This window comes from Pantoea sp. SS70 (assembly GCF_029866845.1).
GTDB lineage: Bacteria > Pseudomonadota > Gammaproteobacteria > Enterobacterales > Enterobacteriaceae > Pantoea > Pantoea leporis.
Window position 1 is genome coordinate 115,343 of the sequence record NZ_CP117199.1, and the last position, 57,671, is coordinate 173,013.

The 57,671-nt window shown below is 57.0% G+C and carries 43 protein-coding genes (2 of these 43 running past the window's edge); 33 read left to right on the forward strand and 10 right to left on the reverse strand.

What is annotated here, in order from left to right; all coding sequences use genetic code 11:
• The 14 genes from dppA to PO881_RS00605 all read left to right on the forward strand — a co-directional run.
• Nucleotides 1–871, forward strand: the 3' portion of a protein-coding gene (gene dppA, locus PO881_RS00540; protein WP_137384883.1) for a dipeptide ABC transporter periplasmic-binding protein DppA. 740 nt of this gene lie to the left of the window's left edge; only the last 871 of its 1,611 coding nucleotides appear in the window; its start codon lies beyond the left edge, outside the window; it ends in the stop codon at nt 869–871.
• A gap of 198 nt (nt 872–1,069) precedes the next feature.
• Nucleotides 1,070–2,089 (forward strand): dipeptide ABC transporter permease DppB, encoded by a 1,020-nt coding sequence (dppB, locus tag PO881_RS00545; protein ID WP_101763803.1) that lies wholly within the window; start codon nt 1,070–1,072, stop codon nt 2,087–2,089.
• Between the two features lie 9 nt (nt 2,090–2,098).
• Entirely contained in the window at nt 2,099–3,001 is a 903-nt protein-coding gene (gene dppC, locus PO881_RS00550) for a dipeptide ABC transporter permease DppC (RefSeq protein ID WP_101763802.1), read from the forward strand.
• A 12-nt stretch (nt 3,002–3,013) separates the two neighbouring features.
• Complete coding sequence (dppD, locus tag PO881_RS00555; protein WP_008104610.1) at nt 3,014–4,000, forward strand: dipeptide ABC transporter ATP-binding protein; 987 nt, start codon at nt 3,014–3,016, stop codon at nt 3,998–4,000.
• Nucleotides 3,990–5,000, forward strand: coding sequence for a dipeptide ABC transporter ATP-binding subunit DppF (gene dppF, locus PO881_RS00560; RefSeq protein ID WP_137384884.1), 1,011 nt, complete (start codon nt 3,990–3,992; stop codon nt 4,998–5,000). The genes dppD and dppF overlap by 11 nt, the downstream gene beginning before the upstream one ends.
• A 473-nt stretch (nt 5,001–5,473) precedes the next feature.
• Nucleotides 5,474–6,133: a cellulose biosynthesis protein BcsO gene (gene bcsO / locus PO881_RS00565; protein WP_280172290.1), complete on the forward strand. Its 660-nt coding sequence runs from the start codon at nt 5,474–5,476 to the stop codon at nt 6,131–6,133.
• Complete coding sequence (gene bcsQ, locus PO881_RS00570; protein WP_101763799.1) at nt 6,124–6,924, forward strand: cellulose biosynthesis protein BcsQ; 801 nt, start codon at nt 6,124–6,126, stop codon at nt 6,922–6,924. Before bcsO ends, bcsQ (PO881_RS00570) begins: the two co-directional genes overlap by 10 nt.
• 54 nt (nt 6,925–6,978) lie before the next feature.
• Nucleotides 6,979–9,084, forward strand: coding sequence for a UDP-forming cellulose synthase catalytic subunit (bcsA, locus tag PO881_RS00575; RefSeq protein ID WP_101763798.1), 2,106 nt, complete (start codon nt 6,979–6,981; stop codon nt 9,082–9,084).
• A complete protein-coding gene (gene bcsB / locus PO881_RS00580) occupies nt 9,081–11,612 on the forward strand; it encodes a cellulose biosynthesis cyclic di-GMP-binding regulatory protein BcsB (protein WP_280172291.1) in 2,532 nt (843 codons plus the stop codon). Before bcsA (PO881_RS00575) ends, bcsB (PO881_RS00580) begins: the two co-directional genes overlap by 4 nt.
• Before the next feature lie 11 nt (nt 11,613–11,623).
• Nucleotides 11,624–15,427, forward strand: coding sequence for a cellulose biosynthesis protein BcsC (locus PO881_RS00585; RefSeq protein ID WP_280172292.1), 3,804 nt, complete (start codon nt 11,624–11,626; stop codon nt 15,425–15,427).
• The gene (bcsD, locus tag PO881_RS00590; protein ID WP_110867897.1) at nt 15,427–15,873 is read left to right on the forward strand and encodes a cellulose biosynthesis protein BcsD; all 447 of its coding nucleotides are present in this window, start codon (nt 15,427–15,429) and stop codon (nt 15,871–15,873) included. Before PO881_RS00585 ends, bcsD begins: the two co-directional genes overlap by 1 nt.
• Nucleotides 15,874–15,882: 9 nt before the next feature.
• Entirely contained in the window at nt 15,883–16,887 is a 1,005-nt protein-coding gene (locus PO881_RS00595; RefSeq protein WP_280172293.1) for a glycosyl hydrolase family 8, read from the forward strand.
• Nucleotides 16,888–17,063: 176 nt separating this feature from the next.
• A complete protein-coding gene (locus PO881_RS00600) occupies nt 17,064–17,357 on the forward strand; it encodes a BrnT family toxin (RefSeq protein WP_280172294.1) in 294 nt (97 codons plus the stop codon).
• Nucleotides 17,344–17,646, forward strand: coding sequence for a BrnA antitoxin family protein (locus tag PO881_RS00605; RefSeq protein ID WP_110867899.1), 303 nt, complete (start codon nt 17,344–17,346; stop codon nt 17,644–17,646). The genes PO881_RS00600 and PO881_RS00605 overlap by 14 nt, the downstream gene beginning before the upstream one ends.
• Before the next feature lie 27 nt (nt 17,647–17,673).
• Here PO881_RS00605 and bcsC read toward each other — a convergent pair whose 3' ends face one another.
• Genes bcsC through bcsR form a run of 5 tightly spaced genes read right to left on the reverse strand, consistent with a single transcriptional unit; the run spans nt 17,674 to nt 26,882 of the window.
• The gene (bcsC, locus tag PO881_RS00610) at nt 17,674–21,063 is read right to left on the reverse strand and encodes a cellulose synthase complex outer membrane protein BcsC (RefSeq protein ID WP_280172295.1); all 3,390 of its coding nucleotides are present in this window, start codon (nt 21,061–21,063) and stop codon (nt 17,674–17,676) included.
• Nucleotides 21,056–23,341 (reverse strand): cellulose biosynthesis cyclic di-GMP-binding regulatory protein BcsB, encoded by a 2,286-nt coding sequence (gene bcsB, locus PO881_RS00615; protein ID WP_280172296.1) that lies wholly within the window; start codon nt 23,339–23,341, stop codon nt 21,056–21,058. The genes bcsC and bcsB (PO881_RS00615) overlap by 8 nt, the downstream gene beginning before the upstream one ends.
• A 15-nt stretch (nt 23,342–23,356) precedes the next feature.
• Nucleotides 23,357–25,960 carry a UDP-forming cellulose synthase catalytic subunit gene (gene bcsA, locus PO881_RS00620; protein ID WP_280172297.1) on the reverse strand — a complete coding sequence of 868 codons (2,604 nt, stop codon included), beginning with the start codon at nt 25,958–25,960 and terminating at the stop codon, nt 23,357–23,359.
• On the reverse strand, nt 25,957–26,688 hold the full coding sequence (bcsQ, locus tag PO881_RS00625; protein WP_280172298.1) for a cellulose biosynthesis protein BcsQ: 732 nt from the start codon (nt 26,686–26,688) through the stop codon (nt 25,957–25,959). Before bcsQ (PO881_RS00625) ends, bcsA (PO881_RS00620) begins: the two co-directional genes overlap by 4 nt.
• Nucleotides 26,688–26,882: a cellulose biosynthesis protein BcsR gene (gene bcsR, locus PO881_RS00630; RefSeq protein WP_101763788.1), complete on the reverse strand. Its 195-nt coding sequence runs from the start codon at nt 26,880–26,882 to the stop codon at nt 26,688–26,690. The genes bcsQ (PO881_RS00625) and bcsR overlap by 1 nt, the downstream gene beginning before the upstream one ends.
• A 195-nt stretch (nt 26,883–27,077) precedes the next feature.
• Between bcsR and bcsE the strand changes: the two genes are divergently transcribed.
• From bcsE to PO881_RS00660, 6 genes are all read left to right on the forward strand, one after another.
• The gene (gene bcsE, locus PO881_RS00635) at nt 27,078–28,628 is read left to right on the forward strand and encodes a cellulose biosynthesis protein BcsE (RefSeq protein WP_280172299.1); all 1,551 of its coding nucleotides are present in this window, start codon (nt 27,078–27,080) and stop codon (nt 28,626–28,628) included.
• Nucleotides 28,625–28,813 carry a cellulose biosynthesis protein BcsF gene (locus tag PO881_RS00640; RefSeq protein ID WP_192414390.1) on the forward strand — a complete coding sequence of 63 codons (189 nt, stop codon included), beginning with the start codon at nt 28,625–28,627 and terminating at the stop codon, nt 28,811–28,813. Before bcsE ends, PO881_RS00640 begins: the two co-directional genes overlap by 4 nt.
• On the forward strand, nt 28,806–30,437 hold the full coding sequence (bcsG, locus tag PO881_RS00645; protein WP_137384895.1) for a cellulose biosynthesis protein BcsG: 1,632 nt from the start codon (nt 28,806–28,808) through the stop codon (nt 30,435–30,437). Before PO881_RS00640 ends, bcsG begins: the two co-directional genes overlap by 8 nt.
• A 728-nt stretch (nt 30,438–31,165) precedes the next feature.
• Entirely contained in the window at nt 31,166–33,178 is a 2,013-nt protein-coding gene (hmsP, locus tag PO881_RS00650; protein ID WP_280172861.1) for a biofilm formation regulator HmsP, read from the forward strand.
• A 228-nt stretch (nt 33,179–33,406) separates the two neighbouring features.
• Nucleotides 33,407–34,687: a dicarboxylate/amino acid:cation symporter gene (locus tag PO881_RS00655; RefSeq protein ID WP_101763784.1), complete on the forward strand. Its 1,281-nt coding sequence runs from the start codon at nt 33,407–33,409 to the stop codon at nt 34,685–34,687.
• A 245-nt stretch (nt 34,688–34,932) separates the two neighbouring features.
• Nucleotides 34,933–36,441, forward strand: a complete 1,509-nt coding sequence (locus tag PO881_RS00660; protein WP_280172300.1) for a pitrilysin family protein — start codon at nt 34,933–34,935, stop codon at nt 36,439–36,441.
• Nucleotides 36,442–36,444: 3 nt separating this feature from the next.
• On the opposite strand, the gene PO881_RS00665 is transcribed toward PO881_RS00660, so the two are convergent.
• Both PO881_RS00665 and PO881_RS00670 read right to left on the reverse strand, forming a co-directional pair.
• Nucleotides 36,445–37,317 (reverse strand): alpha/beta hydrolase, encoded by an 873-nt coding sequence (locus PO881_RS00665; RefSeq protein ID WP_101763782.1) that lies wholly within the window; start codon nt 37,315–37,317, stop codon nt 36,445–36,447.
• A gap of 398 nt (nt 37,318–37,715) precedes the next feature.
• Nucleotides 37,716–38,645, reverse strand: a complete 930-nt coding sequence (locus tag PO881_RS00670) for a sugar kinase (RefSeq protein WP_280172301.1) — start codon at nt 38,643–38,645, stop codon at nt 37,716–37,718.
• Nucleotides 38,646–38,927: 282 nt separating this feature from the next.
• Between PO881_RS00670 and pdeH the strand changes: the two genes are divergently transcribed.
• Both pdeH and PO881_RS00680 read left to right on the forward strand, forming a co-directional pair.
• On the forward strand, nt 38,928–39,701 hold the full coding sequence (gene pdeH, locus PO881_RS00675; protein ID WP_101763780.1) for a cyclic-guanylate-specific phosphodiesterase: 774 nt from the start codon (nt 38,928–38,930) through the stop codon (nt 39,699–39,701).
• A gap of 61 nt (nt 39,702–39,762) precedes the next feature.
• Nucleotides 39,763–41,823, forward strand: a complete 2,061-nt coding sequence (locus PO881_RS00680) for an AsmA family protein (RefSeq protein ID WP_222185703.1) — start codon at nt 39,763–39,765, stop codon at nt 41,821–41,823.
• On the opposite strand, the gene ppiC is transcribed toward PO881_RS00680, so the two are convergent.
• Nucleotides 41,824–42,105, reverse strand: coding sequence for a peptidylprolyl isomerase PpiC (gene ppiC, locus PO881_RS00685; protein ID WP_008105734.1), 282 nt, complete (start codon nt 42,103–42,105; stop codon nt 41,824–41,826).
• Between the two features lie 72 nt (nt 42,106–42,177).
• On the opposite strand from ppiC, the gene rep reads away from it, so the two are divergent.
• On the forward strand, nt 42,178–44,199 hold the full coding sequence (gene rep, locus PO881_RS00690; RefSeq protein WP_280172302.1) for a DNA helicase Rep: 2,022 nt from the start codon (nt 42,178–42,180) through the stop codon (nt 44,197–44,199).
• Between the two features lie 183 nt (nt 44,200–44,382).
• Here the strand turns inward: rep and gppA are convergent, their stop codons facing one another.
• Together gppA and rhlB are read right to left on the reverse strand one after the other, a co-directional pair.
• A complete protein-coding gene (gppA, locus tag PO881_RS00695) occupies nt 44,383–45,867 on the reverse strand; it encodes a guanosine-5'-triphosphate,3'-diphosphate diphosphatase (protein ID WP_280172303.1) in 1,485 nt (494 codons plus the stop codon).
• A gap of 7 nt (nt 45,868–45,874) precedes the next feature.
• Nucleotides 45,875–47,170 (reverse strand): ATP-dependent RNA helicase RhlB, encoded by a 1,296-nt coding sequence (rhlB, locus tag PO881_RS00700; RefSeq protein ID WP_280172304.1) that lies wholly within the window; start codon nt 47,168–47,170, stop codon nt 45,875–45,877.
• A gap of 117 nt (nt 47,171–47,287) precedes the next feature.
• Between rhlB and trxA the strand changes: the two genes are divergently transcribed.
• The 10 genes from trxA to rffA form a co-directional block, all read left to right on the forward strand.
• Entirely contained in the window at nt 47,288–47,620 is a 333-nt protein-coding gene (gene trxA / locus PO881_RS00705; protein WP_008105741.1) for a thioredoxin TrxA, read from the forward strand.
• Between the two features lie 345 nt (nt 47,621–47,965).
• Nucleotides 47,966–49,225: a transcription termination factor Rho gene (gene rho / locus PO881_RS00710; protein ID WP_008105744.1), complete on the forward strand. Its 1,260-nt coding sequence runs from the start codon at nt 47,966–47,968 to the stop codon at nt 49,223–49,225.
• Between the two features lie 278 nt (nt 49,226–49,503).
• Complete coding sequence (wecA, locus tag PO881_RS00715) at nt 49,504–50,577, forward strand: UDP-N-acetylglucosamine--undecaprenyl-phosphate N-acetylglucosaminephosphotransferase (protein WP_101763775.1); 1,074 nt, start codon at nt 49,504–49,506, stop codon at nt 50,575–50,577.
• Between the two features lie 34 nt (nt 50,578–50,611).
• On the forward strand, nt 50,612–51,661 hold the full coding sequence (gene wzzE, locus PO881_RS00720; protein ID WP_217549625.1) for an ECA polysaccharide chain length modulation protein: 1,050 nt from the start codon (nt 50,612–50,614) through the stop codon (nt 51,659–51,661).
• A gap of 10 nt (nt 51,662–51,671) precedes the next feature.
• Complete coding sequence (wecB, locus tag PO881_RS00725) at nt 51,672–52,796, forward strand: UDP-N-acetylglucosamine 2-epimerase (non-hydrolyzing) (protein ID WP_101763773.1); 1,125 nt, start codon at nt 51,672–51,674, stop codon at nt 52,794–52,796.
• A 2-nt stretch (nt 52,797–52,798) separates the two neighbouring features.
• Nucleotides 52,799–54,058: a UDP-N-acetyl-D-mannosamine dehydrogenase gene (wecC, locus tag PO881_RS00730; RefSeq protein WP_280172305.1), complete on the forward strand. Its 1,260-nt coding sequence runs from the start codon at nt 52,799–52,801 to the stop codon at nt 54,056–54,058.
• Nucleotides 54,055–55,131: a dTDP-glucose 4,6-dehydratase gene (gene rfbB / locus PO881_RS00735; protein ID WP_137384904.1), complete on the forward strand. Its 1,077-nt coding sequence runs from the start codon at nt 54,055–54,057 to the stop codon at nt 55,129–55,131. Before wecC ends, rfbB begins: the two co-directional genes overlap by 4 nt.
• Before the next feature lie 22 nt (nt 55,132–55,153).
• A complete protein-coding gene (gene rfbA, locus PO881_RS00740) occupies nt 55,154–56,035 on the forward strand; it encodes a glucose-1-phosphate thymidylyltransferase RfbA (RefSeq protein WP_101763770.1) in 882 nt (293 codons plus the stop codon).
• Nucleotides 56,013–56,711 (forward strand): dTDP-4-amino-4,6-dideoxy-D-galactose acyltransferase, encoded by a 699-nt coding sequence (gene rffC / locus PO881_RS00745; RefSeq protein WP_101763769.1) that lies wholly within the window; start codon nt 56,013–56,015, stop codon nt 56,709–56,711. The genes rfbA and rffC overlap by 23 nt, the downstream gene beginning before the upstream one ends.
• On the forward strand, nt 56,708–57,671 hold the 5' portion of the coding sequence (gene rffA / locus PO881_RS00750) for a dTDP-4-amino-4,6-dideoxygalactose transaminase (RefSeq protein ID WP_280172306.1). Its footprint extends 167 nt past the window's final position; 964 of the gene's 1,131 nt are visible here — the first part of the coding sequence; the start codon lies at nt 56,708–56,710; the stop codon falls past the right edge of the window. Before rffC ends, rffA begins: the two co-directional genes overlap by 4 nt.

A 57,671-nucleotide genomic window follows, 5' to 3' on the forward strand; every position in this document is an offset into this window, starting at 1 on the left:
GCCAGACGCCTCTGTGCGTTATGCGAAACTGCAGAAAGGCGAGTGCCAGGTCATGCCGTACCCGAACCCGGCCGACATCGCCAGCATGAAGAAAGACGACAAAATTAACCTGATGGAACAGCCTGGTTTGAACGTCGGTTACCTGTCGTTCAACACCGAGAAAAAGCCGCTGGATAACGTGAAGGTGCGTCAGGCACTGACCATGGCGGTGAACAAACAAGCCATCATTGATGCCGTTTATCAGGGCGCTGGCCAGGCCGCGAAAAACCTGATCCCACCCACCATGTGGGGCTACAACGACGACATCAAAGATTACGCTTACGATCCTGAGAAAGCCAAAGCGCTGCTGAAAGAAGCAGGCATGGCTGATGGTTTCTCCATCGACCTGTGGGCAATGCCGGTTCAGCGTCCATACAACCCGAACGCACGTCGCATGGCGGAAATGGTTCAGGCTGACTGGGCGAAAATTGGCGTGAAAGCCAAAATCGTCACCTTCGAATGGGGCGAGTACCTGAAGCGCGCGAAAGCCGGTGAACACCAGACCGTGATGATGGGCTGGACCGGTGATAATGGGGATCCGGATAACTTCTTCGCCACGCTGTTCAGCTGTGCAGCGGCGAAAGACGGTTCTAACTACTCACGTTGGTGCTACAAGCCGTTTGAAGATTTGATTCAGCCAGCCCGTGCTGAAGCCGATCACAACAAACGTATTGAACTGTACAAACAGGCTCAGGTAGTGATGCATGACCAGGCTCCAGCGCTGATCATCGCTCACTCAACCGTCTACGAGCCAGTGAGTAAGAAAGTCTCTGGTTATGTGGTTGATCCATTAGGTAAACATCACTTCGAAAACGTCGATATCCAGGAATAACCTTTCGGATTATCGCGGTCAGGGCCAGCATTGCTGGCCCTCGGGCGGCACCTTCGCCGCCCGTATTCCGCTCTTTTTTTCCGGCAAATTCTACTAATGAAGCGCTTCTTGCGTCGCGTCCGCCTTCGGCTGGCTGCGAGTGTTGAGCAATGTTGTCCCCGGCGGTAACGCTGTGGGAAATGTCAGAGAACCAGGCTTATGCTGCAATTCATACTCCGACGTTTGGGCCTTGTCATCCCAACGTTCATCGGTATCACGTTATTGACCTTCGCGTTTGTCCACTTGATCCCCGGCGATCCGGTACTGATCATGGCCGGCGAACGCGGTATCTCTCCTGAACGTCACGCGCAATTGATGGCGCAGTTTGGCCTCGATCAGCCGATGTGGAAGCAATACATCACCTACATCAACGGCGTCTTACACGGTGACCTCGGCATCTCGCTGAAAAGCCGTATCCCGGTTTGGGACGAATTCGTACCACGCTTCAAAGCTACGCTGGAACTGGGCATCTGCGCCATGTTGTTCGCGGTCGCTGTCGGCATTCCTGTTGGTGTGCTGGCCGCGGTAAAACGCGGCTCGATCTTCGATCACACTGCCGTGGGCATCTCGCTCACCGGTTACTCGATGCCGATTTTCTGGTGGGGCATCATGCTGATCATGCTGGTCTCGGTGCAATGGAACCTCACGCCGGTCTCCGGGCGCGTCAGCGACATCATCTTCCTTGACGACAGTCATCCGCTCACCGGATTTATGCTGATTGATACGCTGCTGTGGGGCGAAGAGGGCGATTTTAAAGATGCGGTGATGCACATGATTCTGCCGGCCATCGTGCTCGGCACCATTCCGCTGGCGGTGATCGTGCGTATGACGCGCTCCTCGATGCTGGAAGTGCTGGGTGAAGATTACATCCGCACCGCGCGCGCCAAAGGGCTGACGCGTATGCGTGTGATTGTGGTGCATGCGCTGCGTAACGCCATGCTGCCGGTCGTCACCGTGATTGGTTTGCAGGTTGGTACGCTGCTGGCCGGTGCGATTCTGACCGAAACCATCTTCTCGTGGCCGGGACTCGGTCGCTGGCTGATCGAAGCGCTGCAACGCCGTGATTATCCGGTGGTGCAGGGCGGCGTGCTGCTGGTGGCGATTCTGATCATCGTGGTCAACCTGCTGGTTGATCTGTTGTACGGCGTGGTCAATCCACGTATCCGTCATAAGAAATAAGGGGGAATCATGTCTGCTGTTGATCCCGCAAGCGTAACTGCTGCACCCAAGCCGATGACCCCGTTGCAGGAATTCTGGCACTACTTCAGGCGTAACAAAGGCGCGGTTATCGGCCTGATTTACATCGTTCTGATGCTGTTAATCGCTATCTTTGCTGATGTGCTGGCACCGCACGCACCGGCTGAGCAATTCCGTGATGCCTTGCTGCATCCGCCAGTTTGGCAGGAAGGTGGCAGCTGGAGCTACATCCTCGGTACCGATGACGTGGGCCGCGATGTGCTGTCGCGCCTGATGTACGGCGCGCGCCTGTCGCTGCTGGTTGGCTGCATGGTGGTGGTGCTGTCGCTGATTCTCGGCGTGATATTTGGCCTGATGGCCGGCTACCTTGGCGGCGTGGTTGACGCCATCATTATGCGTGTGGTCGATATCATGCTGGCGCTGCCAAGCCTGCTGCTGGCATTGGTGCTGGTGGCAATCTTCGGTCCGTCGATCGTTAATGCCTCGCTGGCGATTACCTTCGTCGCCTTGCCGCACTATATCCGTCTGACGCGTGCTGCGGTGCTGGTTGAAGTTAACCGCGACTACGTTACCGCCTCAAGCGTGGCGGGTGCCGGTACGCTGCGCCAGATGTTCATCAATATTCTGCCTAACTGCCTGGCACCGCTGATCGTGCAGGCATCATTAGGTTTCTCCAACGCCATCCTCGATATGGCGGCGTTGGGCTTTCTCGGTATGGGGGCGCAGCCGCCAACGCCGGAGTGGGGCACCATGCTCTCCGACGTGTTGCAGTATGCGCAAAGTGCCTGGTGGGTGGTGACATTCCCTGGAGTGACCATTCTGCTAACGGTTCTGGCATTCAACCTCATGGGCGATGGTTTGCGTGATGCACTCGACCCGAAACTCAAGCAGTAAAGAGGCACCGAGATGGCGTTATTAAATGTAGACAAATTATCGGTGCATTTCGGCGACGAAAAAACACCGTTCCGTGCGGTTGACCGCATCAGCTATCAGGTCGAGCAAGGCCAGGTAGTCGGCATCGTCGGGGAATCCGGTTCCGGTAAATCGGTCAGTTCGCTGGCGATTATGGGCCTGATCGATTATCCCGGCCGCGTGATGGCCGAGAAACTGGAATTCAATCAGCGCGACCTGCAGAAAATCTCCGAAAAAGAGCGCCGCCAGTTGGTGGGCGCCGAAGTAGCGATGATCTTCCAGGACCCGATGACCAGCCTCAACCCTTGCTACACCGTGGGTTTCCAGATCATGGAAGCGCTGAAGGTGCATCAGGGCGGCAGCAAACGTACCCGTCGTCAGCGCGCGATTGATCTGCTCGATCAGGTGGGCATTCCCGACCCGGCTTCTCGCCTGGATGTGTATCCGCATCAGCTGTCGGGCGGGATGAGCCAGCGCGTGATGATCGCGATGGCGATTGCCTGCAAACCGAAGCTGCTGATCGCCGATGAGCCGACCACCGCGCTCGACGTGACCATTCAGGCGCAAATCATCGAACTGCTGCTGGAGTTGCAGAAGCAGGAGAACATGGCGCTGATCCTGATTACCCACGATCTGGCGCTGGTGGCCGAAGCGGCTCAGCACATTATCGTGATGTATGCCGGACAAGTGGTGGAGAGCGGTAAAGCGGTGGATATCTTCAAAGCGCCGCGTCATCCCTACACGCAAGCCTTACTGCGCGCGCTGCCGGAGTTTGCTGCGGACAAAGCGCGTCTGGCCTCGCTGCCTGGCGTAGTGCCGGGTAAATACGATCGCCCAACCGGCTGCCTGTTAAATCCGCGCTGCCCGTATGTGACCGATCGCTGCCGCCGCGAAGAGCCGGAGCTGCGCGACATTCCTGGCCGCCAGGCCAAATGTCACTTCCCACTGGATGATGCCGGGAGACCGACTTATGAGTCTTGATAACGATAAGCAGGATTACCTGCTGCAGGCGATTGACCTGAAAAAACACTACCCGGTGAAGAAAGGTCTGTTTGGCCAGGAACGTCTGGTCAAAGCGCTGGATGGCGTCTCGTTCAACCTCGAACGCGGCAAAACGCTGGCGGTGGTCGGTGAATCCGGCTGTGGTAAATCCACGCTGGGCCGCTTGCTGACCATGATTGAAACCCCGACCGAAGGCCAGCTGTTCTGGCACGGTCAGGATCTGTTGAAACACGATCCGCAGGCGCAGAAACTGCGTCGCCAGAAAATCCAGATCGTGTTCCAGAACCCGTATGGCTCGCTCAATCCGCGTAAGAAAATCAGCCAGATTCTGGAAGAGCCGCTGGTGATCAACACCTCGCTGACCAAAGCGGAGCGCAAGGAAAAAACGCTGGAGATGATGGCGAAGGTTGGCCTGAAAACCGAGCATTACGATCGCTATCCGCACATGTTCTCGGGCGGCCAGCGTCAGCGTATCGCTATTGCGCGTGGTTTGATGCTCGATCCTGATGTGCTGATCGCCGATGAGCCGGTCTCCGCGCTCGACGTGTCGGTGCGAGCGCAGGTGCTGAATCTGATGATGGATTTGCAGCAGGATTTAGGCTTGTCCTACGTCTTCATCTCGCACGATCTCTCCGTGGTGGAACACATCGCCGATGAGGTGATGGTGATGTATCTCGGCCGCTGCGTTGAGAAGGGCAGCAAAGAGGCGATCTTCAGCAATCCGCGTCATCCTTACACGCAAGCACTGCTGTCGGCGACACCACGCCTCAACCCGGACGATCGCCGCGAGCGCATCAAACTGACGGGCGAGTTGCCAAGCCCGCTCAATCCGCCGCCGGGCTGTGCGTTTAACGCGCGCTGCCGTCGTCGTTTTGGCACCTGCGTTCAGCTGCAGCCAAAACTGAAGCAATATGGCGATCAGCAAATCGCCTGCTTCGCGGTGGATCAGGATGAAAATCAGCCGGTAGGCGTGTCATAAATTACTGCCATAAATGAATCAAGGCTCCTGCGGGAGCCTTTCTTTTTGCTGATTAATACATGAGATAAATTAACGACAAAAAGGGTTACCGCGAAAGCCCTGACAAAAGCATTACGCCACTGCATCTGTGAACAATTGGTCCTGATTAAGATATATAGCGTAAAGGCAAATTCCTATTTTCATCATCATTGTGTGAGCAATGTCACTGTGGAATAAAACCCATAACTTGCAGCGCAGTAGAGGTTTTTCAGTAGCTTAGGTTAAAATCCCCTGCGTGATTATTTCTGTTAATTGATATTAATTAATCTCCGTCCATAAATAACTGCATGCTTTTTGCATTCCCGCTTTTTCAATCTTAAAGATAGAATTCTTTTATTGAATGCGCTGTTTTAGTAATCAGATTTGTCTCACCGTCTTTTAATGTGTGTGATATATTCGCGGAAAATTCCCTCCCGCTTTTACAGGCTCTGATCATGAAGAATTACGACGATCTGCAGCGTTTTAAAGAGAAAACGCAGACGCTTGACATCGCTTTTAAGGATATGTCCGGTCAATCGCAGGAAGCCGATCAAAGTCAGTGGGCGTTACTGCGTCAATTGACCACCGAACAAGAGCCTGAATTAGGCAGCGGTCAGCGCATTGATATGCCGCAACCACAGCCGATTCGCGGGGATGAATTCAGCGCACCGCCGGAACCGGCTCAGGCTGCACCCGCCAGCCCGGCGCGCGCATCGATTCTCGATAGCCTGAACCCACCTGCCGCCGCGCAACCGGAGAGCGGCTCATCACTGTTTCCGCCCGCGCCGTCGGTTAAGCCGCTCTCCTCTGCGACGCCATTAGCGCCGAAAGCCACGCTGGTCGAGCGCCAGGCGACAACCTCACTGTTTCCACCAGCAAAACCTGCCGTCGCGCCAGTCGCTCAGCCTGCTGCTGTTGCCGCACCGGCAGCTCCCGCGCCAATCGCGCCAGTGCCTGCGCCAACCCTGGCCGCTGCGGTTGAACCGGCACGTCCGGCTGCGCCGGCCCCGTCTCGCTTTGGTGCGCTATTCCGCTCGCGTCCAGCCGAGCCGGCTAACCTGTCAAAAGAAACACCGTTAAAACCGCTACTGGAGAAGATTGCGCTATGCCGTTAGTTTGTGTGTGCTCGCCAAAAGGGGGAGTAGGGAAAACCACCATGGCGGCCAACCTTGCGTGGAGTCTGGCTCGCGCTGGCAGCAAGGTATTGGCAATCGATTTCGATGTTCAGAACGCCTTGCGCCTGCATTTCGGTGTACCGCTGAATGATGGTCGCGGCTTTGTGGCACGCTCTGAAGATCAGGCTGACTGGAGCCAATCGATTCTGACCACCGGCGGCAATATTTTCGTCATGCCGTATGGCGAGGTCAGCGAAGAGCAGCGTGAACGCTTTGAAGAAAATCTGGTAAAAGATCCCCATTTCCTGAAACGCGGGCTGGATACGGTGCTGAATTATCCGGGACTGGTGATTATCGCCGATTTTCCTCCCGGTCCGGGTCCGGCGCTTAAAGCAATGCAGGCACTTGCCGATATGCATTTAGTGGTGATGTTAGCGGATACCGCATCGGTCTCGTTGCTGCCGCAAATAGAAAATGACCGCATGATTGGTCGACCGCTGAATAATAAACGTGGTCACTATTTTGTCCTTAACCAGAGCGATAACCGCCGCAATATTAGCCGTGAAGTCACCGCTTTTATGCAGCAGCGCCTGGGTGAGAACTTATTAGGCGTGGTACATCGTGATGAAAGCGTCGCGGAAGCCAATGCCTCGCAACAATCGGTTTATGATTTCAGCCCAGCGTCTGCAGCTGCGTTTGATATCGAATTAGTGGCAAAACGCGTAGCCAATATCCTGGATATCACCGTGGGTAACGGCGAAGTTCAGGCACCTTTTCGCAGCCACTATTAATAATGAGGCCGACTCCGGCCACATAATAACAACACAGCTTCTTCAGGGTGAATCATGAGTAAACTCGGGTTTTACCTGCTGCTGCTGGTGCTTGCACCGGTGGCGGCGGTAATTGTCATCACGCCTATGGACAGCCAGAAGCAATATATATTTGGCTTAATCAGCATCGGGATGATGTTTTTACTGGGCTTCAGCAAAAGCCGCAAAATAACCATCGTTATGGTTATCTTATCCGCGCTGATGTCGACCCGATATATCTGGTGGCGTACTACGGAGACGCTGCAATTTAATTCTGAGATTGAAGCGATTCTCGGTATCGGCTTATATCTGGCCGAACTGTATGTCTGGCTGATCTTAATTCTCGGCTTCCTGCAAACCACCTGGCCATTAAAACGCACCATCGAACCTTTGCCGGATGATACCAGCCTGTGGCCGACGGTGGATGTCTATGTTCCGACCTACAACGAAAGCCTCGATGTGGTGCGTGATACCGTGCTGGCGGCGCAGTGTATTGATTACCCGCGTGACAAGCTGAAGGTCTATTTGCTGGATGACGGTAAGCGCAGTGAGTTTGCGGTATTTGCCGCCGATGTTGGCGTGGGTTACATCACCCGTGACGACAATAATCACGCTAAAGCCGGTAACCTCAACCACGCGATGAAGATCACCAAAGGTGAGCTGATTTGCATCTTCGACTGCGATCACGTGGCCACGCGCACCTTCCTGCAGGCGACGGTCGGTCCGTTCCTGAAAGACCCAAAGCTGGCGCTGCTGCAAACCCCGCACTACTTCTATTCACCGGATCCGTTCGAGCGTAACCTGCGCGCAGCGCGCAGCATCCCGAACGAAGGTTCACTGTTCTACGGCCCGGTGCAGCAGGGTAACGATAACTGGAACGCCACCTTCTTCTGCGGTTCTTGTGCGGTGATTCGCCGTAGCGCGCTGGAAGAGATCGGTGGTTTTGCGGTGGAAACCGTGACCGAAGATGCGCATACCGCGCTGAAAATGCAGCGTCGCGGTTGGGGATCGGCCTTTTTGGCGATTCCGCTGGCGGCCGGTCTGGCGACCGAGCGTCTTGGCCTGCACGTCGTGCAGCGTAACCGCTGGGCGCGTGGCATGACGCAGATCTTCCGCGTTGATAACCCGCTGTTTGGCCGTGGATTGAAGTGGCAGCAGCGTCTGTGCTACCTCAACGCCATGCTGCACTTCCAGTTTGGCTTGCCGCGCGTGGCGTTCCTGACGGCACCGCTGGCCTACCTGCTGTTCAACCTGAATATCATTCACTCGTCAGCCTCACTGATTTTCGCCTACGTCCTGCCGCATCTGGTGATGTCGCTCTACGTCAACTCGCGAATGAACGGCAAGTTCCGTTACACCTTCTGGGGCGAAATCTACGAAACCGTGATGTGCTTCCACCTCGTCATCCCAACGCTGCTCACCATGCTGGCACCGAAGCGCGGTAAGTTTAACGTAACGGATAAAGGCGGCCTGCTCGATCAGGGCTTCTTCGACTTCCACATCGTGCGTCCACATGTGATTGTCGCGGTGCTGCTGTCGATCGGCATCATCGCGGGCGTGGTGCGCGCTACTGCGCATGACTACTTTGGCGTTGATCCTTACGTTATTGCGCTCAACGTCGGCTGGGCGGTCTTCAGTTTGGTTATCCTGATGGCGGCGATTGCCGTGGCGCGCGAAACCAAGCAGGTGCGTAAAACCATTCGTATTGAAGTGCAGATCCCGGCGGTGATTCACTACGCCAGCGGCATCTCCTCTCGCACGAAAACCAGCGATCTGTCGATGGGCGGCGCGCAGCTGGATGCGCCGGATAATCGTCACGAGCACGATGAAATTGAAGAGATCGATCTGCTGCTGAAGTCGGGCACCATCACCATTCCGGTGAACAAAATCTCCGGCGATGAGGAGAGCATCCGTCTGCGCTTTGGCGATATGCCGCTGTCGCGCCGCCGTGAGCTGGTGCGCGTGGTACTGGCGCGTGCCGATGCGTGGATTCAGCCGGAGTATAAGCAAGACAATCCACTGGTTTCGCTTGGCACCATTATTCGTACCGTCTTTGAGCTGTTCTGGCTGACCTGGAAAGATCGCCGTGAGAAGCGTAAGCGTGACAACCAGCCCGCAGTAAAAGAGGACAGCGCTGCATGAAGAATTTGACGCAAAGGTTGCTGGCAAGCTCGCTGGCAACGGCGCTGCTGCTCGCGCCAGCGTGGGCCGAAACCCCGCCAGTCACTCAGGATAGCGCTGCACTTTCAGACGTGCCGCCGCCGCAAGGCATCGAAAGCGCTGCCGATCCGCAGCTGCAACAGGCAGCGGGCGCTGCACCTTATGCGCCAGCGGAAACCGCACCGCAAATCGCTCCCCAAACCGCACCGGAAGCCGCATCGACAACGGAAAACAACGCGCCTGCTGAACCTGCGCCCAGCGAACCTGCTGCCGCACCAGAAATGGTGCTGCCAACGGTAGCGCCAACCGCACCGGCGATGATGCCAGAAACGTCTTCCGTGACGCTTAACCAGCCAATCAGCAGCACCGTTTCGGTGGCGCAAATGGGCCAGCCGCGCGGCATTACGTTGACCGGCGGCCAGCTGCAATCCGGCATCATGTTCACGCTGCCCAGCGATGAAGTGATCACCAACGCGCGTCTTAATCTGTCGCTGCGCGTCTCGGCGGCGCTGGCCGCGCGTAACACCTCGCTGCAGCTGATGCTGAACGGTCAGCCGCTGGGTACCTTGCCTTTGGGCGCCAGCGACAGCGATGTCAGCGATTACCAGCTGGATATTCCGGCGGCGATGGTGGTGTCCAGCAATAACCTCAGCTTCAAGATTAACGATGCCGACAAGCTGCTGTGCGAGAAAGAGAGCGCGCAGCAGTATCAGGTGTCGATTTTGCCGAAAACCACGCTGAGCCTCGAAGGGCAGCAGCTGAACATCGGCACCAGCCTGCGTAACTTCCCGCGTCCGTTTATTGATGCGCAGCGCATGACGCCCGCCAGCGTCACTTTTGGCTTTGCCGCCAATGTCGCGCCGGACAGCATCAGCGCCGCTGCGCTGGTGGCATCGTGGATGGGCATTCAGTCGGATTATCGTGGCATCCGTTTCCCGGTGGTGCGCGGCGATCTGCCTGAACACAACGGCATTCTGGTCGGCCATCCGGGCGACAAAATTGGTACCGTAACCTTGCCAGCCACCAGTGGTCCGCTGCTGCAGGTGATCGATAACCCGAACAATCCGGTCTACAAACTGCTGCTGGTGGTGGGCGCAAATGACGATCAGCTACGTCAGGCCGCTAACCGTTTAACCACTCAGCCGCTGGCGACCGATGCCAGCAGCCTTAACGTGCAGCCGCAGCCGATAGGTGAACGTAAGCCGTACGATGCGCCGCGCTGGATCAACACCACGCGCCCGGTGCGTTTGAGCGAACTGCTGCGCAAAGATCAGAGCCTGACCACCACTGGCATCTGGCACGATGCGCTAAGCGTCAACTTCCGCGCGGCGCCAGACCTGTTCCTGTGGGATGGCGACACCATTCCGGTGGAGCTGCACTATCGCTTCCCATCCGAAAGCTGGATTGATGAGGACAACTCGTTCCTTAACGTCATGATTAACGGCACCTTCCTGCGCAATCTTACGGTGAATAAAGTTGGCTTGCTGGAGAGCGCCTGGCATCGGCTGGGCGGCGACGCGCGTCAGGAGCATTACACCCTGAAGCTCGAACCGTACCTGATTTACGGTGACAACCAGCTGGCGCTCTACTTCAACATCAAGCCGAAAGCGGATGCGCCGTGCGGCGTGCTGCTGAACAACAACATTAAGAGCCGCATCGAAGAGGATTCGTGGATCGATCTGAGCCACACGCGCCACTTCACCATGCTGCCGAATCTCTCTTACTTTGTTGGCGCTTCGTTCCCGTTCTCGCGTCTGGCGGACTTCTCGCAGACCACGCTGCTGTTGCCGGAACAACCAAGCGATGCGGAGATCGCCACGCTGCTGGATATGGCCTCACGCGCCGGTAACGCTACCGGCGTGCCGCTGCTGCAAAATCAGGTGCTGTTTGGCCTGCCAAACGGCGGCACCAACATGACGCGCCTGCAGCAGAGCGATCTGCTGGCGGTCAGCACCACGCAGAACAACGACTTCAACCAGGCAATGCTGGCCAACACGCCGTTCGATACCAGCGGCAACACGCTGGGCGTGAAAGAGCCCACCACCTGGGACAAACTGCGTGGCTGGCTGACCGGCGACTGGTATCGCCAGCCGCTGGATGCCGATCGTTACTTCTCCTCCAACGAAGCGTGGCGCGGCTTTGTCAGCTATCGCTCGCCGTGGAACCCGGATCGCTTAGTGGTGATGACGGTGGCGACCAGCGATCAACAACTGCTGCGCCTGCATGAAGACCTGAATTCTGCACGCATCAACGCCGGGATTCGCGGCGATACCGCCATCATCACCGATGAGAACGGCATTCGCAGCTTCCGCGTCGGCCCGCAATTCCCGAGCGGCGAAATGCCGTGGTACATGATGGTGGTGTGGTATGCCAACCAGCACTCGGTGCTGATGGCGCTGGCGGCGCTGCTGCTTTCAGCGCTGGTCGGCGGCGGTGCGTGGGTGATGCTGAAACGTCATGCGTGGCGTCGTCTCAACCCAAAAGTTGATAGCAAGTCCGGCAAGAAGTAAGGATAAAAACAATGAAAAAACATCTGTTAAGTGCCGGTATTCGCCATGCCTTGATTCTGGGTGGCGCGCTGACGCTCTCTCAGCCGCTGCTGGCGGCGGAGAGCAATAATCCTGCGTTACAGGCGCTGTTCGATCAGGCGGCTTACTGGCACCAGAAAGCGCATGACGATTTGGCCAAAGCCTCGCTGCAGAAAGTGCTGATGGTTGAGCCCAACAACACGCAAGCGCTCTATCTGCTGGCGCTCTATTCACAGCAAAGCGGCGGCACAGCGGAAGCAGCGCAGTGGCGTGCGCGCCTGAGCGCAGCCTCGCCAAACGATCCGCATCTCACCGAGCTGGATAACGCCCGCCAGCTGCAAACCATTCCGCAGGCGCAGCTGCAGTTAGCGCGCCAGCAGGCACGCAGCGGCAACATCGCGGCGTCGCTGCAAACCTGGCGTAACACCTTCAGCGGCAACGAACCGCCGCCAAGCGTGGCAGCCGAATATTATCTGACCATGGCGGGCGATCGTTCGCTGCTGCCGCAGGCGGTTGAAGCGCTGCGTCAGTTCTCCGCCGATCATCCGCAGGATACCGGTGCCAAGCTGGCGCTGGGTAAAGCGCTGACCTATCAGGAAGCAACGCGTCGTCAGGGTATCGATGTGCTTGCCAGCCTGGCAGACGGCAACAAAGAAGCGGACCGTTCGCTGCGTCAGGCGCTGTTGTGGCTGGGTCCGCAGGCGTCCGATGCGTCGCTGTATCAAACCTGGCAGCAGCGCCATCCGCAAGATAACGCGGTGCTGGATTACTACCGTAAAAACGTTGGCGGTGCGGAGAAGGGCGCAGGCTTTACCGCGCTGAACAGCGGCGACGTCAGCAACGCGCAGAACAACTTTGAGAAAGTACTGCAAGCTAACCCGCAAGATGCGGATGCGCTGGCCGGTATGGGCTATGTGGCCCAGCGCGCCGGACGTTATGCCGAAGCGGCGGATTACCTGACGCGCGCGGCGCAGATGGGTGGCGATCAGAGCGATACGCGCCAGAAGCAGGCCGCCGATGCACGCTTCTACGCGCAGCTGGCCTCCGCGCAGCAGGCGCTGAAAAATGGCGACAGCGCGCAGGCGTTGGCGCTGAGCGAACCGCTGGCGCAGGCCGACGGCGAGAAAGGCGTCTCGGCCAAACTGTTCCGCGCCGATGTGCAGCGTCGCAGCAATCAGCTCGATCAGGCGGAGCAAACCTATCGCGCCATCCTGCAAAGCGATGCCAATAACCGCAACGCCAAAGAAGGCTTGTTCTACGTGCTGCGTCAGCAGAACCGGGGCGCAGAAGCCAATACGTTGCTGGCATCACTGCCCGACAGCGTGCGTCAAAGCGTGGCACCGCGCGGCAGCAGCACCGATCCAATTCGTGCCCAGGCCAAACGTGAAGTGGCGGCGGGCAATAACAGCGCCGCCATCGCCACCTTGACCTCGGGTATTCAGCGCTATCCCAACGATGGCTGGCTGCGTCTCGATCTGGCACGTCTCTACCGCGCGCAGGGCAATAACATGATGGCGGCCAATATCATGCAGCCCACCCTGCGCAGCGGCGCCAGCACCACCGAACTCTATGCGGGTGCGTTAAACGCCAGCGAAAGCAGCGCGTGGCAGCAGGCGAGTCAGTTGCTGTCTCGCATTCCCAACAGCAGCAAAAACAGCGATATGCGCGAGCTGGCGCAGCGCGTCAACTTCAACCTGCAGATGGCTACCGCCGATCAGTATCTGGCGCAGGGCTCGAACGCGGCAGCGGCCAACACCCTGCGTGCGCTGGCCTCTACGCCGCCCGCCAATCCGGTGGATGCCGGTAACCTGGCGCAGAAGCTGGCGAAAGCCGGCGATCTCACCAGCGCGGTGTCCGTGGTGCGTAGCAACATGCAGCGCGGCATTCAGGGCAACGCCGGTGATTACGCCGCGCAGGTGGCGGTGCTGAATCAGGCCGGGTTGAATACCGAAGCGCAGAGCTTCCTCAGCAGTCCGGAACTGCAGGCACGCAGCACGCCAACCCAGCTGGCGAGCATCCGCAACGGCTACGTGATCAACGAAGTGGATCGTCTGCGCGAGCAGAAACAGTACGCCGCCGCTTACGACAAGCTGGTGGGCGCGCTGCAGCATGATCCGCAGAACCGCGATCTGATGTTCGCCATGGCGCGACTCTACCAGTCCGGCAAGATGAACAAAGAAGCGGGCGTGGTGTACGACTACCTGATGACCCAGGATACGCCAACGCAAGACGCGCGCACCGGCGCCATCAACGTGGCGCTGGCGCAGAATGACGTCAACAAAGCCAATACCTTAACGCGCGGCCTGCGCAACGAGCAGTCGCCGGATCGCTTGCTGCTGTTAGCCCGCGTGGCCGAAGCCAACGGCGAACACAGCCAGGCGATGAGCTACCTGCGCACCGCGCGCGGTCAGCTGATTGGTCTGCAGGGCGCAGAAACCGGCAGCGTGCCAAACGTCGGTGGTCTGGCGCTGGCCGACAATCCGTTTATCAATCGCGGCACCTCGCCGGTGGGGCGTACGCCTTCCAGCTATGGCGCGGTGATGCCGTGGCAGTCGGCACCGGCGGCCACCAGCAGCGCCGAAGGCGTGACGCTGGCGAGCAACACACCGGCGGTTCAGCAGAGCCAGACGCTGCGCCAAATCGACAACATGATGGATGACCTGCAAGAGAAAACCGGCACCTGGGTGCAGGGTGAAATGCAGGTACGCGGTCGTGATGGCGAATCAGGTTTGAGCAAACTCACCGAAGCTAAAGCGCCGCTCACCTTCTCCACCGTGCCGTTTGGCGAGTCGCGCTTCGACTTCACCATGACGCCGGTTTCCCTCACCGCCGGCAGCGCCGGTGGCGACGCATGGCGTCGATTCGGCACCAACGCGCTGGTGCAGGGCAATGTGGTTGCCACCGGTGCGGCGAAAATTGATGATACGCCCAACTCCACCACCGATTCGCAATCCGCGACCGGCGTGGAGCTGAACATGGCGCTGAAGGGCGACAGCTACAAGATTGACCTCGGCAGCACGCCGCTGGGTCAGGACTTGAGTACGCTGGTTGGCGGCGTGCAGTGGTCGCCGAAGCTGACCGACTTCCTGACGCTGATCCTTACCGGTGAACGCCGCGCGATGACCGACAGCTTGCTGTCGTATGTCGGCGTCGAAGACAAAACCAGCGGTAAACGCTGGGGCCGCGTGACTAAAAACGGCGGTAACGCCTTGCTGAGTTACGACAACGGCGATGCCGGTTTTTATGTCGGCGGCGGCGCGTACAGCTACATCGGCGAAAACGTGGCGAGCAACAACAGCGTGCAGGCGACCGCAGGCGCGTATGTGCGTCCGTACCACCTCGACGATCGCGAGCTGAAAGTCGGCATGAGCTTGTCGTGGATGGATTACTCGAAAAACCTCAGCTACTTCAGCTACGGTCAGGGCGGTTACTTCAGCCCGCAGAACTATGCGTCGGTGTCGTTCCCTATCGAATTCAGCCGCAAGTTTGACGATCTGAAAGTGAACGTCGGCGGTTCGGTGGGTTATCAATCCTACAGTCAGGATAAGAGCGCCTACTTCCCGAATAATCCGTCGTTGCAGGCGCAGCTGCAAAGTCTGGCCGATCAAGGCTACGTGAAGGATGCGTTCTACAGCGGCGACAGCAAAAACGGCATCGGCTACAACCTGCATGCCGGTGCGGATTATAAGATCAACAAAGATGTCACCGTGGGCGGTCAACTTGGCTACGACACCTTTGGCGATTACAACGAGAGCACCGCCAATCTGTACTTCCGTTACATGTTCGGAGATTACTAATGAGTGAGCAAGTAACCGCACGCGTCAGCCATCCGCATCAGCCGGGCTGGTTTGATTTGGTGAGCGCGATGATTGAGAGCATGCTGGACAACGCGGGCGAGGAAGCGGAAGGCTTTCTCAACGGCGTCGGCGTATCGCTGGCAACACGCTATCCTTTACCCGACGCGCGCACCGTGCAGGATCTGGAGCGTGAAATGAATTTGCAGCTGGCGCGATTTAACTGGGGCTTTGTGCAGTTACAGCCGCAGGAGAATGCCATTCTGATTCAGCACCACGCGCTGCCGCAGGGCGACAGCAACGTCGGTGTTGAACGTTGGCAGCTGGCGTTGAGCGCGGTGCTGGCGGGCGTGTATGCACAATGGCTGCAGGCACAAGGCGGCAGCGCGGCGGTGCCGGTGATGCTGGAGAACAACGACGGCGGCACGCTGCACTATCGATATCAATAGGATGCTGTAATGAGAGTGATGCGGTTCTGGCGTCAATGGATGCTGTGTTTCATGGTGATGTTTTTTAGCGCTCAGGCGGCCGCAGATGGCTGGAGTACCTATAAAAGCCGTTTTATGGGCAGCGATGGCCGAATCAGCGATACGGCCAACAACAACGTTAGCCATACCGAAGGGCAAGGCTACGGCATGTTGCTGGCGGTGGCGCATGACGATCGCGCCACTTTCGATCTGCTGTGGCAGTGGACGCGCAGCCATCTGCGTAATCCGCAAAACGATCTGTTCTACTGGCGCTACACGCCGGGCGCCGTCGATCCGATTGCCGACAAAAACAACGCTTCCGATGGTGATGTTCTGATTGCCTGGGCGCTGCAACGTGCGGCACAGAAGTGGGGCGGCGATTATCAGCAGGCCTCCGACCGCATTCAGCGTGCGATCGTGAAGCTGAATGTGATCAGCTACGGCGGACATAAAGTGATGCTGCCGGGCGCGCAGGGCTTCAACAAAACCAGCTACGTGGTGCTTAATCCCTCCTATTTCCTGTTTGAGGCCTGGCGCGAATTCGCGGAACACAGCCATCTGCGTATCTGGAATGAGCTGATTGATGACGGCATGGATTTGCTGGGTGAGATGCACTTCGGCAAAACCGGCCTGCCGCTCGATTGGGTGGCGCTGAATGCTGATGGTTCTGTGGCACCGGCGGTCGGCTATTCCAATCGCTTCAGCTATGACGCGATCCGTATTCCGCTAAATATCTGGTGGTACGACCCGCAAAGCCTGCGTCTGGTGCCGTTCCAGCGTGTCTGGCAAGGTTCGGCGCGCATGACCACGCCCGCCTGGTATGATGTTTTGGGCAACACGCCAGCGCCGTACAACATGGAGGGGGGATTGATTGCGGTGCGCGATTTAACCCTGGGCCAAACCCAGTATCTCAATGACATGCTGGCAGCGGATCAAAACTACTTTTCCGCCAGCCTGCAGCTGCTGACCTGGCTGGCATATCAGGAAAAGCGCTAAATCTCATTTTTGGCCTGGTCGACATAAATGGCGGCCAGGCCATATTTTCCAGCCTTGTCTGAATCTCATTTCATTGTGCTGCTTATCTTTGATTTCTTGAACGCGATCAAAATGGCAGCACTGACACACATGCAAATTTGTCATGCTAAAATGTATAGACAAAAGTGTATGGTAAAATGCAAACGGAACTGGAATTTGAGTGGGACCTTAGCAAAGCAGAGTCTAATCACCGCAAGCATGGCATCCGCTTCGAAATTGCCGTGCGCGTGTTTGATGATCCTTTTCATCTGTCTAGCCAGGATCGTTGTGAGAATGGCGAATATCGCTGGCAATCAATAGGTAATGTTATGGGCCATATTATTATTTTGGTGGCCCACACGGTACGTTTCGATCAGGGCACTGAGATTATTCGCATCATTAGTGCACGTCCTGCCACGCGCAATGAGAGGAGACGCTATGAGCAAGGTTAGGTTTAAACGCAGCGAATTACCGCCGCTTTCGGATAGCCTGCAATCTGAACTGGACGCGCTAAGTCAAAAGCCGGATAGCGAGATTGATTGCGGTGAAATCGCCCCGTTAAATGAACGTTTCTGGAACAGGGCTTCCAGCGGGCGATTTTATCGTCCGATTAAAACACAGGCTTCAGTCAGAATTGACGCGGATGTGCTTGAGTGGTTGAAAGCGCCGGGTAAAGGGTACCAGACGCGTTTGAACGCCATTTTGCGCGCGGCAATGCTGCGCGAATTAGAAAGCAAATAGTGCCCGGGCGGCTTTACAAGTTCGCCGCTATTCAAAATCCGCATACGGCGTCAGCGGTTGTGGCGGCATATCCATATCGCCATTCCAGCCGGACATTGAGTAGCGCATGAAAATCAAACCGTGGCTTGGGGTGTAATCTTTCGCTTGCTGTATATCCATCGCCAGGCCCACCGACCAATGCGGCGTAATGCGTCGCTCTACCAGCGCCTGCAGCGTGTAGCCAAAACCTCTACCCGAACTGCTGTCTGAGGTGGGATTCGACGCCAGCATAAAGCCTGGATTGACCGGATAGCGCTGCTGCCCGTCGGTATGCGATTGCGACCATGAAACCGAGCCGCCGAGATCAAACGACCAGTTCTCTGTGCGCTGGCGATAGGTCACCGGCAGCGACAGCGAGAAATATTGCTGCGGGCTGTAATAGCCGCCCTGACCGAAGGTGTAGTCGCTGAGATCCTTCTGGTAATGCCACAGCATGCTGTTCAGGCCCACGGTGGCGCGGCGATTATCGTCATTAATCAGCTTGTAGTAATAGCCCGCCATCAGGCGTTCGCGGCTATTATCCGCCACGTTATCACCGCTGAGTTGATGCGCACTGATATCGCCCCACACGCCATGCGCGCCGCCCTGATCGTAACTCAGTCCGAGCGAGCCGCCGGTTGCCACCACGCCGCCCCAGGTTTTGCCGCCGTTTGCCGCGGGATCGCGCGCGCCTGCGTACGCCAGCAGCGAGCTGGAGATCGGTCGGCGTGATGCGGTGAACGTCAGGCCAATGTCTTTGACGTCGGTTTTCCAACTGACGCCGCCGACCCAGTTGCGGGTCTCGAAGCCGAGCGGCGTGGTGCCGAAGTCTGCCGACCAGCGATCGTTATGCCAGCCCACGCCTAGCGCGGTACCTTCATCGCGCTGAGTAAAGTCGCGGCTGCATCTGCCGGAATTGTCATCGTTACAGCTGCCGAACTGCTCGCTGTGGCTGCCGTTGCTGGTGGAGAAAGTGCCGGCTGAAACCCGCACATGATCGACACGCACAAAGCTGTGGCCATCGGCCAGCGGTGTTTCCGCCTGCATCATGGTGGTATGGGCGGTGAAATCGGAAGTGCCGCCGTTGCCTTTGTTGCGCGAGTAATCCTGCTCCAGCGTGAACGTGGTGTCCTGCTGACGATAAAGATCGGCGGCGTCGCTGCGGATGCTACGTTTCAGCCAGTCATCCTGCGCCTGATTGCGGGTTAATTGCGTATAACGATCGTTATCCTGTGGCACATCCGGGCTGATGCCGCTCGCGGCCATCGCCCGTTGATAATCCTGCTGCGCTGGTGCGGGTTGTTGCAGCTGCGTTTCCAGCCGCGCCGCATCGCGAAACACCAACGCTTTTTCCTGTGACGCGGCCTGTTGCGCCGCGCGGGTTTTCAGCTCAGCAAAAATCTGTTGAGCACGAACCGCATCGCCACTGTTCTGCCAGGCGAGCGCCACGCGCCGACCGCTGTTCACACTTTGCTGCGCCACGCCTGGCGGCAAGGCTTGTAACGCGCGTTGCGCTTCAGCAGGGCGTTTTAAGGCGATCAAGGCTTCGATACGACCCAGCGCCGCATCGCCGTTTTTACGGTCTTGCTGCTGCACCTGTTGATAGCTCGCCAGCGCACTGCGGGCGTCGCCGCGCTCCAGCGCCCAATCGGCCAGCGTGATATCGCGGCGGATAGAAGCGGGTTGCTGTTGTAGTAATGCAATCGCCGCCGTTTCATCGCCGCGCGTGCGTAAATCACTGGCGCGGGTAAACACTTTGTCCTGCTCGAGACGATCGGCCAGCTCATGCATGTTGCTGTCCCAGCGCGCAGCGGGCAGGCGATGCAAGGTGACCAGCGCCGCGTCATCGCGGTCGCCGGAAGCCAGCCACAGCGCCGATGCATACAGCGCTGTGGGTTCCTGTGGATGCTGGCGCACCATCGCGTCCATCACCTGCGCGCCCTGAGTTTCTTCGCCGCCGTTGCGCAGCGCGCCAGCCAGTCGATAAACCAGCCAGATATCATCAGGATTCGCCTGCGCTACCTGGCGATACTTCTCCGCCGCCTGATGCCATTGGCCTTGCTGCGCCAACGCATCGGCTTCGGCCATCAGCACATCGGTGCGCAGCTGTAGCAGACGACGTTTCGCCGTGCTATTGCTGCGATCTAAGCGCAGCGCCTGCTGCCAATAACGCTCTGCCTGCGCAGAATTTTTACCCGCCAGCGCCGCATCACCCAAGCCAATCAGCGCCCAGCGATCGCGATTATCCAGCGCTTGCGCGCTGCGGTAGTACCCTTCCGCCGCCGCGATATCGCCTTTTTTCAGCGCCGCATCGCCGTTGTTGATCGCTAGCCAGTAACGGTTGGTTTGCAGCAGCGACTGCCATTTGCCGATCTGCGTACTGGCCTGACCGGCCTGAATTGCTTTCTCCAGCCAGCGAATGGCGGCGGCGCGATTGTTAACTCGCGCCTGCGCCTGGCCCATCGCGCCCATCAATTCAGCATCGTTGGGATTGGCTGTTAGCGCGGCATTGAGCGCGGCAATCGCATTGGCGCCGCCTCCGGCATCCACCAGCGCTAAGCCACGCATGCGCTGGCGATACGCCGGATCGGCGAGCAGTTTTTGCTGACGCGCCAGCTCTTGCTGACCGCGCTGCTGGGCATCGCCTTCGGTAAAGGTTTGCAGATATTGCTGCAGGCTGGCGACGCTGCTTTCGCTCACCGGCTGATTCTGGATCTGCTGCAGCCACAGCTCGGAAGCGGCATCGCGTCCGCCGTTGCGGTTGGCGAGACGACGCAGCTGGGTAAAGGCTTCGCCCGGCTGATTGTTATCAAACGCCATGCGCGCCAGCTGCAGTTCTACGCCGATGTTGCCGGGATAGCGCTGCTCCAGTGCCTGCAACTGTTGATACGCTTGTGGCTGCTGGCCGGGTAAACGCACCACCAGCCGCCAATACTCCAGCTCGGTATTCACATCAGGGAACACGCCGTGGAACAGCGCGTCCCACGCGGCTTTGGCTTCTACGACGTGCCCGGCAGTGGCCAGCAGTCGCGCCTGCTGCAGCTGCTGACGCCCTTCCGCAGTCACCAGACGCAAGCCGGCTGCTGATTCACGCGTGGCGGCGGCATTCGGTGCCACGCGCTTCAGTTCATCCAGCAGTTTTTGCGCTTTGGCCTGGTCGCCCTGGCGCAGTGCCATGCGGATTTGCGCCGCCAGCACCTGCGGATTATCGGGATCGATTTTTTCCAGTCGATAGAGCGATTGCTGTACCAGATCGATTTTGTTGGTCGATTCGCCGGTACGAATCTGCATCAGCAGCCACTCAACCGGCGAAACCTGGGGACCGATCGGGGCGGCAGTCGCGCCTGCCAACACCCCGAGCGTGCTACTGATCAGTAATCCAAGCTGCAGCTTATTCATCGTCATCCAGCTCGGCCAGACGGCGACGGCTGACCATGCGCATTAAACGCCACGCCATCAGCGCAAACAGAACCACGACCACCACCGCGCAAATCGCCAGCCACACCGGATGGGTGGCCAGCAGATTCCACAGGCGTTCCCACCACGGCAGGTGACCGACGTAATAGGTATCGCCGACGCGGATGCTGTTAACGCCCGATTCACGGATCACCGTGGCGGTACCGAACACTGCCGCGCGTTTGCCGCTGTCGAGCAGCGCGTTATTCAGCAATTCCCAGCCGCGCGGGCTGTCGGCCAGCAATGCCACGACGCTGCGTTGATCGTTAAACGGTGACTGGAACCCGACAATCGCGCCCATCGGCCCGCGTGAGCTAATAGTGGTTTGGCTTTCTACCGCGCGTTCACTGTCAGAAATCGGTACGTTAGCTGCTGCGTTGCTGCGTGCGGGCATGCTGATCCAGCTGCGGGCGGCATCGGCCAGCAGCGGGATCTTCGTGTCGTCCTGCAGATCCTGCGGAATGCCGCCGATCATCAACATATCCGCATCCGCCGATTTCGCTTTGCTCCAGTCATCGCTCATCTGCACGCGCAGCGCCGGATAACCGGTTTGTGCGCCGATGCTGCCGAGCGCATTCAGCAGCGTGCTGACTTCGTCATTGCTCGGCTTGAATGGCACCAGCACCAGCGTTTGCGCCAGATCGGCGTAGCGGCTGTACGGGAAACCGGCGTTGGCGAACGCGCCCAGCGACGGCATTTCGATGTAGTGACGATAGCCGGAGAAATCGATACTCGAGGTATCGTCAATCACCACGTGATGTCCGACGGCGGTGACGGTTTCACAGCGGCCATCGGCGGTACCGCCAATAAAGGTGTTGGCGTAATCAAAGTTAAAACGCAGCTGATTCACCACGCCGAGGCGCAGCGCCGGAATGGTCAGCTGGCGGTTGCTGTCCTGCAAACCTTGCATCAGCGGGATGCGCATCAGCTGCTGACCGGCGCTATCTTTCTGCGTCAGCGGATAATCCTGCATGAACTGATTGTTGAGATGCACCGCGAGACGCGAGCCATCCTGCTGAATCGGCGAGGTGTAGCGGTAGCGCAGATCCATATCGATGCCGCGCGCGCGCACCAGGAACAGATCCGGTGGCAGATTCAGCGTCAGGCTGATCGGATTCGGCTGCAAACCGTTGCCCTGTAGCTGGTTTTGATACTGCGTCAGCTCGGCAAAGGTGGTGCGGCGATCGGTGCGCACCCAGTTCGGCGCGTCGTACGGCTGGCGTGCAGCAAGCAGTTTTACGCTGTCGATGGTTGAGCTGTCGCCGCGCAGCAGCAGCTGGCCTTGCGCAATGCCTTCGACGGCGGTCAGCAGGTCATTATCGTCACGGCCAAGGATCAGCAGCATCTTCTCGTACGGATTGTCCGGCTGATTCACCATCTCCACCGTCGGTTTCTCCACTGGCGGCAGATCTTTCAGGAAGTCGGGACGATGATCGTTGGTGGCAAACACCACCGCATGCTGCTCTTTGGGCAGCTGGTTATACAGCACCGGGAAAGATTGTCCGCGCCACTGCGCTTTGCTGCCAAACCAGGAAGCCAGAATCCCGGCCGCACGCTGTTGCAGCAGATTCGGCTGGGCGTTGAAGACCATCGGCAGCTGCAACGGACGGCTGTCGCGCGTATCTAAGAACGGCTCCGGGAAATGCGACAGATCGTTCTTCAGCGGCAGCTTCTGCAGCGTCAAATCGAGTTTGCTGGCTTTGCCGATATCCAGCCAGATGGTGCTGTTGGCCGGGTTTTCACATACGTTGGCATAGTGACCTACCAGCTCAAGCCGCACGCGGTTGAAGTCGCTGATAAAGCGCGGATCGATAGGGATTTGCGTTTGGTTCTCTTTGCCGAGCTGCTCGGCGGTGACCGTCACCAATCCCACCAGTTCATCGTTGAGATAGACTTTGAGCTGCGACAGCGTCGGAATCAGCGCCGGCGAGGGACGATAGCTCAGATTCAGCAGCGCGCGCGTCACCACTTCATCGCTGCGCACGCCGAACTCAATCTGGCTGCTCGGTTCGGTACCGCGCAGCGTCATGCTACCGGGCGGCGGAGCGACCTGATTAAACACCAGCTGGCTGTCACGCAGCGGCGCGTTGGCGTCGACCTGCGCGTTCACCTCCGGTAACGGCTGCGGCGCAGTCATGGCGCCAGAAGTCAGCGGTGCGGCCTGCACCACAGAGACGCAGCCCAGCAGCAGGGCGGTGAACCAACTCAGTTTTTTCGTCATGGTCATATCATCAACTTAAGTAAAATCGGTTTTGATCGTCGCAGGCTGGCGGTCAATACGCTGCGGTAGCAGTGTCGCCAGCCAACTCACCAACGCGGTGAGGCCACGGAATAAGCGGCGCAGCGGCGCAGGTCCATACTCGGCCAGACGCAGATAGCCTTTAAAACCCAGCACCATAATGTCGGCCAGACTTTGCACCGGTTTATCTTCCGGGAAGCCGTCCTGCCACAGCGCCCAGGTATCGGCGCGAGCGAAGGTGCACTGAATAAATTCAATGTGTTGGCGCGTCGTGAGTTGATGCAGGCGAATCCCGGCGCGACGGCCAAACACGCGCTGCACCTGACACGGGAAGCTGAACTCTTGCTGACCACGGCGCAGCAGCAGCGACACGGTTTCGTCCTCTTTCAGCGCATCGGCTTCGCGCAGCTCAACGCCCACGCCGCCGTCGGAATAGTCACGCAGCGTGCACGGCACCATGTGTCCATCTTCACGCGCGATGGCGGCAGGCATGGCGATTTCCACACGATGCGCTTCGCGGATCTGGCGCGCTTCAACCGATACCGCCACCGCGCCGCCGAGGATAATCATGTTGTAAATCACCCACACCAAACTGACCCAAATGGTGAGCATTTCGTTGGCCGGACCGTACGCCATGCGCCAGAAGGCCATGCCAATACCGGCGATATTCAGCAGCACCAGCATCATGTACGGCTTGGTAATCACCCAATCGAGATGACGTTCAGCCACCAAACCACCTTTGGCGGTAACGTTGAATTTGCCTTTGTGCGGATTAAACAGCGCCACCGTGGTTGGCCGCGCGATGTACCACGCCAGCACAGTTTCATACACTTCGCTCCAGAACGAATGTCGCCAGCGGCCCTGAATGCGCGAGTTGGTCAAACTGGTGTGCAGCATGTGCGGCAACACGTAGATGGCGATCGCCAGCGCGGGCGCGTAGATGATGTAGGCGTGGAACAGCAGAAACGCCAGCGGTGCCAGCAGGAAGATCAGACGCGGAATCCCGGCGAGAAAGTGCAGCATGGCGTTGGCGTAACACAGGCGCTGCACCAGCTTTAATCCTTTACCGAACAGCGGGTTATCGAGGCGGAAAATCTGCACCATACCGCGCGCCCAGCGGATACGCTGGCCGATATGCGCGGACAAACTCTCGGTGGCCAGACCCGCAGCCTGCGGAATACGAATATATGCCGAGGTGTAACCCTGGCGATGCAGACGCAGCGAGGTGTGCGCATCTTCGGTGACGGTTTCTACCGCAATGCCGCCGATCTGATCCAGCGCAGTTCGGCGCAATATGGCGCAAGAGCCGCAGAAGAACGCCGCATCCCAGGTATCGTTGCCATCCTGCACCAAACCGTAAAATAGCGAGCCTTCGTTAGGCGTCTGGCGGAAGCGACCGAGGTTACGTTCAAACGGATCGGGTGAGAAGAAGTGGTGCGGCGTTTGCAGCATCGCCAGCCGATGATCTTTCAGGAACCAGCCCATCGTCAGCTGCAGGAACGAGCGCGTCGGCACATGGTCGCAGTCAAAAATGGCAACATATTCGCTGCGGCACACGGCTTTCAAAGCATGGTTGATGTTGCCCGCTTTGGCGTGTTCGTGGGTGGGACGCACCACGTAATTGACGCCGATGCTGGCGGCAAACTCGCGGAACTCTTCGCGCGTGCCGTCGTCCAGCAGGTATATATTGAGCTTGTCCTGCGGCCAGTCGATGCCCATCGCCGCGTAGAGGGTCGGTTTCACGACGCTCAGCGGTTCATTGTAGGTCGGTACCAGAATATCGACGCTCGGCCACGAGGTTATTTCCGGCGGCATCGAGACCGGCTGACGATTGAGTGGCCACAGCGTCTGGAAATAACCCAGCACTAATACCGCCCACGCATAGGTTTCCGCACCTATCAGCAGCAGACCAAACGTCAGGCTGATCGGGTCATCCCAGTTGAGAGTTTCGGTGTAGCGCCACCACAGATAACGGCAGGAAATCGTCAGCGATAACACGATCAGCATGATGGTGGACAAGCGGCCCGGCACGCGACGCACCAGCATCGCCAATCCCCATAACAGCAGCACGAAGACAAACTGCGTAGTGATGCCGAAGGGCTGCGAGATGCACAGCAGCGCCAGCAGGCTGGCGACAATCGCTGCCACGATAAACAGCAGCTGCCGCAACCACGCGGGCAGCGCCTGAATACGTTGTTCGCTGCGCTGGGCGAACCGGTTTCGTTCCAGCCGTGCCGGCAGCGCACCGAGCCACTGATAGAGCGGCTCGCGCCAGCGGAACAGCGGTTTGACGCTGAAACTTTTACGCGTGCGTTTATCCAGCGGCAATACCAGCATCAGCCACAGGCTTTGCAGTGCATAGCGCAGCGGGTCAAGCGGACGTGGGCGCAGCGGCGAAATTTGCGGGTAGTAACGTTGACGATGTTGCAGGATGCGCTGCCATCCCGGTGTTTCCAGCCGCAACAGCGACCACGCGAGTACGCACCACATTAAATGCAGCGCGATGGTGAAACGGCCCGCGCCATGCTGATGCGCCAGCTGAGCGCGGCGTTGCAGCGCCTGCCACGCTTGCGGCATCAGCAGCCAGCGTAATGGATTCACGCCGCGCCTCCCGGCACATGCAGCAGCAGCCAGTTAGCCAGGGTGTTGATCTCTTCGCTGGCCAGCGCATGCGGCCGATATTCGCCCACCGGCTGTTTCATCATCAGCGCTTCCGCCAGCGCTTCATCGCGGTGAATCACCTGGGGAATCAGGTTTTTCAGTGAGCTGCTCCACAGCTGATGCAGATCCTGCTGTAGCTGGCTGTTGGCGTTGAACTGGTTGATCAGAAACAGCGTGTGCGCAGGAAAACGCGCGTGATGCAGACGCAACTGACAGTTGGCATCCAGCGTTAGCACCTGCAGCAGACGATCGGCCGCGGTAACCAGGGATCGCTGCCACGGCAACAGATCCGCTGGCATGTCGAAAATAATCCAGTTGTAGTGCGATTTCAGGGCCGGTAGCGCGTGTAGCAGCGGTGCGGCAAATTCTGCGTTGATAGCGCTGATGCTGGCGTACTGTTGCGACGTGAGTGCGCCAAACGGCAGAAAATCCAGCCCTGCTTGATAGCGCTGCGCGCACTGCTGCCACGCTTGCTGTTCGAGCAGCGCGGGCGCCCAGCCCTGAGCGCGGTCGAGCGGTATATTAAAATGGGCAGCTAGCTGATTTACCGGAGAAAAATCGATAACCAGCACCGATTGCTGCAGCGCGTTAAACGCCCAGCCGAGTGCGGCGCTCAGCGAAGTGGCGCCACAACCGCCACGCAATCCTTGTAATGCAATAACAGGCATTAACGTTCTGACTCCTGTGCGGCGCTTATTTCACGCAGCAATGGCCAGCGCGTCATAATGGTATTCAGTCGCGCTTCGCGGGCAATATCAATGTAGCGAAATGCCTTAAGGGAAAAGGCATCACTTAAGGCTGTAATGTCATCGTGCTCTTCGCTACTAGTCGCATTCAGCGAAAATGCATTCTCTGTTTTCATTATTTTTTTGCCACCGAAAAATCGACAACGGATGAATTGTGGTTTTATTTTTTGTAAAGTTTAAACCTGAAGTAAAGACAAATGCTATCCACAGATCAATATGATTTGCGCTAATACGCTATTTTTTATTTCACCCGTTCCAATTGCGGCTGTCTCGATTAAACTAGCCTGGATTGTATCGATCGCGAATCAAATATGAAAAAACATTATGCGCTTGGCCTGCAGCAGATTCAGCAGGAATTAAATACTCTGCAGAATCCGGGGTTTTACTGGATTACCAGCCAGCGTCAGGAAGATGCGCGAACGCTGCTGCGTCAGGTAGTTAGCCAACAAAAGGCGGCTACGCTCATCAGTGCGGATGAGAAACCGCAGGCGCTTTTGACGCCCGATCCCATCGGCGGTCCAGCGCGTATGCCGTTATTTTCACTGCCGGCTAATAAACGCAGCCTAAAGCAGCTGGAAAGTGATTTTTCCCGTGTGCTGAATAGTCGCAGTGGCCTGGTGATTTTTTATAGTAATGCCGCGCTGTGGGGAAAATTATCGCCCGATGAGTTAACCTTCTGGCTTAAGCGCATGCGCCGTTTGTTATCTAAAAAACAAATTACGTTGTTAATGATCACCTCCGGTACGTCAATAATTCACCTGCGTAATCATCTGCAAGGTTATTTTCGCCAGCTTGATGGTCTCGCACATTTGGAGTTTCAGCAGGACAGTTGGCATTATCGAATTAACTGGTGGTATGCGGCAGATAAATTACTGGCCGACCGCGCTATCCGTTTGAGTTATGTCGATAATCAATTTATTGCCGTTAATCAAGCGGAACAAAATATTCCCTTAAGCCGCAATGATGAAAACCAATTCCTTGCTCAGGAAGGTGTGCTGGAAGGCGCGCCGCCGCTTTCGGCGCAATGGCAATTGTTTAGCGATAATGAAAGCGTGTTCTCGCGTGCGCAGCAGGCGAATGCCGCCACGGTCATCTTTACTCTGGTTCATAATCAAGACATTAATTCTTTAGCAACGATGGTCCATAGTTTGCGGCGCTCACGCGGTAGCGCGCTTAAGATTGTGGTGCGCGAAATCAGTACCACGCTGCGCTACAGTGATGAGCGTTTGCTGCTGGCCTGCGGCCTGAATGCCATTGTGCCGACCGCGGCCAGCCTGTCGCGCTTTCTTACCACGCTGGAAGGGGTTCAGGGGCAGCAGTTCTCGCGCCATGTGCCTGCCAATCTCAATACCCTGATGCAGGCGCTGCAGCCGCTGCAGCAGAAAGGCTATCTACCGCTGGACGCCTTTTGCGCGGCGGTGCAGCAGCTGATGACCAACACGCTGCTGCCGGAAAATGACAAAGGCTTGATGGTGGCGCTGCGCGCGGTGCCGCAGCTGAAACCTGAACAGATTCTGACGCTGTGTAAACCGCGCCGCTTCGGCGATTTGGTGACGCTGGTGAACGACCGCATCTATCTGTTCCTCTCTTCATGCCGATTCAATGATTTGGATATCGCGCTGAAGTCGATCTTCTCGCTGCCGCACGACGAGCTGTTTAGCAATCGTATCGTCTGGTTTGAAGACAATCAGATCGTGTCGGAGGCGGACAAAATTCGTCAGCTGACGCCGGTGGCACAGCGCGACCGGCAGGCCGCGCCGCTGGCCGCTGCGCCAGTCAGCACGCAAACCGCCGCGCCTGAGCGCGGGGCACAAACGCCGCAGCCGATTACCCTCAACCTCGACGGAGTAAGCCACCAATGACGCTGATGGATTGGGTGCAGGTGGCGATCCTGCTGTTACTGATTTTGCTGTTCCTGACATCACTGTTTGGGCGCGGACGAGCGCGTAGCGGCTCTAATCCGCTGCTGCGTTTGCTGCCGACGCGCGCATTGAAATCAGAAGGACAGTGGCAACGCAAAACCCATAAAACGGATAAACATGAATAACAGATTCACGATGCACGGTTCGTGGTGGCGCGGCCTCGGCGGCTGGAACTTTTACTTCCTGATCAAATTTGCGCTGCTGTGGTACGGCTACCTTAATTTTCACGCGCTAAGTAACCTGGTGTTTCTGGCGTGGCTGCTGTTCCCGCTGCCGGGCGTGCGGCTGCATCGCTTGCGTCAGTGGATTTCGCTGCCGATTGGCGTGGCGTTGTTCTGGCACGATACCTGGCTGCCGGGACTCCATTCGATTATGAGCCAGGGCAGCCAGCTGGCAGGCTTCTCGCCCAGCTATCTGCTCGATCTTGCCAATCGCTTTATCAACTGGGAGATGATTGGCGCGGGCTTTGTACTGCTGGTGCTGTATCTGTTTATCGCGCAGTGGATTCGCGTCACCGTGCTGGTGTCGCTGATGCTGATCTGGCTCAACGTGCTGACGATCGCCGGACCGGCAATGAATTTACTGCCGAACAGTGCCGCCACGCCGACGGTGAAGCTCAACGATACGCCAGCGGCGAAAGCGCCAGATGGCCTCGATCAATCCGCGCCGCCAACCAGCGCCAACCTCACCGCGTGGCTCAACCGTTTTTACGATGCCGAGCGCCAGCGTGCGACCCATTTCCCGGACGCCTTGCCAGCTGATTCGCAGCCGTTCGATATTCTGGTGATCAACATCTGTTCGCTGTCGTGGTCGGATTTGAACGTCGCGCAGCTGCGTAATCATCCGCTGTGGCAGCACTTCGATATTCTGCTTAACAACTACAACTCTGCCACCGGTTACAGCGGCCCGGCGGGGATTCGTCTGCTGCGCGCCAGCTGCGGCCAGAGCTCGCACAGCGATCTGTACAAAGCCACCGATCAGCGTTGCTATCTGTTTGATAATCTGGCGAAGCTGGGCTTTAAACAGCAGTTGATGATGGATCACACCGGCGTGTTTGGTAACTATCTCAAAGAGCTACGCGAAGAGGGCAATCTGCAGGCGCCGCTGATGTCGCAGGCGGGCATCTCGCCGGAGGTGACGTCATTTGATGGCTCGCCGGTATTTAATGACGCGCAGCTGATGCAGCGCTGGCTCGACGATCGTACCAAGAGCAGCGATGCGCGCTCCGCGACCTTCTATAACCTGATTCCGCTGCATGACGGTACGCGCGAGTTGGGCAGCACGCGCAGCGCAGACTGGCAGCCGCGCGCCAAAGTGCTGTTTGATCAGCTCGATGCCTTCCTGACCAATCTGGAGAAGTCGGGCCGTCGCGTGATGGTGCTGGTGGTGCCGGAACACGGCGCGGCGCTGCAGGGCGACAAGATGCAGATGTCAGGATTGCGTGATATCCCCAGTCCGGATATCACCCATGTGCCGGTCGGCATTAAGTTTGTTGGCATGAAAGCACCGCATCAGGGCCAGCCGCTTAGCGTGGAGACGCCTACCAGCCTGATGGCGATCTCGGAAATCGTGTCGCGCGTGGTGGATGGCCAGGTATTTAACGCGCCGAACGTTAATATGTCGGTGCTGACCGATAATTTGCCGCAGACGCCGGTGGTGTCTGAGAACGATAACGCGGTGGTGATGATGTATCAGGGTAAACCGTGGATCCGCCTGAACGGCGGCGATTGGGTGCCATATCCGCAGTAGGTCGCAATTAATGGCCTAATGCTTGTTAAGACTACGACGAGTACGCTGGCCGGAGCCACTTTTGGTCCGGCGGTCCTCGCGCCGCTTACGCGGTACCTTCACTTCGCTCGTCTGCCTGTCGGACCGGCGGAGACGGGACCTCCCTGTCCCGGCTCCGCCTTTCGCCCGCGTCCTGCGGGCTCTCCTGGCTTCCTCGCTTCGTTCAGCGCTGCGGATTGCCTGCCCAAAAGTGGCCCCGGCCTGCTCCGAACCTTCAGTGAATGTTGTTGAAAAGGGCTCATTGGCTGGAGGCGCTGGCGCGTCTGCTGCGGCAAAAGGGCTATTCGCAGCGCTGAGGCTTTTACGTTGGGCCAGGAGCCTCACGCAGGGATGCGTGAGGCAGTTCGGGGCGGCCAGGACGGCCGATCCCCGAACGGTCCGTCGGCACGACGTGGAAGCCGAAGGCACCGCGCTAGCGGCGCGAGGACGGCCCGTGACGCAGCAGATGTGTCAGCGCCCGTACCCGGTTTATAGCAAAATGTTTTTTTTGACAGGCATTACGTCATAAATGGTGACCTTGCAGGTGAGCTTGAATGTGCACTCAAACCTGCATAATTCCGAATCAATTCATAAATAACCAAACTTGCTTATTTTTCGCCTTTATCCCGGCGAAAAAAACGCGTGACCTGGGATATACTCGCTGCGAATTTCATCTCATTACACGCCTTTGGTGGCCTGGAGAAGTTTTGTTGCGCGTCAGTCGTTCTCTAACGATAAAGCAGATGGCGACGGTTTCCGCCGTGGCGATGGTGACCATCTGCATCTTTATTGTCATCCAGCTCTTTCACTTTGTGCAGCAGCGCAGGATTGACTACGCCCAGCAAATGGAAAATGTGGCGCACACCGTGCGTCAGCCACTCTCCGAAGCGGTGCTCAAAGCCGATATTCCGCAAGCCGAACGCATCCTTAATACCCTGAAACCGGCCGGTATTTTATCGCGCGCCGATGTGGTGTTGCCAAATGCCTTCCAGGCGCTGCACGCCGATTTTGCGCCGGAAAAACCGGTGCCGCGCTGGGTCGCACGCCTGTTTGAGCTGCCGGTACAAATCACGCTGCCGCTCTATTCTGTGGAGCGTTCCGGTTTGCCGAAGCCGATTGCCTATCTGGTGCTACAGGCTGATTCCTCCCGCGTCTATCAGTTCCTGCTCAGCACGTTATCCACCATGATCACCACCTATCTGCTGCTGGCGCTGATTCTCTCGATCGCCATTAGCTGGTGTATCAACCGCTTGATTGTGCATCCGCTGCGCGATATTTCGCGTGATTTACAGGAGCTGCCGCCGCAGGCGATTCTGACCCACAAAATGAAGCTGCCGAATAATCATCGCGATGATGAAATCGGCATGTTGATCCGCAGCTATAACCGCAACCAGCAGGTGCTGGAGTCGATTCACGACGAAATGAGCCGCATGACCACGCATTTTGCCGTTACGGATCTGCCCAATCGCGCGCTGTTCCTTGCGCTGCTCGAACAGCACATCAGCCATCGCCACAATCGTCAGGCGTGGGGCTTGATGGTGATTCGCATTGAAACGCTGCAGGAAGCCAACGGCGTGCTGAGTGATGAGCAGCGCGATACGCTGATGCTGACGCTGGTGGAGAAGATTCGCAGCACCGTTGACGATCACTCACTGCTGGCGCAAACCGGGCCCAGCGACTTCGCGTTGCTGATGAAGCGCGCGCACAATCCGTTCCGCGCCATGCGTCTGGCGCGCAACCTGATGATTCGCATTAATCAGCCGGTGAACCTGCAACAGCTGCAGCTGCGTCCGAACGCCAGCATTGGCCTGGCGCTGCACGAAGACAGCAGCATCTCGGCCAGCGAACAGCTCGATCGCGCCACCTCGGCGATGATGTCGGCGCGGCATCAGGGCAAAAACCAGATTCTGTTCTTCGATCCGGCGCTCACCGAGCGGGCGCAAAAGCGTTTAACGCAGGAACACGACATCTTGCAAGGTCTGCAGGACGAGCAGTTTACCCTCTATCTCCAGCCACAAATTAATATGGAAACCGGCGAGCTGGCCGGTGCCGAAGCGCTGCTGCGCATGCGCATGCCGGATGGCAGCTATGGATTATCGGAAGAGTTTATTGCCAGCGCTGAAGAGATTGGCGTGATCTCGGCCATTGGCCGCTGGGTGTTTGAAGAAGCCTGCCGCATTCTGGCTGGCTGGCAGAAGCAGGGCATTAACATCCCGCTCAGCGTCAATATCTCGGCGGTGCAGCTGCGTGATGCCAGCATGGTCAGCCATTTGCAGGGCTTGCTGGAGCGCCATCGCATCGCGCCGGGCAACTTCGTATTGGAAATCACCGAAACCGCGCAGATTGGCGATGCCGAACAGGCGATTGCGCTGCTGCGCTTGCTGCAGCAAACCGGCGTGGCGGTAGCGCTCGATGATTTCGGGATGGGCTACTCCAACCTCAACTATCTGCATCAGTTCAAAGCGCTGCCGGTAAATAAGCTGAAAATGGATCGCAGCTTCGTCGCCGCGCTGCCGGATGACGACACCATGGTGCGCATCGTGGCGGCGATTGCCGACATCATTCACCTCGACGTCATCGCCGAAGGTGTGGAAACCGCCGAGCAGCGCGACTGGCTGCTGGCGCGCGGAATTACTATAGGGCAAGGCTACTTATACGCTGAAGCGCTGCCGCTCCACGTCTTTAACCAACGCTGGCTCAATAGCTCGCAACTCCCAGAATAATCACCTTGGTTATTGATTTTCCTTACAAAATTGTAGCGAAGCGCTGTGCTGAAGCGTTTCAGTTCATAGTTAGAGTTTTGTAACTTTTGTAAGGAATAGTAGGGGATATTAATCTTGTTAACAGGGTGTTATTTTCCTCGCCATCGGTAAGGTTTTACGCTTCTGGCGGCTTGCCGCATGCGTTCTCCACAACAATGGCGGTGCGAACCGTCTTACTGGACACCTGTTATGAAAATCTTAAAAAGCCTCTATTTTCAGGTACTGGTTGCCATCGGCATCGGCGTCCTGTTGGGCCACTTCTATCCTGAGTTAGGCGCGCAAATGAAGCCGCTTGGCGATGGTTTCGTTAAGTTGATCAAGATGATCATCGCCCCCGTGATTTTCTGTACGGTGGTGACCGGTATTGCCGGCATGGAGAGCATGAAAGCCGTTGGACGTACGGGCGCAGTGGCGCTGCTGTACTTTGAAGTGGTCAGCACCATCGCGCTGATCATCGGTTTGGTGGTGGTTAACGTGGTGCAGCCTGGCGTGGGCATGAACGTTGATCCGGCCACGCTGGATGCTAAAGCAGTCGCGGTTTACGCACAGCAGGCGGAGCAGCAAGGTGTGGTCGCCTTCCTGCTGGATGTGATCCCGAATAGCGTCATTGGTGCCTTTGCCAGCGGCAACATTCTGCAAGTGCTGCTGTTCGCTATCCTGTTCGGCTTCGCCCTGCATCGCCTGGGCAGCGCCGGCACCGTGATGTTCAACGTCATTGAGAGCTTCTCAAAAGTGATCTTCGGCGTGATCAACATGATTATGCGTCTCGCGCCAATCGGTGCCTTCGGGGCGATGGCCTTCACCATCGGTAAATATGGCGTCGGCTCGCTGGTGCAGTTGGGGCAGCTGATCATCTGCTTCTATATCACCTGCGTGCTGTTCGTGGTGGTGGTGTTGGGGCTGATTGCACGCTTCGCTGGCTTCAACATCTTTAAATTTGTCGCCTACATCAAAGAAGAGCTGCTGATTGTGCTGGGCACGTCATCTTCCGAGTCTGCGCTGCCGCGCATGCTGGATAAGATGGAGAAGCTGGGCTGTAAGAAATCGGTGGTGGGGCTGGTGATTCCAACCGGCTACTCCTTCAACCTGGATGGCACCTCGATTTACCTCACCATGGCGGCGGTGTTTATCGCTCAGGCGACCAACGCGCATATGGACGTGTTCCACCAAATCACGCTGTTAGTGGTGCTGCTGCTCTCCTCGAAAGGTGCAGCGGGTGTAACCGGCAGTGGCTTTATCGTGCTGGCGGCGACCTTGTCAGCGGTGGGCCATTTACCGGTTGCGGGTCTGGCGCTGATTCTCGGTATCGACCGCTTTATGTCCGAAGCGCGTGCGCTGACCAATCTGGTGGGTAACGGCGTGGCGACCATCGTGGTGGCGAAGTGGGTCGGCCAGCTGGATGAGAAACAACTGAATGCGACGCTTTCTGCCGGGAAAAAGGTGAATAACGCACCAGAAACCGCCGCATAACCTGCTATTTGCGTTAATTTGCCGAGAAATGCCCGCTGTCGCTTGCCCTGACAGCGGGCATTTGCATAATAAACCCCATTGATTTTTTTCCCGATTTTTTGCCTCGTTGCGCGACATCCTGACCTTCTCGTGGTCAAAGAGTCTGTTATTAAATAAACGTGGCGGCACAATGCCGCGCCGGTCACCCCAGATGTGACCGAACATGCCGCGCTAACGAGCGTTGATCTGTTTGAGTAGGGGTTCACATGCAGGGCACCAGAATTCGGCTTTTGGTTGGCGGATTGCTACTGGCAGCGTCCGGTTTTGGCGTGCACGCCGAGACGCTCCAACCCGATCCCGCCTGGCAGGAAGGCAAACTGGACAATGGTTTTAGCTGGCAGCTGCTAACCACACCACAACGTCCAAGCGATCGTATTGAGCTGCGCCTGATTGTTAACACCGGTTCGCTGGTGGAGAGTGCGCAACAAACCGGCTATAGCCATCTTTTACCGCGTTTAGCGATGGTGCATAACGCCACGCTGGACACCAATCAGCAACGTGCGCTGTGGCAGCAAGCCATGGATCCGCAACGTCCGCTGCCACCCGCTATTTCGTCGTACGATTACACCCAATACAACCTGAGCTTGCCGAACAACCGCCCTGATTTGCTGAAAGAAGCGCTCAGCTGGCTGGCGGCGACCGCCGGGAAAATGACGATTAATGAGCAGGTGGTTTCTACCGCATTAATGGCGACCGATCCGATTGCCACCTGGCCTGCCAATACGCAGGATGTGTGGTGGCGCTATCGCCTGAAAGGCTCGGCGATGCTGGCGCACGATCCCGGCGAGCAACCGCGCGCGCCGGTGGATATCGCACAGCTCAACAGCTTCTATCAGCAGTGGTACACGCCCGACGGCATGACGCTGTACGTGGTAGGTAACGTCGATAGCCGCAGCATGGCGGAGCAGATCAACAAAGCTTTTGCGCCGCTGAAAGGTAAGCGTGTTGCACCTGCCGCGCTACCGACGCTGTCACCGCTGCCGCATCAGCCGGTGAATCTGGTGAATGGCGGCATGAATCAGGATCGCCTGTCGCTGGTGTGGGACACCGCATGGCAGCCGATTCGTGATTCGCAGAACTTGCAGCGCTACTGGCAGAGCGATTTAGCGCGTGAAGCGCTGTTCTGGCATGTGCAGCGCGCGCTGGCTGACAGCAAAGCGCAAAGCGTGCAGGTTGGCTTCGATTGCCGCGTGCTCTATCAACGTGCGCAGTGCTCGATCAACATGGACAGCCCGAATGCCTCTTTGCCGCAGAATATGAATCAGGTGGCGAAAGAGCTGGCGGCGGTGCGCGACAAAGGGTTACCGCAGGAAGAGTTTGATGCGCTGATGGCGCAGAAGCTGCTGGAGCTCAATAAGCTGTTTGCCACATACGCCCGCACCGACACCGATATTCTGATGGGCCAGCGTCTGCGCTCGCAGCAAAACGCGGTGGTGGACATTGCGCCTGAGCAGTATCAGAAGCTGCGTCAAACCTTCCTCAGCGAGATGACGCGCGATCAGCTAAATCAGGAACTGCGCCAGCAACTGTCGCAGGAGCTGACCATGGTGCTGATTCAGCCGCAGGGTGAAGCCGAGACCAACGTGAAGATGCTGCAGGAAAGCTGGGATAAAGTGATGAAGCTGCCCGAACCGCCAGTGGTACCCGCGAGTCCGGAAGAAGTGAAACCGGATAACAGCGCAGGCGCGGCGGATCAGACCGCGCCATCATCCTAAACATTAGGTCTTAGCACGTAGCCATTCGGTTACCAGCATCGGCCAACTGGCGAGCGGTAAATCTGCCACGCCACGGATACCAAATCCGTGGCCGCCTTTCTGGTAGAAGTGAATCTCCACCGGCACTTTGTGCTCACGCAGCGCGCTGAAGAACACCATGCTGTTGTTCACCGAAACCGATTCATCATCGGACGCGTGAATCAGCAGCGTCGGTGGCGTGTGTGCGTGCACGCGCGTCTCCAGCGAATAAGCATCAACCATCTTCTGATCCGGCCATGCGCCGAGCAAGCGGGTGCGTGCACCTTCATGCGCCAGACCTTCACGCATGCTGATCACCGGATAGAGCAGCACCATCGCATCCGGGCGCGGTGTGAAGCTGTCGGCTTGATCCTGCACCGGATAGAGTTTCTCGCCAAAGCGGGTGCCGAGGCTGGCGGCAACGTGTCCACCCGCCGAGAAGCCCATCATCACGATATATTTGCCGTTCAGCCCGCGCTGCGCACGTTCACGCAGCACGCGCACCGCACGCTGCGCATCGGCCAGCGGCGCGTCTGGACCTTCATGGTGACCGTCATACGGCAGGCGATACGTCATCACCGCCAGCGTGTAGCCCATTGACGTGAAGAAAGTGGCAAGCGCGCTGCCTTCGCGGTCGATCAACACCCGCTGATAACCGCCGCCCGGTGCCACCAGCAGCGTGATGCCGTTCGAAGTTTCCGGATGCCAGATGGCAATTTCCGGGCAGCGCACGCCGGTGGCGGCGCGGTCATAAGGTTCGTACTCTTTGGCGAGATCGACGATCTGCGGCTGAGCGCGCGAATCGCTCGCGCCTGGCGCATCACCGTGTGGCCAGATATTGATGATTTCTGTGTGCATAAGTCAGTCCTGAGCGAGTCATGTTGTCGTTATTTTTTTCGCGGCCGGAGTAACAGCGTCCTGCTGTTGTTGATTAAAACATGGTCTTTTTTGCTGCTGGCGTCCAGCCGAAAACCGCCGATTTCGCCAGTTTCGGACTATGCCTGGCGGCCAGATTTCCTGCCATAACACATTGAATTTAAATCGATCTGATTAGCGCGAGTGAAGAAGTAATACCGTTTTTGTTACAGAAGTGGATGAGTCAGGTCGTTAGCGGAAATTGGCAGGGAAAAATGCTGCGTTAAGGCAAACTGCGCGGGCGGGTTGGTTAGCACAGGTAATGAATGGCGCAGAGATTTGTAGCGGCGCGATTCATCGCGCAATCAATTGCGCCGCTACGGTTGGTGCAGGTGGTTAAGTCATTTCGGCATCGCGCTGAGCGGGATAATCGCCCCGCGATACTGGATCACCGTGCTGGCGGTGAGATGACCGCGTGCGGCGGCATCTTCGGCGCTTCCTCCGGCTAAACGCACCGCCAGATAACCAGCGCTGAAGGAGTCGCCAGCCGCGGTGGTATCGATCACTTTCTCTTTCGCCAGCTTGATGGCGGCGACCTCGCGCAGCGGCTCATCGCCAACCGCCACCAGACAGGAGTCCGCACCGCGTTTGATGGCAATTTCCTGCACGCCCGCAGCGCGTGTGCGAGCAATCACCGCATCCAGCGGCTGCTCGCCCCACAGCAAATCTTCGTCGTCGAGCGTCAGGAATGCCATGTCGGTATGACGCAGCATCTCGGCATACGCCTGCTGAGCGCTGGCTTTATCGGCCCACAGACGCGGACGATAGTTGTTATCGAAAATCACCTTGCCGCCGTTCTGACGACAGGCGCTGAGCAGCGTCATCAGTTTTTCGCGACTGGCCGCAGGCAGAATCGCCAGGCTGATGCCGCTCAAATAGAGATAATCATAGTGCGCCAGCTGCTGGCAAATCGCGTCCGCTTGCGCGCTGTCCAGCCAGAAACGGGCGGCGGCGTCGTTGCGCCAGTACCAGAAGGTCCGCTCGCCGTGGTCGTCGGTTTCGATGAAGTACAAACCCGGCATTTTATTGTCGAGGCGCTGAACCAGCGCGGTTTCGACCTTTTCCTGCTGCCAGGCGGCGATCATCTGGTCACTGAAACTGTCGGTGCCGAGTGCGGTGACATAATCGACACGCAGCTGTTTATCTGACTGACGCGCCAGATACACCGCCGTGTTCAGCGTATCGCCGCCAAAACCGCGTTTGATGTTCTCACCTTTCTCGGACAGCTCAATCATGCATTCGCCAATAATGGCGATTTTCTTCTGCGTCATGGTCTTCAGCCTGTAGTGAATTCTGCCTTAGTCTCGCGTCTGGTATGGCAGTCGTCAATGGTTTTTAAAACGATGTTTTGATTTAACTTAAGGCAGCAAACCGCCTGCGCCACGGTGATTTAGCGGCCAAAGCGCGTTTTGTTTTGCCGATTAAGTGCGAAGCACGCTGTTACACTCAACTCTTCATGGGACTAACGAGATTGATAAAGTTATCCCGGCGATCGCCGATACTTGCCGCTGAGATGCTATTTGCAGGCACTCAACACCAACCAGGAAAAAACCATGGTGATGAAGAATTTGAGTCATCGGCTGCCTGTTTCAAATGAATTGGAGCAACAACAGGAAACGCGTCTCTTCTGGCAACAGTGCCAACGATTCTATACTTTCCAGCCGATTTACCAGGTCTCAGGCCGCATGCTGGCTATTGAATTACTGACGGCGGTTACCCATCCCTCCGCGCCAGAAAAAAGGCTGTCGCCCGAAGACTATTTTGAAGCACTGACTATCGCGCAGCGGCTTGGTGTCGTCCAGGAACAACTCGAGCTGCTGATAACATGGTCAGCGTTTTTCAATCAGCGTCAGCTGGTGGCGTCGGTTAATATCGACGGTCCAACGTTGATGGAGATTGAGAAGCATGAGTCGATTCGCACGCTGATTGCGCAACTGCCGTGGGTGCGCTTCGAGCTAACGGAGCATCATGCGCTGCCGCAGGAAGAGATGGTGGCGAAGATGCCGGAACTCGGGCCGCTGTGGCTGGATGATTTTGGCTCTGGCATGGCGAACTTCTCCGCGCTGACCGAACTGCGTTACGACTACATCAAACTCTCGCGCGAGCTGTTTATGCTGCTGCGCGCCAGCGATGAAGGCCGCTCGATGTTCTCGATGCTGCTGGCGTTGATTAACCGTTACTGCAACGGCGTCATCGTTGAAGGCGTCGAAACCGAAGAGGAGTGGCAACAGGTGCGTAGCTCGCCAGCGATGGCGGCGCAGGGCTACTTCTTCTCGCGCCCGGTGCCGTTTAGCGAGCTGGAACGTATGGCTCTTGAGCTTCCCTGATCCCGTTCCGCGGCGTCTCGACTATCCTTAGTCAGACGTGGAAGGGCAAGGAGGAAGCAATATGTCACGTACTCGAAAGATCCTGAGCTGGGTGTTCGGGATTTTTTTGTTATTGGTTGTAGTGATTGTGGTGCTCATCGCCACCTTTGACTGGAACCGCTTGAAACCAACGATTAATCAAAAAGTTTCAGCCGAACTGAACCGACCTTTCGCGATTCGCGGCGATCTCGGCGTGGCCTGGGTTCGCAACCGTGAAGAACCTGGCTGGCGCAGCTGGGTGCCGTGGCCGCAGGTGCATGCCGATGATGTGATGCTCGGCAATCCGCCCTCTATTCCTGATGTCACCATGGTGCATCTGCAGCGGGTTGAAGCCACCATTGCGCCGCTGGCGCTGCTGCATCAGCAGATCTACCTGCCGTGGATCAAGATGCAAAAGCCGGATGCGCGGCTGGTGCAAACCGCAGACAAAAAGAATAACTGGACCTTTGATCTCGCCAGCAGCCAGAACAGCGATGCTAACGCCGCGCCTTCTGCCTGGTCCTTCCGCCTCGACAATATTTTGTTTGATCAGGGACAAGTGCGCTATCGCGACGCCGTCAATAAAGCCGATGTCACAGTGACCATCAATCCGCTGGGCAAACCGGTGCCCTACGCCCAAGTGGCGGGCGGTGACGATCAGCAGAAAGGCGCGGGTGATTTTGTCTTTGGCTGGCAGGCGAACGGCACCTACAACAATCAGAAGCTGGATGGCGACGGCAAAATTGGCGGCATGCTATCGCTGCGCAGTAAAACCACGCCGTTCCCGCTGCAGGTGGATGTGCGTAATGGCACCACGCGTGTACGTATTGACGGTACCTTGCAGGATCCGCTCAATCTTGGCGGACTTGATGTGCGTCTGCGCTTCGCGGGCGATACGCTGGCCAATCTGTATGGCCTGACCGGCGTGCTGCTGCCCGATACGCCGCCCTATGAAACTGACGGCCATTTGATTGCGCGTTTCAATGAGGCGAAAGGGCCGCTATTCCGCTACGAGAAGTTTAACGGCCACATCGGCGACAGCGATATTCACGGCTCGCTCACCTATCGTCAGGGCAAACCGCGTCCAACGCTGACCGGTGAATTGACCTCGAACCAGCTGCGGATGGAAGATTTGGGGCCGCTGATTGGCGTCAACTCCGGCAAAGGCAGCGAGAAAACGCAGCAGGCCAAAGCGCAGCGCGGCGAAGCCTCATCGCAGCCCGCCGACCGCGTGTTGCCACACGACAAGTTTGATACCAAGAGCTGGGACGTGATGGATGCGGATGTGAAGTTCAGCGGCAAACGCATCGAACACAGCAGCAAGCTGCCGCTCAGCGATCTCTATACGCATCTGCAGCTGAAAAACGGCGACCTGCTGCTCGATCCGCTGCGCTTCGGTATGGCCGGCGGCAGCATCAACTCCACCATTCATCTGGAGGGCAATCGCAGCCCGATGCGCGGACGTGCCGATTTGCACGCGCGTAAGCTGCGTCTGCGTCAGCTGTTCCCGGATGTTACGGCGATGCAGAACAGTTTGGGCCAGCTCAACGGCGATGCCTCGCTGAGCGGCACCGGCAATTCGGTGGCGGATCTGCTCGGCACCAGCAATGGCGAACTGAAGCTACTGATGAATGATGGCCTGATCAGCCGCAGCCTGATGGAGATTGCCGGACTGAACGTCGGTAACTATGTGGTGGGTAAGCTGTTCGGCGATGATGAAGTGAAGATCAACTGCGCGGCGACCGATATGAATATTCGTCAAGGCTTAGCGACGCCGAAACTGTTCCTGCTGGATACCGAGAATGCGGTGATCAACGTGACGGGCAACGTCAACTTCGCGAATGAACGCATGGACCTGTCGATCAATCCGGAGAGTAAAGGGATTCGCATCATCACGCTGCGTTCGCCGCTGTATGTGCGCGGCACCTTTAAAAATCCGGATGCCGGAGTGAAAGCCGGACCGCTGATTGCACGCGGTGCCGCAGCGGTGGCGCTCGGTGCGGTGGTTGCTCCCGCCGCTGCGTTGATCGCACTGATTTCGCCTAGCGATACTGACGACAATCAGTGCAGTAATGTGCTGCAGCAGATGAAGAATCAGAAGTGATCAGTTACGCCACAGCACTTTGATGATGTGGTAACCAAAGGCGGTTTTCACCGGTCCGTAAGGCTGTAGCAGCGGACAGGAGAAGACCGCCTTATCAAATGCCGGTACCATTTGTCCTTTACGGAACTCACCCAAATCACCGCCGTTGCGTCCGGATGGGCAGGTAGAGTGTTTCTTTGCCAGCTGCTGGAAGTTCGCCCCTTTCTCAAGTTGCGCCAGCAGGGATTTGGCCTGCGCTTCCTCTTTCACGAGGATATGTAAAGCCGCCGCGGTTTTCGCCATGATGAAGTCCTAATGTGTATAATCCGGCCATTATAACCTCCTTTCTTTTGATTCAACTGAGCGAATTCCGTTATGCGTTTAAACCCCGGCCAACAACGAGCTGTCGAATTTGTCACCGGTCCTTGTCTGGTGCTGGCCGGTGCTGGCTCGGGTAAAACCCGCGTGATCACCAACAAAATCGCCCACCTGATCCGCGAATGTGGCTATCAGGCGCGCCATATCGCCGCTGTAACCTTTACCAATAAAGCCTCGCGCGAGATGAAAGAGCGCGTGGCGCAGACATTGGGGCGTAAAGAGGCACGCGGCCTGATGATTTCCACCTTTCATACGCTGGGACTGGAGATCATTAAACGCGAATACAAGGCGCTGGGAATGAAAGCCAGCTTCTCGCTGTTTGACGATCAGGATCAGCTGGCCTTGCTTAAAGACCTGACCAAACAGTGGCTGGAAGAGGACAAGACGCTGTTACAGCAGCTGATTTCCACCATCTCCAACTGGAAGAACGATCTGGTCGATCCGCAGGGCGCAGCGGGTTTGGCGCAATCGCAGCGTGATCAGATTTTTGCTCACTGTTATCAGCTGTATGACCAACACCTGAAATCCTGCAACGTGCTGGATTTCGACGACTTAATCGCGCTGCCCACGCTGCTGCTGCAGCGCAATCAGGAAGTGCGCGAACGCTGGCAGCAGCGCATCCGCTATCTGCTGGTGGATGAGTATCAGGACACTAATACCAGCCAATATGAGCTGGTGAAGCTGCTGGTGGGTGCGCGCGCGCGCTTTACCGTGGTGGGCGATGACGATCAGTCAATTTACTCGTGGCGTGGCGCGCGTCCGCAAAACCTGGTGCTGCTGCAGCAGGATTTCCCGGCGCTGGAAGTGGTGAAGCTGGAGCAAAATTATCGCTCGACGCAGCGCATCCTGAAATCGGCCAACATCCTTATCGCCAACAATCCGCACGTATTTGAGAAGCGCCTGTTCTCAGAGTTGGGGCAGGGCAGCGAGCTGAAGGTGCTGAGCGCGAATAACGAAGACCACGAAGCGGAACGCGTGGCGGGCGAATTGATCGCGCATCACTTCATCAACAAAACCGCCTATAAAGATTACGCCATTCTTTATCGCGGCAATCATCAGTCACGCGTGTTCGAGAAGCAGCTGATGCAGAACCGTATTCCGTATCGTATCTCGGGCGGCACGTCGTTCTTTTCTCGTCCGGAAATCAAAGATTTGCTGGCTTATCTGCGCGTGCTGACCAATCAGGAAGATGACAGCGCGTTTCTGCGTATCGTGAATACGCCGCGCCGGGAGATTGGTCCGGCAACGCTGCAGAAGCTGGGCGAATGGGCCAACCTGCGCAATAAAAGCCTGTATAACGCCAGCTTCGATATGGGGCTGGAGCAAACGCTGAGCGGGCGCGGGCTGGAGCATCTGCAGCGCTTTACGCACTGGCTGAGTGAAATCGTCCAACTGACCGAACGCGAGCCAGTGAATGCGGTGCGCGACCTGATTCGCGGCATCGACTACGAAAGCTGGCTGTTTGAAACCTCGCCCAGCCCGAAAGCCGCTGAGATGCGCATGAAGAACGTTAACCTGCTGTTCCAGTGGATGACCGAGATGCTGGAAGGCGATGAGCTGAACGAGCCGATGACGCTGGCGCAGGTGGTGACGCGCTTTACGCTGCGCGACATGATGGAGCGCGGTGAGAGCGACGAAGAGCTCGATCAGGTGCAGCTGATGACGTTGCACGCCTCGAAAGGTCTGGAGTTCCCGTATGTCTATCTGGTTGGCATGGAAGAGGGGTTATTGCCGCACCAGAGCAGTATCGATGAGAACAACATCGAGGAAGAGCGGCGTCTGGCTTACGTGGGGATTACGCGAGCGCAGAAAGAGCTGACCTTTACGTTGTGCCGTGAACGCCGCCAGTACGGCGAGCTGATGCGCCCGGAACCGAGTCGCTTCCTGCTGGAGTTACCGCAGGACGATGTGATGTGGGAGCGCGAGAAAAAAGTGGTGAGCGCCGAAGAGCGCGTGAAGACCGGGCAGACGCGCGTCGCTGGATTGAGAGCGATGCTGGAGAATGCGAAGAAGGGTTGAGTTCCCGGTTAGTGGTCGTAATCCCCCTCCTCGGTCCGTGCTCGCAGTCCCCCTCCTCGGTCCTCCCCCATGAATGGGGGAGGAAGATGCTGCTATATGTGAGTCGGAAATTGCATGTGGCAGCATCTCCTTCCCCCGCTTGCGGGGGAAGGTCGGGATGGGGGACAGCCAGCGCAATCCCAATCAGGAAATCGTCAGTAACCAGTGCACGTAAGACTGATAATGACTCTCCTGCTCCAGCAGCTCAGAACGCAGCGGATGCGCTTCGCGCCAACCGGCCGGCAACGTCAAATGCAGTGCATCATCGTCCGCCTGTAAACGCACGGCAGGCAAAGTGTCATCGCGACGGCGACTTGAGAAGATAATCGCTAAGCGTAGCAAACGACTTAAACGCTCCGCCATGCGCGGCGGTACGGCATTTTGCTGGGTCAGCAAGGCCAAATCGATGCTGCCGCTTTGGTTCTGCAGCAGGCAAGCCAGCATTTTTTTCTGCGCGGGAGTGAAGCCAGGAAGATCGAGATGACGAATCAGGTAAGCGGCGTGTTGCGGTGCCTGGCGGAAATCGACGCTCAGGCCAATTTCGTGGATAGAACAGGCGCTAAGGAGTAGATCGCGACATCGGTTATCCAGCTTCCAGCTGCTGCTCACCTGACGGAAGAAACTCTCCGCCAACTGACGTACGCGACCGGCCTGGTCAATATCAATGGCAAAACGACGCTGCACGTTCTGCAATGTGCGGCTGCGGATATCACGATCCACCGGCAGATGCAGCATGCCATACACTAAACCTTCGCGCAGTGCGCCGCCGGCCAGCGTCATGCCTTCAATGCTGAGTTCCTGGAAGATAGCGATGAGAATCGATAAACCGCTCGGGAACACTAAGGCGCGCTCCAGCGTCAATCCTTCAATTTCCAGCTCTTCCAACTTGCCGCACTGAATCGCGCGCTGTTTCAGCTGTTGCAGTTTGCTTAAGGTGATGCGCTCATCCATGCCCTGCGCCATCATAATTTCCTGCAACGCTTGTACGGTGCCCGACGCTCCGACGCAGATTTGCCAGCCTTTTTCGCGCAGCGCAGCGGCCACCGGACGGATCATCTCGCGCGCGGCCAGTTCGGCCTGCTCGAAATTCTCCTGGGCCAGATGACGGTCGCTGAAGTAGCGTTCAAGCCAGGTTACGCAACCCATCGACAAGCTGAACAGCGTGGTGGCATGTGAACCTTCGCCAGTCACCAGTTCGGTGCTGCCACCGCCGATATCGACCACTAAACGCTGATCGGAACCGCCGGTGGTATGCGCTACGCCCTGATAAATCAGGCGTGCTTCCTCTTCGCCGCTGATGACATTCACCGCGCAGCCAAGAATGTGTTCAGCCGTTGTGAGGAAATCCTGCGCATTTTCGGCAAGGCGCAGCGTGGCGGTTGCCACCACGCGGATTTGTTCCGGAGGAATATCCTGCAACTGTTCGGAGAACAACCTCAGGCACTGCCAGCCGCGTTGCATCGCCTCAGCGGAGAGGTGATTCGCTTTGTCGAGGCCAGCCGCCAGACGCACTTTGCGCTTTATCCGCGCGACGGTCTGAATGCTGCCAGACACCTCGCGCACCACCAACATATGAAAGCTGTTAGAACCTAAATCAATCGCTGCATAAAGTGACGATGCGCTTAGCATGGTGTGCTTAACCCGAACGTTTACGGTTGCTATTGCGCGGCGCGCCGCTCCGACGGTTACTGTTGTTCCCGCCACGGCGTGGGCCGTTACCCGAGCGGCTGCGTTGCAGACGTTTCGGCGGTGGCAGTTCGCTCATCAGCGCATCGCTGTTGTACTTGCTGACCGGAATACCGTGACCAATAAACTCTTCGATTGCCGGCAGGTTCAGCGCGTACTCTTCGCACGCCAGGCTGATGGAGTGACCGCTGGCACCCGCGCGGCCAGTACGACCAATACGGTGAACGTAGTCTTCACGATCGTCAGGCAGATCGTAGTTGAACACATGCGTGACGGCAGGAATGTGTAAACCCCGTGCCGCGACGTCGGTGGCAACCAGGATATCCACATCGCCTTTGGTGAAGTCATCGAGGATACGCAGACGTTTTTTCTGCGCCACATCACCCGTCAGCAGACCTACGCGATGACCATCGGCAGCCAGATGGCCCCAAATGTCTTCACAGCGGTGCTTGGTATTGGCAAAGATAATGGCGCGATCTGGCCACTCTTCTTCTACCAGCGTCTGCAGCAAGCGCATTTTCTCTTCGTTTGAAGGGTAGAAAAGCTCTTCTTTAATACGGTGGCCGGTTTTCTGCTCGGGTTCCACTTCCACGTATTCGGCGTTGTTCATGTGCTCAAACGCCAGTTCACGCACGCGGTAAGACAAGGTTGCAGAGAACAGCATACTCAGGCGTTGGGTGGCCGGCGGCATGCGGCGGAACAGCCAACGAATGTCTTTAATAAAACCGAGATCGAACATGCGATCGGCTTCATCCAGCACAACAACCTGAATCGCGCCCAGGTTGACATGGTTCTGCTTGGCGTAGTCGATCAGACGTCCGGTGGTGCCCACCAGAATATCGACACCATCAGCCAGCACTTTCAGCTGTTTATCGTAGCCGTCGCCACCATAAGCCAGGCCCAGCTTTAAGCCAGTGACCTTGGCTAACGGTTCTGCATCGGCATGAATTTGTACGGCGAGCTCACGCGTCGGGGCCATGATCAGCGCACGTGGCTGATTGATCTGGCGACCTTCTGCGGCAGGATGAGAAAGAAGATAATGAAACGTTGACGTCAGGAACGCCATCGTTTTGCCGGTACCGGTTTGCGCCTGACCCGCAACATCACGCCCTGAAAGCGTAAAAGGCAATGCGAGCGCCTGGATAGGCGTGCAGTTAGAAAAGCCTTTGGTATCAAGGGCTTCTACCACCTGAGGGTGCAGGGCGAAGTCGGAAAACTTCTGTTCAGTTAAGTGTGTTTTGCTCATAGTGTGGTAGAATATCAGCTTACTAGCGCTTTACGAAAGCGTATCCGATGAAATAAAGTCAACCTACGTTGGTATCATTTCCGCCAATTCGCCAGGCGCAATCTTTTGGAGTTAAACATGAGCAGCGATAAGATCGTTCACTTGACCGATGACAGTTTCGACACAGACGTACTGAAAGCAGACGGTGTCACTCTGGTAGATTTCTGGGCTGAATGGTGTGGTCCTTGCAAAATGATCGCCCCAATTCTCGACGAAGTCGCAGAAGAGTACGAAGGTAAACTTACCATCGCTAAGTTGAACATTGATGACAACCCGGGTACAGCGCCAAAATATGGCATCCGCGGTATCCCAACTCTGCTGCTGTTCAAGAACGGCGAAGTGGCGGCAACCAAGGTTGGCGCACTGTCTAAAGGACAGTTGAAAGAGTTCCTGAACGCCAACCTGGCCTAAGCCCGGCGCGGTGTTTGTTCGGCAGTGGTGAATTTTTTCGCCACTGCTGGACGTCTCACTTTAAGCGTGTTAAGTTAATTTCACTGCATTACGCTCTTACCTTGTAGTTTGCATCTAAGTTTTCCCTTGTCAGACCCTACTCGCAATGAACGTTATCGTGGTTTGGCAATCTGATGACTAGCACATTCGGCATCATCTTTCGACTGTCTCCTCGTTTCCTATCGCCACATCTGACGATAATCGTCGAGCTGAGTTGAAAAAGAGCCATTAACAGGCATGGAATTTTTGCCATACCACTCACGACAATCATTTCGAGAATTACCCCGAGTTTAAGAACCCATCACTATGAATCTTACCGAATTAAAGAATACGCCGGTTTCTGAGCTGATTACCCTCGGCGAAAATATGGGGCTGGAAAACCAGGCGCGTATGCGCAAGCAGGATATTATTTTCTCTATCCTGAAACAGCACGCAAAAAGCGGCGAAGACATCTTTGGTGATGGTGTGCTGGAGATATTACAGGATGGATTTGGTTTCCTTCGTTCTGGAGATAGCTCCTACCTCGCCGGTCCCGATGATATCTACGTCTCTCCCAGCCAAATCCGCCGCTTCAACCTCCGCACTGGTGACACCATTTCTGGCAAGATTCGCCCGCCAAAAGAGGGTGAACGCTACTTTGCGCTGTTGAAAGTTAATGAAGTTAACTATGACAAGCCGGAAAACGCGCGTAACAAGATTCTGTTCGAAAACCTTACGCCGCTGCACGCCAGCAAGCGTATGCGTATGGAACGCGGTAATGGCTCGACTGAAGATCTGACCGCACGCGTGCTGGATCTGGCTTCTCCGATTGGTCGTGGTCAGCGTGGTCTGATTGTGGCGCCGCCGAAAGCGGGTAAAACCATGCTGCTGCAGAACATCGCGCAGAGCATCGCCTACAACTATCCAGATTGCCTGCTGATGGTGCTGCTGATTGACGAACGTCCGGAAGAAGTGACCGAGATGCAGCGTCTGGTTAAAGGTGAAGTGATCGCTTCGACCTTTGATGAGCCAGCGTCACGTCACGTGCAGGTTGCTGAGATGGTGATCGAGAAGGCCAAGCGCCTGGTTGAGCACAAGAAAGATGTGATCATCCTGCTTGACTCTATCACGCGTCTAGCGCGTGCCTACAACACCGTGGTTCCAGCATCAGGTAAAGTGCTGACCGGTGGTGTGGATGCTAACGCCCTGCATCGTCCGAAGCGTTTCTTCGGTGCGGCACGTAATGTGGAAGAGGGCGGCAGCCTGACCATCATCGCGACCGCGCTGGTTGATACCGGTTCGAAGATGGACGAAGTGATTTACGAAGAGTTTAAAGGTACAGGTAACATGGAATTGCACCTCTCGCGCAAAATCGCCGAGAAGCGTGTATTCCCAGCGATTGACTACAATCGTTCCGGTACCCGTAAAGAAGAGCTGCTCACTACGCAGGAAGAGCTGCAGAAGATGTGGATTCTGCGCAAAATCATCCATCCAATGGGTGAAATCGACGCGATGGAGTTCCTCATCAACAAACTGGCCATGACGAAAACCAACGACGAATTCTTCGATATGATGAAGCGTTCCTAAGTTGCGATCGGCGAGTCGCTAAGCCAAGCGGTGATTCGCACAATTTGCCAGGAAATATTGCTAACGCCACGTCTTAACGTGGCGTTTTTTATTTATGGGCATTAGGATTAGCGCAGTCAGGAAGCTTTTATATTGACTGTGACAGAGATTCGTTTGTTTTTTCAGCAATCAGACTTTTCTGTAGCAGAATTCGGAATAGGGATATACGGCAATGGCGGGTGTTTTGCATATTGTTGTCCACGATTTTAGCTGAGAGCATTAACGTGAATTTACTCACTATGAGTACTGAGCTTGGTTTAGTTTTTCTTTTTACTTTAGTGTTCCTGTTTTTTGCTCGCAAAGCAGCTAAAAAAATTGGGCTTGTGGACACACCAAACTCCAGAAAAAGGCACCATGGCGCCATTCCGTTAGTTGGCGGCATTTCCGTGTACGCGGGGATCTGCTTCGCTTTTGCCATCTCAAATTATTATTTGCCGCACGCGATGCTGTATCTGAGTTGTGCGGGCGTATTGGTGCTGGTTGGCGCACTGGACGATCGCTTCGATATCAGCGTTAAAATTCGTGCGCTGGTGCAGGCGGCGGTTGCCATCGTGATGATGGTCGGCGCCAAACTCTATTTGCTCAGTCTGGGCTTCATTATCGGGCCGGTTGAGTTAATTGTCGGTCCCTTTGGCTACGTATTGACGCTATTCGCCGTATGGGCCGCCATCAACGCGTTCAATATGGTGGATGGGATTGATGGCCTGCTTGGCGGCCTCTCCAGCGTCACTTTCGCCGCCATCGGCATCATTCTCTATTTCGACGGCCAGACCAGCCTCGCCATGTGGTGCTTCGCGATGATCGCCGCCACCATTCCTTATATCCTGCTTAATCTCGGCTTGATTGGCCGTCGCTACAAAGTGTTTATGGGCGATGCCGGTAGCACCATGATCGGTTTCACCATCATCTGGATTCTGCTGGAAACCACCCAAGGCCTGAGCCATCCGATCACGCCCGTCACCGCGCTGTGGCTGATCGCGATTCCGCTGATGGATATGGTGGCGATTATGTATCGCCGTTTGCGCAAAGGCATGAGCCCGTTTTCCGCTGACCGCCAGCACATCCACCATTTAATTATGCGCGCCGGATTCACGTCACGTCAGGCGTTCCTGCTGATTACCGTCGCCGCCGCGCTTCTGGCGGGTATTGGTGTGCTCGGCGAGTATCTGGCTTTCATCCCGGAATGGGTGATGCTGGTGCTGTTCATGATGGCATTCCTCCTTTATGGCTATTGCCTGAAACACGCATGGCGCGTGGCGCGCAAAATCCGTCGCATTAAACGTCGCTGGCAAAGCAGCGAAGATAAAAAATAAATTACCCAGAAAGTACCCTGATAAGGATTTTGTTATGACCTCTGTCGTTGTGGAGAACGAACTGGATATACGTGGCCTTGGCTGCACACTCTGGCGTGGTAAACGCTGGATTATCGGTCTGGCGCTGCTGTTTGCGCTGGTTGCCTGGTTAGCATCGATGTTAATGAAGCAGGCGTGGAGCACCACGGCGGTGACCGATCGTCCAACGGTCAATATGCTGGGTGATTTCTTCGTACAGCAGCAATTCCTCAATAATCTGGATGTGCGCACCAATACGCTCAATCTCAGTTCGCCAGCGCCGACCGTGATGGATGAGGTTTATCAGGAGTTCACCATGCAGCTGGCATCATGGGATACGCGCCGTGATTTCTGGCAGCAGACCGAATACTTCAAAAGCCGCAAAAGCGGTAACGCGCACAACGATGCGGCGCTGCTCGACGACCTGATCACCAACATTCAGTTCACCGCTGCCGACCCGGCGCGCAATATCTTAGATAACATTAAGCTGGTGGCCGAAACCGCCAGCGATGCTAACAATCTGCTGCGTCAATATATCGCCTACGCCAGCGAGCGTGCGGCGCGTCATCTTAATGCGGAGCTGAAAGGCGCCTGGCAGGCGCGCAGCGTGCAGCTGGCGTCGCAGGTCAACCGCCAGCAGGAAGTGGCGCAGGCGGTATTTGAACGTCAACGTCAGCGCATCGAACAGGCGCTGAAAGTGGCGAGCGAGCAGGGGATTAAAGAGAACCGCGCGCCGGCAACCGGCGAAGCGCTGCCAGACAGCGATCGTTTCCTGCTGGGTCAGCAAATGCTGCAGGCGCAACTCGACACTTTACAAGCCAGCGGGCCTGCTTACGATTTAAGCTATGATCAAAACAAAGCGATGCTGAGTACGCTGCAGGCCGGTCCGCGTCTGGATAAACAATTCCAGACTTACCGCTATTTGCGCACCCCGGAAGAGCCGGTGTCGCGCGATAGTCCGCGCCGCCTGTTTATGATGATCATGTGGGGCGTAATTGGCGCGCTGGTCGGTGCGGGAGTGGCGCTGATGCGTCGTCCGCGTTCAACGTTAGCAACGAGCCATTAAGAGAAGCCACGTGAAAGTTCTGACGGTATTTGGCACGCGTCCTGAAGCGATCAAAATGGCTCCGCTGGTGCAGGCGCTGGCGCAGGATGCTGCGTTCGAGTCACGCCTATGCGTCACCGCACAACATCGTGAAATGCTCGACCAGGTGCTGCGTTTGTTCCAGCTGCAGCCTGATTATGATCTGAATATCATGCGCCCGGAGCAAGGGCTGACGGAGATCACCAGCCGCATACTGCAGGGCATGAAAACGGTACTCGCTGATTTCCAGCCGGATGTGGTGTTAGTGCACGGCGATACCACCACCACGTTTGCGGCCAGCCTGGCGGCGTTTTATCACCAGATTCCGGTGGGTCACGTAGAAGCGGGATTGCGTACCGGCAACCTGATGTCGCCGTGGCCGGAAGAGGCCAATCGCACGCTCACCGGCCATCTCGCCAGTTATCACTTCACGCCCACGCAAAATTCGCGACAAAATTTGCTGCGCGAGAATCTGCCAGATGCGCGCATTTTCGTGACGGGCAACACGGTGATTGATGCGCTGCTGTGGGTGCGTGATCGCGTGCTGGACGATGCCGATCTCAATGCCCGCCTCGCCGCGCGCTATCCGTTCCTCGACGCTGACAAAAAACTCATTCTGGTTACGGGTCATCGCCGCGAAAGTTTTGGCGACGGCTTTGAACGCATTTGCAGTGCGCTGGCGCAAATCGCGCGCCAGCATCCGCAGGTGCAAATTGTCTATCCCGTGCACCTCAATCCCAACGTCAGCGAGCCGGTTAACCGCATTCTCAGCGGCATCGAGAATATCATCCTGATTGAGCCGCAAGAGTATCTGCCGTTTGTCTGGCTGATGAATCGCTCATGGCTGATTCTCACCGACTCCGGTGGCATTCAGGAAGAAGCGCCGTCATTAGGCAAACCGGTGCTGGTGATGCGCGATACCACCGAGCGTCCGGAAGCGGTGGAGGCAGGCACGGTGAAACTGGTCGGCACCGATATCAGTAAAATTGTCGCTGAAGTCAGCCTGCTGTTGCAGGACGATGAAGCCTGGCAGGCAATGAGTCGCGCGCACAATCCGTATGGCGATGGCCATGCCTGCGCGCGCATCTTGCAGGCCCTAAAACAACACAGAGTGTAACCATGCGTTTTGAAACCATTTCCGTTATCGGACTGGGCTACATTGGGCTGCCAACGGCGGCCGTTTTTGCCTCAAAGGGAAAGAAAGTCGTTGGCGTGGATATTAATGTCCGCGCCGTTGAAACCATCAATCGTGGCGATATCCATATCGTGGAACCCGAGTTGGGTGATGTGGTGCGCGAAGCCGTGCGTGCCGGTCATCTACGTGCGACTACACAGGCCGAAGCCGCCGATGCATTCCTGATCGCCGTGCCCACGCCGTTTATCGGCGACCATCAGCCGGATCTCAGCTATGTGCAGGCCGCGGCGCTGTCGATTGCACCCGTGTTAAAAGCGGGCGATCTGGTGATCCTCGAATCGACGTCGCCGGTGGGCGCCACCGAGCAAATGGCGGAATGGCTGGCGGCGGCGCGTCCCGATTTGCGTTTCCCGCAGCACGGTGATGCGTGCGATGTGTTTATCGCTTACTGCCCGGAGCGCGTGTTGCCCGGCAAAGTGATGGTTGAACTGCTGGAAAACGATCGCGTCATTGGTGGCATGACGCCAGCCTGTTCCGCACGCGCCAGCGAGCTGTACCGCATTTTCCTGCGCGGCGCGTGTGTGGAAACCAATGCGCGTACCGCCGAGATGTGCAAATTGACAGAAAACAGCTTCCGCGATGTGAATATCGCCTTTGCCAATGAGCTGTCGCTGATTTGCGCCGAGCAGGGCATCAACGTGTGGGAGCTGATTGCGCTCGCGAATCGCCATCCGCGCGTCAACATCCTGCAACCCGGACCGGGCGTCGGCGGGCACTGTATCGCCGTCGATCCGTGGTTTATCGTGGCGCAGAATCCAGAACAGGCGCGACTGATTCGCACCGCACGTGAAGTGAATGATGCCAAACCGGGCTGGGTGCTGGATCAGGTAAAAAAGGCGTTAGCAGAGTGCCTCACCGCCAGCGGAAAACGCGCCAGCGATGTCACCATTGCCTGCTTTGGTCTGGCCTTCAAACCGAATATTGACGATCTGCGCGAAAGTCCGGCGATGAGCGTCGCCCATCGGATTGCCGAGTGGCACAGCGGCGCAACCTGGGTGGTTGAACCGCATGTGGAAGACATTCCGCAACGTCTGGCGCACGAAGCCACGCTGGTTGCCACGGACGTAGCGCTGCAGCAGGCGGATATTCTGGTGATGTTGGTTGATCACGCACAGTTCCGCGCGATTGATGCGGCCCAGATTGCCCAGCCGTGGATTGTTGATACCAAAGGCGTTTGGCGATGAAACAGTTTCTGGTGACCGGCGGGGCAGGATTTATCGGTTCTGCGCTGGTACGTTTTCTGCTTGAAAACACTGAACACCGCGTGGTGGTGGTCGATAAGCTAAGCTATGCCGGCAATCTGGCGTCGCTGGCGCCGGTGCAACAGAATGCACGTTTCGCCTTCGAACAGGTGGATATTTGCCATCGCGCTGAGCTGGATCGCGTCATGGCACACTATCAACCGGATTGCATTATGCATCTGGCGGCAGAAAGTCATGTTGACCGCTCGATCGATGGACCTATCGCCTTCATCGAAACCAATATTGTCGGCACCTATCAGCTGCTGGAAGCGGCGCGTCATTACTGGAATGGCATGGCAGATGAACGCAAAAAAGGCTTCATTCTGCATCATATCTCCACTGATGAAGTGTTTGGTGACCTGCACGGTAGCGACGATTTCTTTACCGAAACCACGCCGTATGCGCCGAGCAGCCCCTATTCGGCGACCAAAGCCAGCAGCGATCATCTGGTGCGCGCCTGGCTGCGCACCTACGGTTTGCCGGTCATCATCACTAACTGCTCCAACAATTACGGGCCGTATCATTTCCCGGAGAAGCTGATCCCGCTCACCATCATTAATGCGCTGGCGGGCAAACCGCTGCCAGTGTATGGCAACGGCAGCCAGATACGCGACTGGCTATATGTAGAGGATCACGCGCGGGCACTGTATAGCGTGGTGAGCAGCGGCAAAGTAGGGGAAACCTACAATATTGGTGGTCATAACGAGCGACGTAATCTTGAAGTGGTGGAAACGCTGTGCGATCTGCTGGATGAGTTGGCGCCGCAGCAGCGTGCACCGCACCTGAGCCGCTACCGTGACCTGATTACCTTTGTTAGCGATCGTCCCGGCCACGACCAGCGCTACGCCATCGACGCCAGTAAAATTGAGCGTGAGCTGGGTTGGACGCCGCAGGAAACCTTTGAGAGCGGCATTCGTAAAACCGTGCAATGGTATCTGGCAAACCCGCAATGGTGGCAGGCAATTCTTAACGGCAGCTATCGCGGTGAGCGTCTGGGATTAGCCACGCCGCGTTAAACGCACTTCAGAAGGAGCAGCGATGAAAGGCATTATTTTAGCCGGAGGTTCGGGCACGCGTTTGCATCCGATTACCCGCGCCATCTCGAAACAGCTGTTGCCGGTATATGACAAACCCATGATTTACTATCCGCTGTCGGTACTGATGCTGGCAGGGATTCGCGAAATTTTGATCATCACCACGCCAGAAGATCGCGCCCATTTTGAACGCTTACTGGGCGACGGCAGTGAATTTGGGATTCAGCTAACCTATGCAGAACAACCCCGTCCTGATGGGCTGGCGCAGGCATTTATCATTGGCGAAAGTTTTATTGGTGACGATCACTGTTGTCTGGTGCTGGGCGACAATCTCTATTTCGGCCAGGGTTTCAGCCCCAAGCTGAAGAAAGTGGCCGCGCGCAGCAGCGGCGCGACCGTCTTTGCTTATCAGGTGATGGATCCGGAGCGTTTTGGCGTGGTGGAGTTTGATGACGACTTTAACGCGCTCTCCATTGAGGAAAAACCGCAGCAGCCGAAATCGCGCTGGGCGGTCACCGGCCTCTATTTTTACGATAATCGCGTGGTGGAGTTTGCCAAACAGGTGAAACCTTCTGAGCGCGGTGAGCTGGAAATCACCGCCATCAACCAAATGTATCTCGATCAGGGCGAGCTTGCGGTGGAGTTACTGGGGCGCGGATTTGCCTGGCTGGATACCGGCACGCACGACAGCCTGATTGAGGCGAGTATGTTTGTGCAGACGGTGGAAAAACGGCAGGGCTTTAAAATTGCCTGCCTGGAAGAGATTGCATGGCGTAACGGCTGGCTGAGCGATGCCCAGCTTCTAGCCGCGGCTCAGGCGCTAACCAAAACCGGCTACGGCCAGTATCTGCTGGATGTTCACAATGCCCGTCCGCGTCAATATTGATTCCCTTACGTGGGAAAATGAGTTCTTCGGTCAGAACAGCGCGCGCTTATCGCTGGATGGCGATTTGACGCTGGCCGAGGCCCTTCAGCAGCCGTATGCGCTGTGGCAAGTGAAGGTGCCCGCTGAACGCGTTGATGCCATCGATGCGCTGAGCCAGCATGGTTTTCAGTTAGTGGAAGGCGAAGCTGACCTTTCCCTCAGCATCAAACATACCGAGCGGCAAGTTGGCGTGCGCATTGCGCGGGAAGCACAAATCCCGGCACTGCGTGAAGCGGCTGCGCAGGCGTTTAGCCAAAGTCGCTTCCGCGCGCCGTGGTTTGCTGCGGCGGACAGCGGACGTTTCTACGCGCAGTGGATTGAAAATGCGGTGCGCGGCACCTTTGATAATCAATGTCTGGTGGCCTGCGATGAGCAGGGCGCGCTGCAAGGTTTCGTCTCGATGCGCGAAGTGGACGGCGACATGCGCATCGGTCTGCTGGCGGTATTGCCCGCCGCACAAGGTTGCGGCGTCGGCCAGCGCTTACTGCTCGCCGCCGCCGACTGGGGCCGCGTACGTCAGCTAACGCATCTGCGCGTGGCGACCCAGCTCAGCAATCTCACGGCGTTGCGCCTCTATTTACGCAGCGGTGCGCGGCTGGAAAGCACCGCTTACTGGTTCTACAGGAAAGCCTCATGATCCCATTTAATGCGCCGCCGATTGTCGGCAGCGAAGTTGAATATATGCAGTCGGCGATGGCCAGCGGCAAGCTGTGCGGCGATGGCGGCTTTACTCGCCGCTGCCAGCAGTGGATGGAACAGCATTTCGGCAGCAAAAAAGTGCTGCTGACGCCATCCTGCACCGCATCGCTGGAGATGGCGGCGCTGCTGATTGACCTGCAGCCTGGCGATGAGGTGATCATGCCGAGCTACACCTTCGTCTCCACCGCCAACGCCTTTGTGCTGCGCGGCGCGACCATTGTGTTTGTCGATATGCGCCCCGATACGCTAAATATCGATGAAACGCTGATTGAAGCGGCGATCACGCCGAAAACCCGCGCCATCGTGCCAGTGCATTACGCGGGCGTGGCCTGCGAGATGGACAGCATCATGGCGCTGGCGGCGAAGCATAAACTCTATGTTATCGAGGATGCCGCGCAAGGCGTGATGTCGCAGTACAAAGGACGCGCGCTCGGCACCATTGGTCACATTGGCTGCTTTAGCTTTCACGAAACTAAAAATTACACCGCCGGCGGTGAAGGCGGCGCAACGCTGATCAATGACGCGAAGCTGGTGGATCGTGCCGAGATCATTCGTGAAAAAGGCACCAACCGCAGCCAGTTTTTCCGTGGTCAGGTAGATAAATATACCTGGCGCGATATTGGCTCCAGCTATTTGATGGCGGATTTGCAGGCGGCCTATTTGTGGGCGCAGCTGGAAGCGGCGGAGCAAATTAATCAGCAGCGTTTGCGTTTGTGGCAACGCTACTACGATGCGCTGCGGCCGCTAGCTGCTGCCGGCCGTATTGAGCTGCCGGTGGTGCCGAAAAATTGCCGCCACAATGCACATATGTTCTACATCAAGCTGCGCGACAGCGACGATCGTCAGGCGCTGATCAACTGGATGAAAGAGGCGGAAATCCTCACGGTGTTCCATTACA

Excerpts from the sequence above, each read along its gene's own strand:
- dppB (WP_101763803.1), top strand. The coding sequence starts at position 1,070 with ATGCTGCAATTCATACTCCGACGTTTGGGCCTTGTCATCCCAACGTTC.
- dppC (WP_101763802.1), top strand. The coding sequence starts at position 2,099 with ATGTCTGCTGTTGATCCCGCAAGCGTAACTGCTGCACCCAAGCCGATG.
- dppD (WP_008104610.1), top strand. The coding sequence starts at position 3,014 with ATGGCGTTATTAAATGTAGACAAATTATCGGTGCATTTCGGCGACGAA.
- dppF (WP_137384884.1), top strand. The coding sequence starts at position 3,990 with ATGAGTCTTGATAACGATAAGCAGGATTACCTGCTGCAGGCGATTGAC.
- bcsO (WP_280172290.1), top strand. The coding sequence starts at position 5,474 with ATGAAGAATTACGACGATCTGCAGCGTTTTAAAGAGAAAACGCAGACG.
- bcsQ (WP_101763799.1), top strand. The coding sequence starts at position 6,124 with ATGCCGTTAGTTTGTGTGTGCTCGCCAAAAGGGGGAGTAGGGAAAACC.
- bcsA (WP_101763798.1), top strand. The coding sequence starts at position 6,979 with ATGAGTAAACTCGGGTTTTACCTGCTGCTGCTGGTGCTTGCACCGGTG.
- bcsB (WP_280172291.1), top strand. The coding sequence starts at position 9,081 with ATGAAGAATTTGACGCAAAGGTTGCTGGCAAGCTCGCTGGCAACGGCG.
- PO881_RS00585 (WP_280172292.1), top strand. The coding sequence starts at position 11,624 with ATGAAAAAACATCTGTTAAGTGCCGGTATTCGCCATGCCTTGATTCTG.
- bcsD (WP_110867897.1), top strand. The coding sequence starts at position 15,427 with ATGAGTGAGCAAGTAACCGCACGCGTCAGCCATCCGCATCAGCCGGGC.
- PO881_RS00595 (WP_280172293.1), top strand. The coding sequence starts at position 15,883 with ATGAGAGTGATGCGGTTCTGGCGTCAATGGATGCTGTGTTTCATGGTG.
- PO881_RS00600 (WP_280172294.1), top strand. The coding sequence starts at position 17,064 with ATGCAAACGGAACTGGAATTTGAGTGGGACCTTAGCAAAGCAGAGTCT.
- PO881_RS00605 (WP_110867899.1), top strand. The coding sequence starts at position 17,344 with ATGAGCAAGGTTAGGTTTAAACGCAGCGAATTACCGCCGCTTTCGGAT.
- bcsC (WP_280172295.1), bottom strand. The coding sequence starts at position 21,063 with ATGAATAAGCTGCAGCTTGGATTACTGATCAGTAGCACGCTCGGGGTG.
- bcsB (WP_280172296.1), bottom strand. The coding sequence starts at position 23,341 with ATGACGAAAAAACTGAGTTGGTTCACCGCCCTGCTGCTGGGCTGCGTC.
- bcsQ (WP_280172298.1), bottom strand. The coding sequence starts at position 26,688 with ATGCCTGTTATTGCATTACAAGGATTGCGTGGCGGTTGTGGCGCCACT.
- bcsR (WP_101763788.1), bottom strand. The coding sequence starts at position 26,882 with ATGAAAACAGAGAATGCATTTTCGCTGAATGCGACTAGTAGCGAAGAG.
- bcsE (WP_280172299.1), top strand. The coding sequence starts at position 27,078 with ATGAAAAAACATTATGCGCTTGGCCTGCAGCAGATTCAGCAGGAATTA.
- PO881_RS00640 (WP_192414390.1), top strand. The coding sequence starts at position 28,625 with ATGACGCTGATGGATTGGGTGCAGGTGGCGATCCTGCTGTTACTGATT.
- bcsG (WP_137384895.1), top strand. The coding sequence starts at position 28,806 with ATGAATAACAGATTCACGATGCACGGTTCGTGGTGGCGCGGCCTCGGC.
- PO881_RS00655 (WP_101763784.1), top strand. The coding sequence starts at position 33,407 with ATGAAAATCTTAAAAAGCCTCTATTTTCAGGTACTGGTTGCCATCGGC.
- PO881_RS00660 (WP_280172300.1), top strand. The coding sequence starts at position 34,933 with ATGCAGGGCACCAGAATTCGGCTTTTGGTTGGCGGATTGCTACTGGCA.
- PO881_RS00665 (WP_101763782.1), bottom strand. The coding sequence starts at position 37,317 with ATGCACACAGAAATCATCAATATCTGGCCACACGGTGATGCGCCAGGC.
- PO881_RS00670 (WP_280172301.1), bottom strand. The coding sequence starts at position 38,645 with ATGACGCAGAAGAAAATCGCCATTATTGGCGAATGCATGATTGAGCTG.
- pdeH (WP_101763780.1), top strand. The coding sequence starts at position 38,928 with ATGGTGATGAAGAATTTGAGTCATCGGCTGCCTGTTTCAAATGAATTG.
- PO881_RS00680 (WP_222185703.1), top strand. The coding sequence starts at position 39,763 with ATGTCACGTACTCGAAAGATCCTGAGCTGGGTGTTCGGGATTTTTTTG.
- ppiC (WP_008105734.1), bottom strand. The coding sequence starts at position 42,105 with ATGGCGAAAACCGCGGCGGCTTTACATATCCTCGTGAAAGAGGAAGCG.
- rep (WP_280172302.1), top strand. The coding sequence starts at position 42,178 with ATGCGTTTAAACCCCGGCCAACAACGAGCTGTCGAATTTGTCACCGGT.
- gppA (WP_280172303.1), bottom strand. The coding sequence starts at position 45,867 with ATGCTAAGCGCATCGTCACTTTATGCAGCGATTGATTTAGGTTCTAAC.
- rhlB (WP_280172304.1), bottom strand. The coding sequence starts at position 47,170 with ATGAGCAAAACACACTTAACTGAACAGAAGTTTTCCGACTTCGCCCTG.
- trxA (WP_008105741.1), top strand. The coding sequence starts at position 47,288 with ATGAGCAGCGATAAGATCGTTCACTTGACCGATGACAGTTTCGACACA.
- rho (WP_008105744.1), top strand. The coding sequence starts at position 47,966 with ATGAATCTTACCGAATTAAAGAATACGCCGGTTTCTGAGCTGATTACC.
- wecA (WP_101763775.1), top strand. The coding sequence starts at position 49,504 with ATGAGTACTGAGCTTGGTTTAGTTTTTCTTTTTACTTTAGTGTTCCTG.
- wzzE (WP_217549625.1), top strand. The coding sequence starts at position 50,612 with ATGACCTCTGTCGTTGTGGAGAACGAACTGGATATACGTGGCCTTGGC.
- wecC (WP_280172305.1), top strand. The coding sequence starts at position 52,799 with ATGCGTTTTGAAACCATTTCCGTTATCGGACTGGGCTACATTGGGCTG.
- rfbB (WP_137384904.1), top strand. The coding sequence starts at position 54,055 with ATGAAACAGTTTCTGGTGACCGGCGGGGCAGGATTTATCGGTTCTGCG.
- rfbA (WP_101763770.1), top strand. The coding sequence starts at position 55,154 with ATGAAAGGCATTATTTTAGCCGGAGGTTCGGGCACGCGTTTGCATCCG.
- rffC (WP_101763769.1), top strand. The coding sequence starts at position 56,013 with ATGCCCGTCCGCGTCAATATTGATTCCCTTACGTGGGAAAATGAGTTC.